This is a genomic window from Maribacter sp. (assembly GCA_020629415.1).
GTDB lineage: Bacteria > Bacteroidota > Bacteroidia > Flavobacteriales > Flavobacteriaceae > Maribacter > Maribacter huludaoensis.
This window is the reverse complement of sequence record JAHDDL010000005.1, coordinates 1-57671: the sequence shown is the minus strand read 5'-3', so window position 1 is coordinate 57671 and position 57671 is coordinate 1. Positions and strand designations below refer to the sequence as shown.

The window sequence follows — 57671 nt, the reverse complement described above, 5'->3', positions numbered from 1 at the left end:
AACGACAGCCTGTTAAGGCACACCGTATTTTTTAAATTCAAAGAAAGCACCAAAGCTGACCAAATTAAAAAAATTGAAGAAGCTTTCAGCGCTTTACCTTCAAAGATTGAACAGATCAAAGGTTATGAATGGGGATTGAACAATAGTCCGGAAGGTTTGAACAAAGGATTTACACACGCCTTTTTTCTAACTTTTAAAAGCGAAGAAGACCGGGCCATATATTTACCTCACCCAGACCACAAAGCTTTTGTAGCTTTATTGACTCCGATTTTAGAAGATGTATTTGTGGTAGATTATTGGACCAAACAATAAAGGCATTTAATTAAAAAGGCCCTTGCAGAATTTACAAGGGCTTTTTAAATAAAAATTCATTTCTTCTATACCACAGGGCTACTTTCTAATAACGCCTTATTAATTTGTTTTACCAAAGCCGGCCCTTCATATACAAAACCTGTCCATAATTGAATTAAATCTGCGCCTGCTTCTAGTTTTTCAATGGCATCTTCAGCAGAGTTAATACCCCCTACACCAATGATAGGGAATGCTTTGTTGCTTTTTTCCGCCAAAAAACGAATGACCTCTGTACTTCTATTCTTTAATGGCGCACCACTTAGACCGCCAGCCTCTTCCGTAATTAACGCATGAGACTTTAAGTTTTCCCTTGAAATGGTGGTATTGGTAGCAATAACGCCATCAATACTGGTATCGCTTACAATATCTATAATATCCATTAACTGACTATCTGTAAGATCTGGCGCAATCTTTAATAAAATTGGTTTACGAATTGTCTCTTTGCGCTTACTTAACTTGGAATTCTCTAATTGAAGTTCATTTAACAAAGCTGTCAATGGCTCTTTATCTTGTAATTCGCGCAAACCTGGCGTATTAGGAGAACTAACGTTTACCACAAAATAATCTACATGATCAAACAGTGCATCAAAACAAATCAAGTAGTCCTTTATAGCTTCATTGTTAGGTGTAACTTTATTCTTGCCAATATTACCACCTATAAGTACATTATGCTTTTTCTTTAAATTTTCCACCGCTTCAAAAACCCCATGGTTATTAAATCCCATACGGTTAATAATGGCCTTATCCTTTTTTAAACGGAACAGTCTCTTCTTTGGGTTTCCATCTTGGGGTTTAGGCGTCAATGTCCCAATTTCTACGAACCCGAACCCGAAATCTGACAGTTCATTGTACAAAACGGCATTTTTATCAAAACCTGCTGCTAAACCTACCGGATTTTTAAATTTTAGCCCAAAAAGCTCACGTTCTAAACGCTTATCCTCAACAACGAACATTGATTTAATAAGACCGGACAGTCCTATTTTTGAAAAAAACTTAATGCTTGAAAAACTAATATGATGAACTTTCTCCGGGTCTAGAAGAAATAAAAGAGGTCTAATAAAAAGCCTGTACATGTATCTATTTTATAAGCCGCAAAAATACAAACTGTAAATGAGAAAGTTAAGCAATATTTTATCTGTTTTTATTGGATATACTATCTGCATAGACTGCTGGGGTTACAATATAAGCGGACCTTAAAGCATCTTTGCATAAAGACAAGTACAATTTATATTGATTGGAATTGAACAAGGCCAACATTTTCTTATCCATGACCTTTTGAACATTGACCATACTATCCATAACAACCTTATACTTATCTGCCAGTTGACGAAGTTCGGTAACGTTACTTTGCGGATGTTTGCTCTTAACTTCCACCAAATTATCGTTCAAAGCTTCATTAAGTAGTTTAACATCTGTACTTAAAAGCTCTAACTGTTTTTTTTGCATTTCATTCAATTGAAAAATGTCAGAAATAATAGAATCACTTGTAACACCTACTCCAAGAATACAATCTGCCTGTGCATTTACATTTTTAAAAAGTAAAACAAAAGCCAACACCACTACATATCTAAATTTCATCATCACTTGAATTTATAAAAAATTACGTTTATTAAATTACAATATATAAGCTTATTTTTGATAAAACACATTTAACATGCAGCATATTATAGACCGCTTCATTAGTTACGTTACTATTGACACGCAAAGCGATTCGTCATCAGAAACTACACCAAGCACTGAAAAGCAATGGAACTTAGCCCATAAATTGGTAGATGAATTACGTGCTATAGGCATGACAGATGTTACTATAGACCACAATGCCTACATAATGGCAACTTTGCCTTCTAATGTTGATCATGAAGTACCTACAATTGGTTTTATTTCCCATTTTGATACCTCCCCAGATTTTAGTGGAACCAATGTAAAACCACAGATCATTAAAAATTATGATGGCAAAGATATTGTACTGAACAAAGAACAGGACATTGTTTTATCATCTTCCTATTTTGACGACTTACTACAATACATTGGCCAGACCATTATTACCACAGATGGCACAACCCTATTGGGCGCAGATGATAAAGCCGGCATTACGGAGATAATAACCGCAATGGAATATTTGATCGGCAATCCTAAAATAAAACATGGACCTATAAGAGTAGGCTTTACTCCTGATGAAGAGATTGGCCGTGGTGCCCATAAATTTGATGTAGAAAAATTTGGGGCTGCTTGGGCATATACTATGGACGGTAGCCAAATTGGTGAGCTAGAATATGAAAACTTCAATGCTGCGGGAGCAAAAATTACCGTTAAAGGTAAAAGTGTACACCCTGGTTATGCAAAAGGTAAAATGGTAAATGCCCTTTTAATCGCCAATAAGATTATCAGCGATTTACCAAAACATGAAGTGCCGGAAGAAACCACTGCTCGAGAAGGTTTTTTTCACGTGCATCATTTTGATGGAGAAATTGAAAATGCAACCGTAGAACTCATTATTAGAGATCACGATTTAAAACATTTCAATAAACGAAAAGAATTGGTACAAGATATTGTCAAGAAGTATAATAATGAATATGATAATTGTATCAATCTAGAATTAAATGATCAATATTTTAATATGAAAGAAAAGGTAGAACCTGTTTTTCATATTGTAGAAACCGCTAAAAAGGCTATGGAGGATATAGGAATAAAACCGATCATTAAAGCCATTAGAGGAGGAACCGATGGATCCCAACTGAGCTACATGGGCCTACCCTGCCCTAACATTTTTGCCGGCGGACATAATTTCCATGGAAAATACGAGTATGTGCCCGTTGAGAGTATGCAAAAGGCAGTAGAAGTAATTGTACGTATTTGCGAGTTGACAGCAAATCAACATTAGTATGGAAAAGCAAGAGAAAATAGAAATATTTTATAATGAGGCGCATCTGTTTAAAAATGGTGTGGCAAAATTAAGAGCCCTTGCTTTGGACCATGGCATGACGGAAACCTACAAATGGAGTTTCCCCACCTATATGACCAACGGTAAAAATGTTATTGCTATAAACAAATTCAAAAACCATTTTTGCATTTGGTTCTTTAACGGTGTATTTTTAAGTGACCCTAAAAAAGTACTTGAAAATGCACAAGAGGGTAAAACTATGGCAATGCGCCACTTAAAATATTCTTCGGAAGAAGATATAGATACGGCTCTAGTAACATCATATATAAATGAAGCCATTGAAAATCAGAAAAAGGGGCTACATGTAAAAGTAAAGAGAAAGCCAAAAACCAAAATTACCATTCCCACCCACTTATCCGTAGCGCTTGAAAACAATGAAGATATCAAAGTTGCTTTTCAAAAATTAACCTATTCCAAACAGAAAGATTACGCTGAATTTATTGCAACTGCCAAACAAGAACAAACCAAACTCTCCAGATTGGAAAAGATCATACCATTAATATTGGCAGGTAAAGGCCTGCTTGAGATGTATAGGAGATAATAGCTAATTACCATAAAAAAAGCACCAATGTTACCATTGGTGCTTTTTTTATGAATTAAGAAAAAGTTACTCAATAATCGGAGATTATACTATTCTAATGCTTAGGATACACCTTTTAACCGGTTCGTTAATAAAACCGCATGTGCTTATCCAACGTTTAGCTACTTTTTCTCCGGAGCGTTTAACTTAGCGCTCATTTCCATGGATATGGCAGATCTATCAAATTTTAATTTTCCTGCCATTGTTTCCAAAACGCAAGAGAAATCCTTATCATTCAAATCTACTACTTTTCCGTGCAGACCACTTTTGGTAATAACACGATCACCACGTTTTAATTCTGCCGAAAACTTTTTTTCCTCCTTTTGTCTTTTCATTTGAGGTCTGATCATAAAAAAATATGCGACCACAAAAATCAAAATCATCGGAAGAAACTGCCCTATATCACCCATTTTTGGTATATCTGTAATTTATAATTATTTAACAGGTCCTAATGGAGCTGCTCCTTTTGGGTTAACGAAAGCTTTGATTCTCAAAAGCTCAGAACCTTTTTCAGTGTTAGCCGTAACGGTAATAGTTTTAGTAACCTGGTTTTGGCCAGAACCGTTAAAGTTTACTTTTAACTCACCAGTTTCACCTGGTGCAATAGGATCCTTTGGAGGATTAGGAACCGTACAACCACAGCTACTTTTTGCATCGGTAATAATTAACGGAGCATTACCTGTATTGGTAAAAGTAAATACGGTCTCTTGTGGAGTACCCTGCTCAATTGTACCAAAATCATGTTCTGCTTTATCAAAAGACATAACAGGCACAGCTTTAGCGGCCTCATCTCTTACAGCAGCTTCTGCTACATTATCTGTTTTGATCTTACTTGATGCATTGTCCTTACAAGAAGTAAAAGCTACCATTGATACAAGACCAACGATTAGAACTATTTTTTTCATACTATTTAGATTTATCAATTAATTGTAAAATTATAAAATATTTTTATAATAGACCTCTTCCCATTTTGTTAAGCTTTCCTTCTGACTTGTATTCTTTAGTAAGCTTATCAAGAATACCATTTATGAAAATACTACTTTTTGGCGTAGAATATTCTTTGGCAATTTCCAAGTATTCATTAATAGTCACCCTTTCTGGTATAGAAGGGAAATGCAACAGCTCGCAAATGGCCATTTTTAATAAAATGCTATCAATACCGGCAATACGATCTTTGTCCCAATTTGGTGTCTTGCCCTCGATCTCTTTTTCTAACGCATCGTTCTTCAATAAGGTTCTGGTCAACAATTGCATAGCATATGTCATATCCTCATCATCCTTTAACAAACTAGGTAAAAAGTAAGATTCCGTATGCGTTAACTTTGCTTTCTTAAAATGTTTTAAAACAAACGTATTTACAATAGGTATATCGTCTACCCACGTTAACTTATCATCTTCAAAGTAGTCGTAGATTTTATCGTTAGGTGCAATAATGTTCTTGAACAAGGTAATCATCAAATCTTTATCTGCAGCGTAGTCACTTTCTGCAGTAGACATATATTTTTGGTAAGCTTCGCTTTCTAAGATTTCTTTGTAAATCAACTTTACATACTCTTCGTTCAAATACCAATTATCTAACTTTCTGTGGGTAAGCTCTTCTTCTAAAGTTCTGTTCTCTACAATTTGCAACAACAATCTGTTCTCAATAAACTTTTTAGAATTAGGGAACTCCGTCTTTTTGTCGGTAATATATTTATTTGCAGATAGGGAAATTTGATCTGCAGCCCTTTTATGTAATTCCACAAAAAGACTAAGCCATAACAGGTACAGCGTGTAGGTATTCTCTATGCTTACCTTTAAAAACTTCTCTTGCTTCTGTAATGAATCGTCCTTAGACTGTATAAGAGCATAAATACTCTGCATTACCTTAACCCTAATGTGCCTTCTTGTAAGCATTTAAAAGAACTTATTTAATAAATTAGTAAATAAAGGCGCAAAGGTAAGTATCTATTTAAAGGGTCACAATAGCAATCGTATTTATCTTAGCTTATTTATAACATATCGTTTTAGGTCAAAAAACTATCTTTGTCCACAGAATTTTAAACTATCAGTTTTTCTACAACTTATGAAAGAACTTAAGCATCTAAACAAATACTTTAAAAAATACTGGCTTAAGCTTTTTCTCGGCATTATTATAACTATAGCTGCAAGGTTATTTCAATTGATTATGCCGTCTTACGTTAATAACTCCATAACCGTTGTTGAGCAATATATAAACGCGGAATTAGAAAAATCTACGGCACAAGAACTATTGATGGAGTATATACTTATTATAGTAGGTGCTGCAATACTATCTGGCTTCTTTACTTTTTTAATGCGCCAACTGATCATTAATATTTCCAGGTACATAGAATACGACCTTAAAAATGAAATATTTGACCACTATCAAAAATTAAGTCTCAATTTTTATAAGAAAAATAGAACAGGAGATTTAATGAACAGAATAAGCGAAGATGTAAATGAAGTGCGCATGTATGCCGGTCCTGCCATTATGTACGGTATGCAAACATTGACTTTATTTGCCTGTTTAATACCTTTAATGTTCATAAAAGCGCCAACTTTAGCTGCTTATACCCTATTGCCTTTACCCTTTTTGTCTGTTTTAATTTATCAAATTAGTAAGGTTATACACAAAAGAAGTACCATTGTACAACAATACCTTTCTACACTTTCTACGTTTACCCAAGAGATTTTCTCTGGGGTTTCTGTAATCAAGGCATATGCATTAGAACCACAGACCAATGATGACCTGGTTAAACTTGCCAATGAAGGCAAAGTAAAAAGTGTAAGTCTGGCAAAGGTGAATGCCTGGTTTTTTCCATTAATGATACTACTAATAGGTATCAGTAATATATTGGTCATATATATAGGAGGAAAACAGTATTTGGCAGGCGAAATTGAAGTTGGCCTTATTGCAGAGTTTATATTATATGTAAACATGCTAACATGGCCCGTTGCCATAGTTGGGTGGCTTACATCTATCGTTCAAAGAGCTGCTGCCAGTCAACAACGCATCAATGAATTTTTAAGGCAAGAGTCAGAATTAAAGAACTTGCCTACTCATGAGCACAAGGTTAAGGGCAAAATTGAATTTAAAGATGTAGACTTTACATATCAAGATACTAATATTAACGCTTTAAAAAACTTATCCTTTACCATTAACGAAGGTGAGACAACTGCCATTATCGGTAAAACGGGGTCAGGTAAATCTACCATTTTAGATTTGGTGGCACGATTATACGATACCACATCTGGTGAAATATTAATTGATGACGAGCCTATTAAACACATAGACCTTACAAGTCTTAGAGAATCTATTGGAGCGGTACCACAAGATGCCTTTCTATTTTCGGACAGTATTAAGAATAATATAAAATTTGGTAAAGAAGATGCAACCGATGAAGAAATCATAGCTATTGCCAAAGATGCCGTGGTTCATGAAAATATAATGGGTTTCTCAAAAAAATATGATACGGTTTTAGGTGAAAGAGGGATAACACTAAGTGGCGGACAAAAGCAACGTGTCTCCATTGCGCGAGCATTGATCAAGAAACCCAAAATTTATTTATTTGATGATTGCCTGTCTGCAGTAGATACTGAAACGGAAGAAGAAATATTGAACAATCTTAAGAAAGCCTCTAAGAATAAAACTACATTAATTGTAAGTCACAGAGTTTCTTCTGCTAAAAACGCAGATAAAATTCTAGTTTTAGACGACGGAAAACTTATTCAGCAAGGTACACACGATGAGTTAAATACGTGTGAAGGCTACTATAAAGACCTCTACCACAAACAGCTCTCAGAGAAAGAAAGTTAGAAAATTGTTGTAGGATAGTGTTTTTTTTTTCATTTTTGATAGCAGAACGACACTAAACATTAGAAATGAGCGAAAGAGATTTATCAGATCAGGAAGAAATTCACTCCAAAGTTTTACGCGCAGGTAGAAGAACGTATTTTTTCGATGTAAGAAGTACAAAAGCTGGGGACTATTATTTAACGATTACAGAAAGTAAGAAATTTACACATGACGATGGATCCTTCCATTACAAAAAGCATAAAATCTATTTATACAAAGAAGACTTTGATGCCTTTAAAGAGAACGTTGAAGAAATGATGGACTTTATCATCAACGAAAAAGGTTCAGAAGTTATTTCTGAAAGACATCAAAAAGATTTTAAGAAAGAAGAAGTTGCTGCTGAACTTCCAGTAGAAAATACAACTACTAGTACATCTAGCTTTACAGATGTTAGTTTTGAAGATATCTAAGCGCTAAACTTTCTTTAAAAAATTAACGGTCCTTTTTAAAGGGCCGTTTTTATTTTGCGCTCAATTACCTACTAAAGCCATACTTTACCAACCCAACATTTACTAATGTCAACGCACTTATTACAATAAATGCGATGTACACAGAAAAGCTCAATGACAATATAAGTAAAAGAAAAGTCAAGTAAATAGGATAAGTGACTATCGCAAATGCAAATCTAAAAGTACCCATAAACTCATCTTCAGGAACTTTTGGTTTTAACCATGTTCTCCAAGAAAAAACAATTGGAAAATTTAACACAGCAAATAACCAATTGATGGTATTTAAATGTTGTTCACTAGATATTGAATTAGTGGATAATATTGCCTTTTCATGAGTATACGATTTAATTTTTTCATTAATTGAAGTAGGATTAAGAAAGTCTACGTTCTCTACAATCAATCGATTCAAAATCATGTCATACTGCTGCTCATTAGAGATATGAACGGTCAATTTCTTCAATCGTTCAGAAACTTTTCCCTTAATATCAAGACTTGTTTTGCTTAAGTCTTTTGAATCATAAAACCGTTTAGCTGATATTGGTGCGCCGTAATGTATTGCAACCTCATCAGGAAAATGAGCTGCATACTTGTAATTTAACCCTACCGGTATAAGTTGAACATCAAGCTCTGGGTACATCTCAAAAGTTCTTATTAAAATTCTGGTAAAACCTTTACTTAATGGACGAACCGATCGTTTAAGACTATGGTTTGCCTCTGGAAATAATAGCAAAGCATCTCCCCTACTTAGAATTTGTGCACATGAGTTAAATATAGCGTCGTTGTTGGCCAGTGTATTCCTACCATCACGCATTCTATAAATGGGCAGCATTTGAAAATAAGAAAACACTCGTTTTAAAAACTTACCTTTAAAAACATCTGAACGAGTTAGAAAGTAAGGTTTTCTATTACAATCTGTAGCTATCAACAATACATCGATCAAAGCACTTTGATGATTTGGCAGAAACATGACAGGTACGTCTTTTGGAATATTTTCAAGTCCTGTGATTTTTATCTTCCTGTGATAGCCATACAATCCGGCTTTCACCACTATCTTAACTAAAGAGTAGAAAATACCACTCATACTACGGTCTTTTTTGTAATCGTCTTTTTATTCCAAAAAGCAGCCAAAATTAAGCCTGACACAATATGCCATATACCCCAAAATACAGCAAGAAGTGCCATTCCCCCTAATCCGTCAAAAAAGGTAAAAATCAATAACAAACCTAATCCGGAATTCTGAATTCCAGTTTCAATGGTTATGGAGCGCAGACTATCTTCTGGTACATTAAACAATTTCCCAAGACTATATCCTGTAGCAAATGCTATTATGTTATGAAGTAATACAATCCAAAAAACATATAATACATAGTCCATAAAAGTGACACGGTTATTATACAATGCTATAACAACTAACGAGATGAAAAACACTAAGGAAACCACTTTTAGTTTCTTGGCAATTTTTAATGCCAATTTCGGCTTTTTATAATTTACGTACATACCTAATATTATAGGCAGACCCAATAATAAAAAGACCAGTTTGATCATCTCTAAGGGTGATATTGAAATATCTTGAATTAGACCAGCACTAGGCTCGTATAACATTGACCAAAAATGAAAATTTAAAGGAGTCATAAGCACCGCTAACATAGTAGCAATGGCGGTAAGACTTACGGACAGCGCAGTATTTGCTTTAGACAAGTAAGATATAAAGTTAGAAATATTACCACCTGGGCAAGCTGCTACCATGAACATGCCTAAGGCTAAACTTGGCAAAGGTTCTAAGAAAAGTACCAAAATAAATGTAAAAGCAGGTAGTAAAATAAACTGACTGATCAACCCCAACAATAATGCTTTGGGCTTTTGCCATACGGGCCTAAAATCCGTAACTGAAATCTCTAGAGCTACCCCAAACATGACCAAACTTAAAACAAGGTTAATAATCCAAAGTGAACCCGAATCAAAATTAATATGAATAGTATCTAAAATATTATCAGTCAAAAATTTAAGAAATTTTTAATCCGTTAGGCACTTTCATTTGTGGTTGAAGTAGTACCACTGAACTGTTTTCTACAGCTGCCAAGATAAGACATTCACTCATAAAATTGGCAATTTGTTTTTTAGGGAAATTGACGACAGCCGTTACTTGAAGTCCAATTAACTCTTCTTTTTTATACTTTTCCGTTAGTTGAGCAGATGTTTTTTTTATTCCAATTTCATCACCAAAATTAACATGCAACTTATATGACGGATTTCTAGCCTCTGGAAAATCTAGCACATCTATGATTGTACCCACTCTCATATCGATCTTACTAAAATCTTGCCAAGTAATCGTATCATTCATTAGCTCAATTTAAGCTTTTCTATCATATCTTTTGGTACATTGCCCGCATACATTCCATACGCATCTACCAATAGCCCCTTTTCACCTGTATTTGTTTCTATAACATATAAAATGGTATTATCATCTGGGTTGCTCATTCCTTCAAAACGATAAAACTTTACCACCTCTAATTCTGTTGCAATGTGTATGTTCTTTTTGCCTTTATTTTCTACACCGGCATCACACAAATTGTAATCCTCCGTGTACCCCTCTTCCTGTAACGCTTTTATTGCATGAGATAAAGAAATATATGAATTTTCCATTTTTACTATTTTTATAGGTTCATCTGTAGTATAAAGAAAAGACAGGCTTAATATATTCCTTAACTTAGTACCATAAATTATTAGTCGATATGGCAAGAACAGAAAGTAAAATGTTAGCATTGGGTACTGTTGCTCCAGAATTTAGTCTGTTGGACACTGTCAGTAAAAAAACGATGAACCTTCATTCCTTAAACGGTGACAAGGGTACAGTGATCATGTTTATCTGCAACCATTGCCCATTTGTAATTCATGTTAATCCGGAAATTACCAAGTTGGCTATGGAATATCAAAAGCAAGGAATTCACTTTATAGCCATTTCAAGTAACGATATAGAAAATTACCCTGAAGATTCTCCACAATATATGCGAATAAAGGCAAAAGCTGAAAACTACACTTTTCCATATTTATATGATGAAGACCAATCTGTTTCAAAAAAATACGATGCCGCCTGCACACCAGATTTTTATCTATTTGATGAAGATTTAAAATTAGTATATCGTGGCCAATTGGATGATTCCAGACCTGGAAATGGATTGCCATTGACAGGTAAAGATTTAAGAAATGCAATGGACAATCTTTTAAAAGGAAATCTAATTGACCCTGACCAAAAGCCTAGTATTGGCTGCAATATTAAATGGAAATCTAACAATTGACCTCATTGAAATCAACTTTTTAAAATGCAGTATAAAATTCAGTTTATACTACTGAAACCGGAACTTTACGACACCTATATTGAAATAGGCACCAAAGCTTATAATCAACATTATACACATCTTTGGCCTTATGGGGACACCAGTACCTATATAGAAAATAGTTTTACCAAAGAGGTTTTATTGCATGAAGAAAAGGACAAAAACACCTTGTTATATATCATAAAAACAGATACGAAATACATAGGTATATTAAAAATTACGTTACACAAAAAAATACAGGGCTATGACAAGACCGAAGCCCTATATCTTGACAAAATTTATATTTTAAATGAATTCTCCGGCAAAGGTATAGGAACCAAAAGCTTAGAATTTGTTGAAAAAATAGCCAGGGCAAATTCTAAAAAAGCAATATTTTTAGAAGCTATGCAGAAGGGTTCCGCACTACATTTTTACCAATCCAATTCATTTGGGATAGTAACTAGTACCCAAGTACCGTTCAGTAACGTTATTGAAAACGAAAAACCAATGTATTTATTAAAGAAAGATTTATAATTTGCCTACCAGGATTTTCGCTGGGCCAAAGTTTCAATATGTGCAAAATGATGATTGCTATGCCAAGCGTATTTGCCAATATTTTCCGCTACAGAAACATTGACATTCCCTTCCGGATGAATGTAACTTTTCTTTAAATCCTCAGGTGTTAGCCTTTTACACATATAGACCAATTTTGCATGCAAAGCCGTCAAATATGAAAGCGAAAGAGAAATCGGTGCCGTTTTAGCATCTATAAGCTCACTCCACAACTTTTCTTCATAGACCTTAATAAGAGGTCTATTTTCTGTCAATGCCCATTTAAATCTGGCATAACTATGGTGGTGACTATCCGCCATATGATGAATTACTTGCCTAACCGTCCAGCCACCCTCTCTATAAGGAGTATCCAGTTGCGTTTCAGAAAAATCATTTACCAAGATGGTCAATCTGTTAGGCAATGTTTCCAAATCTAAAATCCACTGATCAATATGCGCATTAGTTATATCCTCAGGACACTCAAAATGCCCTATTGGGTACTTTAATTTTTCTAAATCTTCCATAAACTAAAAGTAGAAAATTTTAATAGACTTTTAACCCTAAAACTTTAGGCTTCGCTAAATAATCTACTAATTTTATAGGATATAAAATAAAACACATTAAAAAATATAAATATGGCAACATTACGCTTAGGTGACAAAGCACCTAATTTTACGGCAGACAGTTCAATGGGAACTATTAACTTTTACGATTACTTAGGCGATAGTTGGGGAATTTTGTTTTCACACCCGGCAGATTTTACTCCAGTTTGTACTACAGAATTGGGTACGGCAGCTAAATTTAAAGATGAATTTGACAAGCGTAACGTAAAAATGATCGCATTAAGTGTTGATGGTGCCGCTTCTCACGCAGAATGGATCAAAGACATTAACGAAGTTCAAAACACGGTAGTAAATTTTCCTATCATTGCAGATGAGGATAAAAAAGTTTCTGACCTATATGATATGATCCACCCAAATGCAGACAATAACTTAACCGTTCGTTCTGTATTTATTATTGCACCAGATAAAACCGTAAAACTTACTTTGACCTACCCGGCATCTACAGGAAGAAACTTTTATGAGCTTTTAAGAGTAGTAGATTCCTTACAACTTACCGCAAATCATAAGGTTGCCACACCAGCAAATTGGGAGCATGGCAAGGATGTGGTGGTGAGTCCGGCAATATCTACCGAAGATGCAAAGGGCATTTTTTCAAAAGGAATTACGGAGGTAAAACCGTATTTAAGAATGACACCAGACCCTAGTGCATAACAATAAAAACAAGTTCATTCTCAATACTTTAGAAGATATTTGTTAACCATAAGATAACGTACAAGATTTTAAGTTTTTAAACAAAAAAAAACTATCTTCGCTCTTTAATTAATATTTAATTTTTCTATTATGAGTAAAGGAACAGTAAAATTCTTCAATGATTCTAAAGGTTACGGATTTATCACTGAAGATGGTTCAAACGAAGATCATTTTGTACACATTTCTGGCTTAATCGATGAAGTTCGTGAAGGTGATGTTGTAGAATTTGAACTACAACAAGGTAAAAAAGGATTAAACGCCGTTAATGTGAAAGTAATTGACTAGGTAAAGATTTAACTTTTTTATAGTTAAAAACCCGAACCATTGGTTCGGGTTTTTTTTGCCCATTTTATAAAAAAAATGTTGAACCTAAACGCAACCTTTTATATAAATACATATCTATTGATTAAACAAGAACGGTTCCCCGACCTAATACTATGTATTTATGACCACATTTTTGACCGTATTTTTAATTTTGATGGCAGTGAACGTAATTTTGCTTTTAGGAAGCTTCGTTACCCGAAAAAAATAAGCATCGAAAAAAACACCTATATCAGAAGAGATATAGGTGCTCTATTTTATATAAAGAAATTAGGTACTAACCTACTTTCATTAACTCTACATCAAAAATTAGTGTGGCATTTGGCGGTATTACCCCACCAGCACCAGCTGATCCGTAAGCCAAATCTGAAGGGATTACAAAACGTGCCTTATCACCTACTTGTAAGAGAGCAATACCTTCATCCCAACCTGGTATTACTTGACCTATGCCCAATTGAAAATCTATAGGAGAATTACGTTTGTAAGATGAATCAAAAACCTGTCCGTTCAAAAGAGACCCTTCATAATGTACAGAAACTTTTTCACCTTTAACAGCTTTGGCGCCATCACCTTTCTGAATCATTTTATAACGAAGACCAGATGGTGTAGAATCAAAACCGGCAGCTACTTTATCAAGTTCAGCTTCCTGCTTTGCTTTTTCTGCCGCCAACCTTGCCTCACCAGAAGCGTTGAAATCTTCAAAAGCTTTTAATGCATTCCACTGCTGTGCAGCATCACCGACCCTAACTATTTCTAATGAATCTATTACATCATCTTGTGCGATGGCATCAACTACTTCTTGGCCAGCTTCAACATGACCAAAAACGGTATGTTTGTTATCTAACCAAGGTGTAGGTACATGAGTTATAAAAAATTGACTACCGTTGGTACCGGGACCAGAATTTGCCATTGAAAGTACACCAGGTGCATCATGTTTTAATTCTGGGTGAAATTCATCATCAAATTTATAACCGGCGTCACCAGTTCCTCTACCTTGAGGACAACCACCTTGAATCATAAAATCTGGAATAACCCTATGAAATTTTAGACCATTGTAATAAGGTTCTCCTTTACCCTTGGCACTATTTTCCTTATCGCCCTCAGCAAGAGCTACAAAGTTACCTACCGTACCTGGCGTTTTATCGTGAGTTAATTTTACTAGTATTTCGCCTTTACTTGTATTGAACTTGGCGTAAATTCCGTCTTCCATTTTTATTTTTTTAGTATCCGGCAAAGGTAAATAAATTTAACCATTTGTACATTTCATCATCTTAAAAGCCCAATTAGAAAACTTGACCACTATCGTAATTATAAAAGATATTAAAATCCGTATTTATCTACCAAGTATATTAAACTGGCCATAGAAGCGGCACCTAACTGAAGCTCTCTTTTGTTAACATGTTCAAACGTATCGTTCTCTGCATGATGATGATCAAAATAACGTTGAGAATCTGGTCTTAAACCTGCCAAAACCAACCCATCTTTTTTCAACGGACCAATATCGGCTCCACTGAACCCTTTTTCAAAATAATGCACTAAATATGGTTTAAACAGACTTTTCCAGGTCAATACCTTTTCAAAATCTTCATCAGAACTTTCAAATGAAAACCCACGAGGAGAAAAGCCGCCAGAATCACTTTCTAAAGCAAAAATGTGCTTTTCATTTTTGGTGCTTGCTATTTCAGCATATTTTTTACCGCCTCTTAAACCATTTTCCTCATTCATAAAAAGGACCACCCTAACCGTACGATTTGGCTTGTAACCGGTTTTCTTAAAAAGATTTAAAACCTCCATACTTTGAACACAACCTGCGCCGTCATCGTGGGAACCATCGCCTAGATCCCAAGAATCTAAATGGCCGCCAACAACGATAATTTCTTCCGGATGTGTTGCTCCCGTAATTTCACCGATAACATTATATGATTCCACATCATTGAATTGCTTACAATTCTGTTTAAAATAAAAATTGATCGCAGGATTTAATTTTAACGAAGTACTCAATAATTCTGCGGCATTGGTACTGATTGCCGCCGCAGGAATTCTTTCTGATAATGGTTGCTCCCCATAATTCATTGACCCGGTATGTGGATAATCGTCCAAACGAAGATTCATGGATCGCACAATAACACCAACCGCCCCATATGCTGAAGCCTCCAATGCGCCTGCATAACGTTGGTCTACACAATTAGAATAAGCCGTAAAGGTGCTAATTTGTGTAGCATCCATCGGTTTATTATAGAAAACTATTTTACCCTGGATCTTATCTTTCCCAATATCCGCCAGCTGCTCAATACCTTGCACCTCAATTATATTTGCCTTTACACCATTAGACGGAGTTGCTACAGAACCACCTATAGCACATATAGGCACATTAGTAGTAGTTCCGGGCGAAGTCTCAAAATAGGCAAACTCTGGCGTACCCCTTACCCATTTAGGTACCATAACCGGTTGAAGCCAAACATTGTCCAGGCCCAAAGAATCTAATTGCGCCTTTGTATAGTCTACAGCTTGTTGAGCCTGTATAGATCCAGAAAGTCGCCCTCCTATTTGATTAGATAGATAATTTAACCAATTGTAACCGTCCCCTTCTGTAAGAGCGGTATTATAAAGCTTCTTTATTTGATCTTGATCCGTATTCTGCGAAAGCCCCACATATGTGAAAGCGATAACAAAAAATAAAACAAGCTTACTTTTCACTTTGTAATTGTTCTTCATAGCTGTCTAAATTAGCCATTATTTTTTCGCTCAACATAGGCTCCTTAATATCTTTGTATTTTTTTAACGATTCCAGTAGAATGGATGCCACTATAATGCGCGTTGCTTTTTTGTTATCCGCAGGTATCGCAAACCATGGTGCATGATCATGCGTAGTTCTAGATATTGCTTCTTCATAACAATCTTGATATTTGTCCCATAACTTACGTTCTTTTAAATCTCCTGGTGAAAATTTCCAATGTTTTTCTTTAATAGCTAGTCGTCTTAATAACCTTTGCCTTTGTTCCTCTTTAGACAAGTTTAAAAAGAACTTAAAGATTAAAGTACCGTTCTCGGCAAGGTGCTTTTCAAAATCATTGATCTGTTCAAATCTTTTGTCCCAAAATTTTTGATCAATATCATCAACTGTATGTATACCCGGTATATGTTCATTTAGAATATACTCTGGGTGTACTCTTGTCACCAAAACATTTTCATAATGCGTTCTATTGAAAACCCCAAATTTTCCTTTGGCGGGCAGCACTAAATAGTGTCGCCACAAGTAATTATGACTAAGCTCTAATTCTGTAGGAACTTTAAAACTATGCACCTCAACACCGCTAACATTGAAATCTTTAAATACCTCACGTATTAAACTATCTTTGCCTGCAGTATCCATTCCTTGTAAGCAGACCAAAATGCTATATTTTCCGTGGGCGTAAATAGTGTCTTGAAATTCACCTAGGTCCCTTCTAATTTTCGATAACTCTTTTTTGAGCTCTTTCTCAGATTTACCAAAATCTTCAAAAGTCTCATAATCAGCTATTTTAAAATTTTTATTGGTTCTATAATTGTCTATTTTTATTTTATCCACACTGAAATATAAAATTTAATATTAATGTTTACTAATTGGGGTGTAAAATATAAGTAATACATTTCTCACAAATTCCTTTTATCGTGATTGATGTGTATTGTATCGAAAATAATATTATCGACAAGGTAAAGCATCTAAATTTACCCGTGTAAGGTCCCAAATCTTACACCTAAATAACCTACTTATGAAGAAAAATTTCTTTTTTTTCTGTGCCATCGCACTACTGTCCCTATCCTCTTTCGGTAAAAATGTTGAGTGTGAATATGCCAATTCTAATATGGGTTATGCCAAGTCTCAGATAGATGCCGCATTACTTACCCAAGATATAAACCAAGCACGTTTTTACGCCTACAGAGCATTAGGAGCCCTAGAAAAGTCTAAGAACCAATTAAATATTTGTGGTTGTAAATTGGCAAAGGAAAGTATGTTAGAAAATATGGAAGTATTGTCACTTGCCACTAAATCTACAACTTTGGAAGGTACTTTAAGCTATTTGAACAAATCTATAGAATTAACCAACAACACCATATTGGTATTAGAGTCTCACGAAACTCATGAAAGTGCATACGATAACGAATCACTCTCTATTAATACGAATGCTTCTGCCAATAATTCTTCATCAAAAAAAATAACAAAGAAAAAAGACCTATTTAAAACTATAGACACTTCCTTGGAAAAGTATCGTATTTCATTGAACAAGGTTGTTGAAAGTGTTAATTGTAAGGACGCAACAGCTTTTGCTACCCGAATTTTTGATGAATGCGAAGCGCAATTATTAAAACCCAATATCTCTGAAGGTAGTAAATACTATAACCTACGTACCAAAGAGATTACCCAAGAAGCATTAAATAAAATTGGCAATTGCAACAACAAAAAGTAATTACAACACTTATTTACTGGCAAACAATTTTACATCATCTTCTGAAACTTCTTGACCTCCAAGAATAATAAGTCTTTCAACAACATTTCTTAGTTCACGAATATTCCCCGTCCAATCATATGCCTTTAACAGCTTAATGGCTTTATCTGAAAACGTTTTACCGGCCATACCTTGTTCCGCTGCAATCTTTTTAGAAAAATGTTCTATTAACAAAGGTATATCATCTCTTCTATCGTTCAAGCTAGGAACTTGAATAAGTATAACCGCAAGTCTGTGGTATAAATCTTCCCTAAAGTTACCTTTTTCAATTTCCTTCTTTAAATCTTTATTGGTAGCGGCAAGCACACGAACGTCAACTTTTATATCCTTATCCGTACCTACACGCGATATTTTGCTTTCTTGTAGCGCTCTTAATACTTTTGCCTGTGCAGAAAGGCTCATATCACCTATTTCATCTAGGAATATGGTACCTTTATTGGCAGCCTCAAACTTTCCTGCCCTATCTTTGACAGCAGATGTAAAAGCACCTTTTACATGACCGAACAGTTCACTTTCAATTAATTCTGACGGTATTGCGGCACAGTTGACCTCTATAAAAGCACCGGAACTTCTTGCACTTTTTTCATGCAACCAATGTGCAACTAATTCTTTACCCGTACCGTTAGAACCGGTTATTAAAACACGGGCATCAGTAGGCGCAACCTTTTCGATCATTTCCTTGATCGTACCAATTTCGCTACTCTCACCGATCATCTCGTAATTCTTACTAACTTTTTTCTTTAAGTTTTTATTCTCTACTACCAGAACCTTTCTATCTAAAGCATTTCTTACCGTAGTAAGCAACCTATTTAAATCTGGCGGTTTGGAAATATAATCAAATGCCCCTAAGCGCATAGTATTTACCGCAGTATCTAAATCTCCGTGTCCGGAAATCATGATAAACGGAATTTCCGGTTTAATTTTTCTAGCAGCCTCAAGAACCTCTACCCCATCCATTTTTGGCATTTTTATATCACATAATACCAAGTCATAATCATTGTTCTTTATAATTTCAATCCCTTTCAATCCATCTTCTGCTTCATCTACGGAGTAGGTATCATTTTCTTCGGATAGAATTTTTACCAATACCCTTCTAATTGCCGCCTCATCTTCTATTACTAATATCTTTGACATAACTGCTTTTTAAATTCCTATTCTTATTCCTGTTCTAAAATATAGACCAGATGCATCGTTCAACGTAAATATATCATCTCTTTGTGCATTACGTAACGCACTATTTTGATAAATGGAACGACCACCTATTAAATAAACGGACATATCCTTAGTTATTTTATACTGATAACCTAAAGTCAATAATAATGCCGTAGAAGAAACATCGGTAGATAAATTATTACCTGGTAATAAAATATCGTTCTGAATATTGACATAATACCCATCCAAGAAAATTTCCGTTTGAAAGAAATGACCCTTTTTGGTAAAATATTTCATACCTGATTTTGGTGCGCCCAAGGTATATGCCCAGTTGGGATGAAATCTTTTCTCATAATATACAAAAGGCAAAGGAACATCTATGGGCGATGTACCATTATATGAAATACCCAAAACCAATATAAAAGGCTTATCTACATCTTTGACATTCTTATAGGCACCCAAGGTATAGTTCATATTAAAATCGTCATTCTCCAATTCTCGTACAAAGTTGGTAGACCATCTAGGGGTAACGACACCTATTAGCCTCCAATTTTCCGTCAATTTGTACATATATGCCAAATTCACATCCAACACATGAAACTTGCTCAAATCACCTGAATTAGGGAAAAGATCATCAGGAACTTCAAAATTATATCGATTGTACTCTGCACCAAGAACCAGAAAATCTTTTTTATCACGAACTGCAACGGGAACATTTAATACCAGTTTAATACGTGATGTTTCAACATCTCCACTATTTTCTGGCATTAACATATATTCCAGTCTAAATACATCCGGTGTTTGCCCTGTAGTTTTGGACAAAGTGAAGAAAATAAAGCATAAAAACAGAACAAGTAACCTATGCTTTTTCATCACCCTCTACATTTGAGACGTTGTTTTTTTGAATTGCACCCTGTTGAAACAAATGTACATCTCTTTGAGGGAAAGGGATAGAAATTTTATGCTTTCTAAATTCAGCATCTATTCTATATCTTATAGCACTTTTAACACGAGGATCGGTAAAACTATCTGTAATGTAAAAATTGACGGCAAAAATGAGTGCCGAATCACCAAAGTCTTCAAAAATCACAAAAGGTTTAGGGCTCTTTAAAATAGTTCGTTGTAATTTTACCACATCTAAAAGAATGTTCGTTACCAATTCAACATCACTACCATATGCAACGCCCACACGCACCAATTCCCTAGTAGTCTTATGGTTTTGGGTATAGTTGTAAACTATATCACTAATAAACTTATGATTTGGTATTATAATTACCTTATCATCTCTTGTAATGGCTCTTGTGGTACGTAATTTAATTTCAAACACCTTACCTACCTTATTATCTATTTCAATAATATCACCAACTCTTAAAGATTTATCCACTATAATGAATATACCCCCAATGATATCTTGGAAAATTTCTTGTAAGGCCAAACCAAGCCCTACAAAAAGGGCTGCGGATGCCGTTATTAAAATTGTAATATCAATACCGGCGGCACTCATGGTAAAGAGAATGACTACAACATAAACCAGATACTTTATAAATTTGAAAATGCTGATAAACTTAAGTTTATCATCGACCTCCATTTTTCTAGTAAAGAATCTACGGATAGCCTGTAAAACAGTACTGGTAAGTAAAAATGCCACTGTTAATAACAATAGCAATCCTATGGTTATGTTAATAGATTTGTCACCTTCCCCAAAATGATAACCTAGGTCTAAAAACTTTTTTATAGTACCCCAAATATCATCTTCAATTATCTCTTTTATCGTTTCTGTGCCTTCTTGAATCATGACGAATATTTAAGCCACTTATACAGTTCTTTATAACTTGGTTTTTTACCGTACATTAAAATGCCTACTCTATAAATTTTTGCGGCTACCCATACTATACCAATAAAAGTACCTATTAATATTAGAATTGACGCAATCAATTGCCAAACCGGCACACCACCTTCACCTATGCCCCAAGGTAAACGCATTAACATAACTATAGGAGACGTCAACGGAAAAAGTGAGAACCCAACAGCTATTGGTCCGTTAGGGTTACTAAATACTGAAAAGAACCCAACATAGATAGCCAACATCAAAGGTAATATTACAGGAAATATAAACTGTTGGGTATCTGTCTCATTATCAACTGCCGCACCAATAGCCGCGTAAATAGAACTATAAATTAAATACCCTAACATGAAATACACAATAAAAAAGAAAAGCATTGCAAAAATGGGCAACTCAAAAATTTCTTGGGTATATAATTGAATGTTTTGGGTAAGCGCATCTACATCTACATTCGTAGTATTGCCCATACCCGGCGCCATGCCACTACCCTTAGTAAGACTTGCCGGGTCTATATCAAAAATAGCCAGACCTATAAATAACAAAATTGCTCCAGAGATAATCCAAATTCCAAATTGCGTAATACCCGCCAATGAAGTACCTATAATCTTGCCCATCATCAAATGAAAAGGTTTTACGGATGAGATAATGACTTCAATAATTCGGCTTGTCTTCTCTTCTATGACGCTGCGCATTACAAAACCGCCATATATAATGATGAACATCATTATCAGATAACCGAATGCGCCCCCAATAATAGCCTTAATTTCGTTAATCCCTTTAACGTTCTGGAGGCCATCGAAAGTTTCAATATTAATAGTATAATCGCGGTCCATTTCCGCATACTCCTTAGGCGATACCCCAAGTTCACGTAACCGCTCTTGACGCAGTCTACCGGTGATTGATTTTTCCAACTTATTTAGGACCGTGGCACTTGGCGCATCTTTACTATAAAAAAAGGCACGTTGGGCAACTTGTTCAAGGTTAGGTTCGTCTGGCAAGTATATAAGACCATAAAAGCCCAACCCCATAGTAGAGTCCTTTGCCTGTGCCAGCGTTATATCTTGAAAATTAATATACGAGGTTGCTTCTGTGGTTACAAACTCATTTGCAAAATAGCCACTTTCGTTCAAAACCCCTATTACCTTCTTTTCATTATCGTTTAATTGGGTCAAATAAGCAATCAACAATACCATACCCACCATTAAAATAGGACTCAAAAAAGTCATAACCACAAAAGACTTGTTTCTTACCTTGGCTATGTATTCTCTTTTAATTATTAACGGTAACTTATTCATTATCGATATTTTTATTTTGGATGGTTCTAATAAATATATCGTTGGCAGACGGTATAGTTTCAACGAAGCCATTTACGTTTGCCCTAGAACCCAAAAAGGATAAAATTTCACCAGATTCATTAGAAGGCAGTTGTACACTAAGGTTTAGCTGATTTTCAATACTATCGTAATCTTGTGAAATAATATGAAATTTATCTCCCATTTCATGTATTAGCCCTTGTTGATTATCGGTTTCTAAACCAATTTCAAAAATATTATTCTTGTAGGCTCTCTTAATATCCGATAATTTGCCGTCCAATATCTTCTCAGATTTATGAATCAATGCAATATATTCGCACAATTCTTCAACAGACTCCATTCTATGTGTAGAAAAAATAATAGAAGTTCCATTTTCCTTTAAACTTAAAATCTGCTCCTTTATGATATTGGCATTTATTGGATCAAAACCACTAAACGGTTCATCAAAAATAAGCAACTTAGGCTCGTGAAGTACAGTGACCACAAATTGTATTTTTTGTGCCATGCCCTTAGAAAGCTCTTGTATTTTCTTGTTCCACCAATCACCGATCTCCAATCTTTCGAACCAATATTTCAATCTCTTTCTTGCCTCTGCCTTGGACAGGCCTTTTAACTGTGCAAGATAAAGAGCTTGCTCACCTACCTTCATGCTTTTGTACAGACCACGTTCTTCTGGCAAGTAACCTATCTGCGCTATATGCTCTGATTTAAGCAGCTCACCGTCAAAATAGACAGCTCCCTGATCGGGAAAAGTAATTTGATTTATGATACGTATCAATGTGGTTTTACCTGCCCCGTTAGGACCTAGCAATCCATAAATACTATTCTTAGGTATTTCAAGGGAAACGTTCTTCAACGCTGTATGGCTTCCAAACTGTTTGGTGACATCACTAGCTACCAAAATGTGACTCATGTACTCAATTTCTACAAAGATATTGAAATGTTTCGACTAGCTACACTCTTTATGATTCCTTTATAGAACAGGACTTTAAAAGCGCTATTCCATCAATCAAAAAAGTTATAAAAAGCAAAACCCACCCTTGACAAATCAAGGATGGGAAAAAAATTGCTATGAAAAAGAAAATTAATATTGGTTGCCCAATATTATCTCAAATATACGTTTTTTATTTAAAAACTAATCAATTAGAATTTAAGAGAACATATCTTTTACTTTCTCAAAAAATGACTTGTCCGATTTCTCCGGTCTTGGCTCAAAGTTATCATTGCCCTGCATTTTCTCAAAGAACTCCCGTTGTTCTTTATTCAACTCCTTAGGCGTCCAAACATTTACATGCACCAATATATCACCGGCACCGTAACCATTTAAACTGGTAATACCTTTACCTCTAAGCCTTAATATTTTACCGGACTGTATACCAGCTTCTAACTTAATACGAACTTTACCACCAACGGCGTCTATTTCTTTAGAAGTACCCAAAACAGCATCAGAAATACTGATATAAAGGTCATAGTGAAGGTTATCTCCCTCTCTTTTTAAAGTACTATGCTCTTGTGCCTCTATGGCTACCAGCAAATCTCCCGGTACTCCGTTTCCTGGAGCATCGTTACCTTTGTTCGGTACTTTTAACTGCATACCTTCCTCTACACCGGCAGGTATATTAATAGAAACGGTCTCTTCTGCAATTTTAAGACCTTGCGCATCAGCATCGTTAGGCTTACGGTCCAAAATCTGGCCACTACCACCGCAAGTACTACATACCGCAGCAGTTTGCATTCTACCAAGTATGGTATTCTGAACTTTTGTTACCTGACCTCTACCATTACAAGTAGAACATGTTTTGTAGGTTACACCTTCTGCCTGAACTTTTCTTTTAACCTTAACCTTTTTCTCAACGCCATTGGCAATTTCTTCCAAGGTCAAAGAAACCCTAATACGAAGATTGCTTCCCTTAACCCTACGCTGGCCACCGCCACCGCCAAAACCACCAAAGCCGCCGCCGCCAAAGCCGCCGCCGAAAATATCACCGAACTGACTGAAGATATCATCCATATTCATACCGCCGCCAAAACCGCCGCCACCGCCACCTTCAAAGGCAGAATGACCAAACTGATCATAACGAGCTTTCTTATCTGGATCGCTTAAGATTTCATAAGCTTCAGCAGATTTTTTAAATTTCTCTTCGGCAGAACTATCTCCTGGATTTTTATCCGGGTGATATTGCAAAGCTTTTTTACGGTATGCTTTCTTTATTTCTGCAGCAGTTGCATTCTTACTGATGCCCAATACTTCATAATAATCTTCCTTCATTCCAATCTTTTAATTTCCTACTACTACTTTTGGATGCCTGATAATACGGTCTCCCAACTTAAATCCTTTTTCGATGACATCGATAATTTTACCTTTCATCTTTTTATCAGGAGCCGGTATTTGAGTTATTGCTTCATGTATTTCAGCATCGAATACATCACCGGCATTTGCCTCTACCAATTCCAGACCTTTGCTTTTAAGGGTCTCCCTAAGCTTTACATTAATTAGCTCTACTCCCTTAAATACTTCTGTATCCTCTGACTTTGCCAGTTCTTTCATTGCCCTATCAAAATCATCCAATACAGGCAATAAAGAAACTATTACCTCTTGTCCTGCAGTCTTGAACAATTCCATACGTTCTTTAGAAGTACGTCTTTTATAATTCTCAAATTCTGCAAACAATCTTAAAAACTTATCTTTTTCTTTTGCTAACTCTTCACTAAGTGTCTCTTCTACTGACTTTTCTTCTTCCCCCTCTTCATTCTCTAGCTTTTGTTCTTGCTCTTCGCCTTCCAATAGCGCATCATCCAAGAATTCATCATCCAAAGTGTTTTCTTTATCACTCATAACTTATCGTAATTTAAATCGCTGGTTAAAAGCAGGCAAAAGTACTGCCAATTCTTTAAAAATGTCAAAATGTCACAAAAGTTTAAAAAAAATCCGCCAAATAGCGGATTAATCATATCTCATATTTTGACCGGTTCTTACGAAACAAACTGTTTTGTCACCTTATTATTAGTATCTACACAGTCAGAATCCGTATCATAAATAGCGCTAAGGGCTTGACAAATATTGGCATATTGAAATACAAAACCTTCTTCTTCTATTTTCTTACTGCTGACACGCTGACTGGCAAATAATATATATGCCATTTTACCAAGTACCGTATACATTACAAATTTTGGAACATTGGGCAGAAATAATGGCCGATCCAAAACTTTGGCTATTTCTTTAATCAATTTTACATTGGTAACCGGGTTAGGCGCAACACCATTAAATATACCTTTTAACCTGTATTTAGTTATATGAAGAAAAATGGCTGCCAAATCAGCAACATGAATCCAAGATTGCCACTGCTCTCCGGAACCAAAAGCGGCACCTACATAATAGTTAACGGGTTTTGCCATTTCTGGCAACGCACCCCCGTTTTTTGACATAACCAGACCAATGCGGACTTTTGCGACAGACAGACCCAACGCCTTAAATTCATTGATTTTCTTTTCCCATATTTTAACTACTTCCCCTAAAAAGCTATCATCTACCTTCTCTTCATTTTCTGTATAATAATTACTAAAAGAATCTGGATAGATACCTATTGCCGAAGCGGAAACCAAAGAAGTAACGGAATGATTTTCTTTTTCAAGTAAGGCTTTCTTCAATAAATCCAAAGAATTGACCCTACTATCAACAATTTCTTTTTTATAACTGCTTGTCCATCTCTTAGAAATACTGGAGCCAGCTAAATTTATAATTACAGAGACACCATCTAAACATTTAGCATCTATCTCTCCTTTGCTTGGATCCCAAAAAAAGCCCTGGTAATTACCTTTTGAAACAATTTTATTTTTACGGGTTGTAAGGTAGTTTACCGTATAACCTATATCATGGCATTGAGATACCAACTCGCTACCTACTAAACCTGTTGCACCTGTTATCAATACTTTCATGGACTAAAGGTATACTTTTTGATACTTCTGCATATACTATTTAATTCCGATTTAACATAGTTGCCAAAGCTATTGACCTACAACCTGTTAAAGTTTCACTAAAACAAAAAAAGACTATTGTTTTTTGGCGCGCAACATTTCTCTTTTGCCCGGCGGGCCAGGTAATCTTTCCACAAGAAAGCCAACCTCTAGCATAGCACGCCTAACACTACCTTTAGCGGCATAAGTAACCAAAACACCTCCTCTTTTCATAGCATTGAACATAATTTGAAAAATTTTGACGGTCCATAATTCCGGCTGAACACGTGCACCGAAGGCATCAAAATAAATTAGATCAAACCTGTCAGTTTCATCAATATCCTTAAAAAACTTTTGCTGCTTTGTAAGGTGAAAATTTGAAGTGATTTCTATTTCTTTACCCCATGCCGAAGCGTGCATTAGATCAAAATCATCTTTTCTTGAAAGGGACTCTAATTCCTCTAGATAATTTAATTGTTCAAGCTCTTCTGGAGAAACAGGATATGCCTCTACACCAGTGTATTTAATTTGAAGGTTTCGCTTTTCATATTCAATTAATGTAATGAAAGCATTTAAACCAGTACCAAAACCTATTTCTAGAATATTCAACTCTTGATCATTGAATAAATCCAAGCCAGATTTAATAAAGACGTGGTAAGCTTCTTGAATAGCGCCGTGTTTGGAATGGTATTGCTCTTGCCAATCCATGATTTGAATGGTCTTGGAACCATCGCCCGTGGTAATAATTTCTCTTTTCAATTAATTGGAACTATTACTCCACTTGCCTCAAAACTATAAGTTCTTTTAGGAGCTGTTATTTTTGCTATTTCTTCTGCTGTTTTACCACCGTCCTTGGCGTAATGTTGTTGATCACCAACACTCATTTCCTCAACAAATGCCATTCCGTTCAAAACGACTTCTTTTTCAAGAATATCGGCAGGCATAAAGAAACCGTAATCCTTAAAACGAACCATTGCCTGTTCACCTTCAGGCAACTCAACGATCATCCAACACCCCTTTACCTTACAAACTTCTTTAACCTTGGTCTTAAATTGAAGTTTTAAAGAATCTGACACCGGTAGAGATGCAAATTGTGACATTACTTCACTTTTATCACTTAAAGAAGTGATTTTAAACTTTTCTCCATAAAACTCAGTTGCATCCAATTCAGCTTCTTGTTGGGCGAGGCACGTAAAAAACCCAAATAAAAAAGCAAGTAATATGTTAAATCCTTTCATAAATCCTAAAAATGTTGATATACCTGCAAAACTCATCAATTTAAAACTAAAAAAGAAGTGCTAGTATGGATATTTGTTTAATTTTAATCAACTAAAGTTACATATTTTATGAGTATTGCAACGAAAGATATTATAGTAGAGAAGGTAAAAAAGTCAAAAATTGACCAAGTAGATTTTGATAATCTTGCCTTTGGTTCTGTATTTACGGACCATATGTTGGTATGCAAGTATAAGAACGGTGCATGGGAAACCCCTAAAATAACACCATACCAACCAATTACATTAGACCCTTCATCAAAGATTTTTCATTACGGACAGTCTATTTTTGAAGGTATGAAAGCTTATAAGGATAAAAATGACGATGTCTATTTATTTAGGCCGTTAGAAAATCATAAGCGTTTTAATATTTCTGCCAAAAGAATGTGTATTCCAGAAATTCCTGAAGATTACTTTATGGAAGGTTTGATCACACTTTTAAATTTGGACAAAGATTTTATACCTACCAAAGATGGTAGTTCTCTATATATTAGACCATTTATGTTCGCCTCTGGCAATGGATTTCATGCATCGCCAGCAAATGAGTACACATTTATAATAGCTTGTGCACCTTCCGGCTCCTATTTTTCTGGCAAAGTAAAAGTACTTATAGAAGAGAAATATTCTAGATCTGCCAATGGCGGTGTTGGTTATGCTAAAGCCGGTGGAAATTATGCCGGTCAGTTCTACCCCACACAACTAGCCGTTGAAAAAGGATATAATCAAGTAATATGGACAGATGACACCAACCACGAGTTTATTGAAGAGGCCGGTGCCATGAACATATTCATAAGAATTAACGACACCCTATTAACAGGACCTACCAGTGACCGTATCCTAGATGGTATTACCAGAAAAAGTATTTTAGATATCGCCAAAGACCAAGGTATTAAAACGGAGGTTAGAAAAATTACGGTAAAAGAAGTTGTTGAAGCCGCAAAAGACGGTTCATTAAAAGAAATGTTCGGTGCCGGTACCGCAGCCGTAATTTCTCCTATAGCCGGTTTTGGCTATAGAGACACAGATTATGACCTACCAGAATTAGAAAATAGTTTTGGACAACAATTAAAGAAAATCATTACCGATATTCAGTACAACAAATCTGAAGATAAGTTTGGATGGAGATATAAGATAAAAGCATAAAAAAAGGGGGCATATAGCCCCCTTTTTTTTTATTGGCACCGCCAAAAGGTACAATTCCCGCGAGGCTTGCCTATAATTTAAAAACTTGTTTCCTTTGAATTCCTTATTGGCTTGTTACAAGGTGTTTTATTTATCTAAAATAGCCGCAATATTTGGCTTGGAGTAATTGGGTCCTTTAAGCACCTTTCCATCTTCTCTATAAATTGGTTTACCGTCACCACCAAGTTTGCTCATATTACTTCTTTGAATTTCATTGAACACCTCTTCAATTTTATGTTGCATACCGTGTTCTAATATAGTTCCACATAATATGTATAACATATCACCCAAAGCATCTGCCACTTCCACCATATCATTATTCATGGCAGCCTCCAAATACTCTTTGTTTTCTTCATCCATCAAATTAAAACGTAAAGTATTCTTTGCCTCTCCTAAATCTGCGATCATTTGCTCTGAAACGCCAAGACCAAAAGAATTATGAAACTCTTCTACCGCTTTGATTTTATTTTTCATCCGTATTATATTGTTTTCGGTTAGCTTTGCGTAAAAATATAAAATATGTTCAGCACCGGACAAATCATTTTTGCAATAGCATTTGCTGTAGTTTTTGCCATAATAATTGTTATTTCTTATAAAAAGGACCTGAAATTACATCAAAAGAATTTTAAAGGTGTAAAATGGATAGGTGTTTTCTTTACACTATTCTTAATTCTACTATTATTTATCAAGTTTTTCCTAAAAGAATAGTTAAAATTTTTCCTACACCACAAAAATTATCGTTTTCACAACAAAACGGTAATAAACGCCGTTATATATACCAAATACCGTAATTTTGCGTTATTCATCTATAAGATGTAATAAATTATGATGACATTTCTTACAATTTTTTCAGTATTAGTAGGCATTAACATCGCCTTGGTGGTAGTAAGTTTGATCACTGTTTCTCAAAAGGCCAAAACACCTTCCCAGAAATCAGCCAAACAACCAACATCTGTAATCTACCCGTTAGATTTACTTACCACAAGTTACAAGAAAGCAGTTTAGTTTATACCTTTATAAGGTATGAAACAATTAATACTCGTTTTTTTAGGCGGCGGTTTTGGTAGTATTTTAAGATACTATATATCCAAGAACCTAAACGCCTACTATTCAAATTTCTACTTAGGTACATTTTTGGTCAATATAATTGGCTGCTTACTAATAGGTATACTAATAGGACTCTCCCTCAAGAACAATTACATTTCAGAAAATCAAACTTTATTATTAGCCACCGGTTTCTGCGGAGGCTTTACCACTTTCTCTACATTCGCACTAGAAAGTAATATACTACTTAAAGAATCTTCTTTGCTACAAACATCATTTTACATGGGATCAAGTGTCGCCGTAGGTATATTGGCCATATCATTTGGGTTGTGGATCTGTAAAATGTTATAGAACTAACATTCATTAGGTACTATTTTATTTTTATGCATTTTTTTAGGTATTTGCCGTTTTATTAAACAATCGTTAGATAATCGCTCTTTTTTCTAACGATTATTCTATGATTTAGGAAAATCAACCTATCCCACTTCTTCATATCATCAATAATTTTATCTATAAATAACAATACCCTAAAATTTTAGGGGTATATATTATCATACTCATAAAAATATACACAGATACCCTCATATTTTTAGGGTGCCAATGTTTTTAACATATATTTGGCAATATCAAAAACTTATTCAAATGAAAAAAATCGAGGCAATTATTAGAAAATCAAAGTTTGACGATGTCAAAGAAGCGTTGCACAGTATTGAAGTAAATTTCTTCAGTTACTGGGATGTAACAGGTGTAGGTAATGAAAAAGAAGGTCACGTGTACCGTGGTATCTCTTACAGTACTACAGATATACAACGTAGGTACCTAACCATTGTAGTATCAGATGACTTTCTTGAAAAAACAGTTAATAAAATACTAGAGGCAGCTTACTCTGGCAATGTAGGTGACGGTAAAATATTTGTATCCGAAGTTCTTCAAGCATATAGAATAAGAACTAAAGAAGACGGTTTGGCCGGTATTAACTAAATAAAATAACTAACTAAAAAACTAAACGAAATGGACGCAGGATTATTTACAGCAAATAACGTATGGATGATGGTGGCTACCGCATTGGTATTCTTCATGCATACTGGTTTTGCCTTTTTAGAAATTGGCTTAACAAGACAAAAGAACACGATCAACATATTGTTCAAGAATATCTTCATTATTACAGGTGGATTACTTCTTTACTATGCATGGGGATTCAATTTAATGTACCCAGGTTTTGAAGAAGGAGATATGGGTCTTTTAAAATTTGCAGGTTTTGGTATAGGTGCCCCTGAAGGTGGTATGACACCAGACTATGCAGATGGTGGCTACACATGGTGGACAGATTTTCTTTTTCAAGGAATGTTCGCGGCAACAGCGGCTACTATTGTATCTGGTGCAGTAGCAGAACGTATGAAAATTGGAGCTTTCATGATATTTACCGTAATCTATGTTGGTTTGGTATACCCTATAGTAGGTGCTTGGAAATGGGGAGGCGGATTCTTGGATTCATGGGGATTCTATGATTTTGCAGGTTCTACATTAGTACACTCAGTTGGTGGGTGGGCAGCTTTAGTTGCAATTTATCTTTTAGGTTCTAGAATTGGAAAATTCGGTAAAGATGGTAAACCCAAAGCTATACCGGGCCATAGTATACCAATGGCTACCGCTGGTGTATTGATATTATGGTTAGGATGGTTCGGGTTTAACGGTGGATCAGTATTATCCGCAGATCCAGAATTGACATCTTTAGTATTGGTGACTACAAGTTTGGCTGCAGCCGCTGGTGGATTTGGAGCAATGATTACCTCTACTATTCTTTATAAGAACCTAGATTTAACTATGTTCTTGAACGGTATTCTTGGTGGATTGGTAGGTATTACCGCAGGAGCGGATTTAATGTCACCAAACGAAGCTGTAATCATTGGATTCATTGCCGGTATTATCATTGTAGGTGGTGTTGCTTTGGTTGACAAATTAAAATTAGATGACCCTGTAGGTGCCGTAGCGGTTCACTTGATCTGTGGAATTTGGGGAACATTGGTTGTAGGTATCTTTGGTAGCATGGCCAGTGGAGCTCAGTTCATGACACAATTATACGGTGTATTGATCGTAGGCGGGTTCTGTATAGTTACCTCTGGTATTATCTTAGGAGTACTTAAAGCTACTATTGGACTTAGAGTTTCTAAAGAAGAAGAAGTTGAAGGTCTAGATATTCATGAGCACGGTATGGATGCTTACGCTGATTTTAGAATGAACCAACACTAAAAAAATACGGAGCGTTTTGCAGAACGCTCCGTTACACAACCTTTTCAATAAATAAATTTCTCAAAATTAATTCATCCCATTAGGGATTAAATCAAAACTTATGAAAACGATTATAAATACAAAGTACGTAAAAAATATTTTCGCAACAGGGCTTATGCTTTTTGCAGCGGCTGGTGTTGTAGCTCAAGAAGAGGAAGAAGAGAAAAAATTCACTTTAAGCGGATCTATAGATGCTTATTGGAGAACAGCTTTTAAAGATGGTGGAAATGCAACAACGGCTACAGAAACTTCTTTTGCCAACCAAACAGGTTTTGCTTTAGGGATGGCTAATATTGTAGGTAGCTATGATATGGAAAATACCGGTGTGGTAGTAGATTTAGTTTTTGGACCTAGAGGAACAGAAGCTACTTTTGAGAACGACGTTTTAAACGGCGTTATTAACCAAGCATATGCTTACTGGAACGTTTCTGACAAAGTAACACTTACCGCTGGTCGTTGGAATACATTTTTAGGTTACGAAGTAATAGCACCTGCTGCCAACTTTAACTATAGTGTTTCTTACTTATTTTCAAACGGACCATTTTCTCACCTAGGTGTAAAAGCTGATATTGCCTTATCTGATGATGTTAGCTTAATGTTATCCGTATCTAATCCATGGGATGTTAACGATACAAGTAGCACAGGAGAGTATGCTTATGGAGCTCAATTAGGAGTTTCTGGACAGTATCTTAATTTATATTATGACAATGGCACTAGAGGTGGGCTAGGATTTGAAATAGATTACACTGGTGGATTTGATCTTTCAGAAGATTTCTTCTTTGGAATAAATGCGGCTTACAATGATAATTCAGAGGCAGGAACTGGTTTTTACGGAGCAGCTATTTACCCACAATTAACCACTTCAGATAGCTTTGCTATAGGTCTAAGAGGTGAATATATTGCATTTACTGATGACTTACTAGATGATGATGTTCCCGTACTTGGTTTAACCCTTACAGGAAGCTACACAAAAGATAATTTGATTATTAAGCCAGAAATTAGATTGGATAGTTTTGGTAACGACTTTGAGCCATTTATAGAGAGTGACGGTATTGGAACAACTAATAGCCTATCTACTTTTGCAGTAGCAGCTATCTACTCTTTCTAAGTTGTTAATATAATTAATGGTTGATTTTATAGTTTAAGTTTTAAAACCTCGGCAATACCTGCCGAGGTTTTTTATTTTCCCCATTAATGCTCAAAGGCTTTCACCCCTACTTTAATTTCTGTATCCAAATTATTGACCTTAGGAACAATTGGACAACTAAATTTTTTATTGTAAGCGCAATAAGGATTATAAGCTTTATTGAAATTCAAAATTATCTTATCGCCCTTGGGTATTGTTAAATCTAAATACCTACCTCCACCATAGGTCTCTTCTCCGTTAGTATTATCAGTAAAAGGCAAAAAAAGATAATCCTCATATTCTGCTTGCTTAATTAGTTCTGGAGATTGATAAATTTCCAATTCATGATCCTTTCCATTCAATGTAAATTTAGCAATACCAAAAACCACCTCCGTTGATTCTCTATTTGTTGTAGTAGGCATTGCAAAAGGTAAAGCTTCAGGCGTTCTTATAAATTCTGCCTGAACAACGTAGCTGGTATCCGGCTCAAAGAAATCTAACGACTCAAAATTAATACGAAAGCGATCTGCCAATGGAGAAGTTTCCGGATCTTTAAACTCAGCGTTCAATTCTTCCTGAAATTTTAGAATATCTGCTATCTTATCTGATGTTACCGCTAACTTGACCTGATCTTTTACATCGTGATATTTCTTTTCTTGTCCGCATGAAACGAACATACCCAAAACCAAAACGGCAATACATAATCTCATAGTTCATTCTTTATATTTCAAAAATACAATTTTATTCATCTTAAGTTATTTTAACTTATAATCGTACATTAGAACCCTATACATTTTTGATTATGAAGTTTATATATATTTTACCCATTTTACTGATCACCTTATGCTGTTGTCAAGAAAACAATACAGCTGTAAAAAAAGAGGTCATAACAGAAAAAGCTAGAGTACTACCAGAACTAAATCCTAAAAACTATAATGTTGCCTTTCTAATTATGCAAGGTACTTTCAACACAGAGTTTACGGCACCGTTTGATATTTTTCAGCATACAAAATATAGAGAGAATATTAAGGCAATGAACACTTTTACAGTTGCCAACACGCTAGAACCTATCACTACTTTTGAAGGCGTTCGTATACTGCCGGACTATGATTATACCAAAGATGATTTACCCAAAATAGATATTTTGGTAGTACCTAGCGCGGAGCATTCAATGGGCTCTGATTTGAAAGACACATTAATGCTGGATTTTATTAAAAAAATTGACAAAACCGCACTGTACATGACCAGTCATTGCGACGGAGCCTTCCTCTTGGCAAAAGCTGGTATTCTAGATTCAGTTGCTTCAACCACTTTTCCAAGTGATGTTGAAAATTACAGAAACATGTTCCCCAATTTAAACATAAAGGACAATGTACTTTTTGTTCACGATGGAAAATACATTACTTCGGCAGGTGGTGCAAAAAGTTTTGAAGCAGCATTATATCTTTGCGAAGTGCTATATGGAAAGGAAATTACCAAATCTTTGGCAAAAGGTCTCGTCATAGATTGGGATTTGGCCAAGGTGCCACACCTTACCGCTCAATAACATCATATCTTGCGCCTTTTAAGTACTTTTCGATCAGCTCATTAAACTCTGGCATAATTCTTAATAACGAAGTATGTTCTATTGAATAAAGCTTTTGTTTATCTGAATACCCCATCTTTAATAGCTCTTCCAAATAAAATAAAGCCGTACCATAATCCTCCATTTTTGAACTGGCAGACATTACATTTAAATACCCCTCGCTTTCAGTTGGAGCGGTAATGGTCTTTATCATATATAGTAAATTCAAGGCTTCCCAATCTATTATTTCATCGGCAGCTATAAAATCTATATTATCGGAGACCAAAGCATTGATGTAACCTCTTAACCTAGAGGACATTTGACGCTCAAACAGATTACTACTTTTATCCAACTTATTCAGTTCTTCCATTTGATATTTCCACCAACCTAAATTGGCATAGTTATAAGAAATGATATCCTCTTCTAAATAGTAGCTATAATCCTCCTTGGTAAACGACTCCTTTAAAAAATAACTGTTCTGGCTTCTATTGGCCTGCTTATACGAAGTACTTCTTCTTAATATTTTTTGTGAAGCCTTTAATGAATCCAATTCCATTAACGGATAGAATATTTTCTCCATATCCAACATTTGATAGGTAGCCAATAGTGGTTTTTGGTTTGACACATTTGCATTTACATCTACCAAAAATTCATTGTAAGAACTATTGATCAAACTATCGTTTCGTTGTAAATGACCTTTGGCCATACTGCTCAATGTCAACATTCTAAATGCTTTTGCAATAATATTTTTTTCCGGTAAATTTCGCTCACCATCAAATACCAACAATTCATTAGGAAATTTCAATTTATTAAGTTCCGATCTGGACTGGTACATAGATGCAAAATTAAAATCCGCCCTGTTGACCACGCCAATAAATTGATAAGGTTTTTTGGGATTTAGAACTTCAAAACTACCAATAGCAGCACCTATAGAAATAACTCCTTTCAGTTCACTTATAAAAGCAGGTAAAAGGGAAGCGAACATAGCCCCATTTTCAAAACCTGCGGTATACACTCTATATTTTGCAGTAGGTATAGACTTAAATACAGAATTTAACATCCTATTTGCAATAAGAACATTTTGAGAGATTGGAAGAGAATCACTCAAGTTATTAGAGCTGGCCAATACATAGCCTTCTTGTTCTGCAGCACTGCTCAACACAGAAAGAGCTGCTCTGCCCTTTCCTTCCAAGTCCATAACAAAAGTAACCGGCCATGGCCTATTAACATCAAAATTAGTAGGTAAATAAAGAGAAAAGGTTTCATTGACAGAATCGTTTACTATTAAATTTTCTGTAATAGCACCTTTAAGAAGTCTAAGCTCTTGAGAATAAACTATAGAAGAAACTAAAACGAACGTAAGAAGTAGTATTTTTTTCATCATTTATTTCACATCAAAAATCTAGCCAAAATAATTTTCAACAATAGTTATTAATTGTCCTTTATCTACAAGATTTAAAACTAAGTAAAACAATTATATAAATTTCTATTTAATCTTATGCATAGGCGCATTTGAAATTACTTGAGATAACACAATATGTGTTCTTGTCTCACCATATTGAATAAGTTGATCAATAAACTTTTCTAAATGAAATTGATCCTTTAGTACTACCTCCATTACAATATTTTCGTTTCCGGTAATTCTATAGCAATTTATGACTTCTTGTAATGAAGGCACCACTGCTAAAAAAGGCTTTAATTTTCCCATAAAGGCCCTTAATGTTATTATTGCCTTTAATTGGTGTCCGGTTAATGCATGAGACACGGTAGCCTTGTAACCTTGTATAATACCAAGGTCTTCCATTTTCTTAACACGTTCAGCAACCGCAGGTGCCGTCAACCCCACAACACGTCCAATATTTGCAAATGATTCTCTCGCATTATCCTGCAATTGTTTCAGTATTTTCCAATTAAGCTCATCAATCTTTGGATTCAAAAGTATTTCTATTTAAATATTTATTATCAAAGGTAAAAATACAAATTACGTTTCTATTCAATAGAAAATTTACAAATAACTAATGTAATTTTATAATACGCTAATTACATCCCACATAATGGCATACCGAAGTTTAAAACATTTACCTATTTACAGAAAAGCATTGGAACTCTGCACAATGAGCAGAGAGATCGCTTCGTATGTATCATTTAATAAAGATTTGATGCGCCTTTGCGAATCTACCAGTCTTAGGGATATAATGGCCAATTCTATTTTAACGGATTCTATCTTGATACCTCAGAAAATTGCACAGGTAGAATATTCCAACTGTAGCAATGAGCGGCTAGAGACTATTTCTTATATTAATATTATTATAAGAAACATTAATTCTTATTGCATGGGTCTTGAGAAGCATGGTGTAAAAGAAACCGAGTACATTAATCTTCTTAGAAAAGAGATAAAGAGTTTTAGAAAATCTTACAAAGCTTGGAAATCAGAACACTCTTAATCTTTTTCAAATCTTCTCAAATTAAAAGATATAGCGGGCACTTAAAGAATTATGAGCTATTTTTGAAGCCATAATTATTTACCATTGAAAACAACAATTCTAGTCCATTGTCCGGATCAAGCAGGTATCATATGCACCATAACCGGATTTATCAGTAAAAACAAAGGCAATATCGTTTATCTAGATCAGCATGTAGATAAACCTGCCAATGTATTTTTTATGCGAACCGTGGTTGAATTTGAAGATGACTTCAAAGATCTAGACCATTTTAAATCTCTTTTTGAAAAAGAACTGGTTGCCACATACAATATGCAATGGAGCATACACACTGATGATAAATTGCCTAAAATGGCCATTTTTGTTTCTAAGTACAAACATTGTCTATATGACTTGTTAAGTAGATACCGTTCTGGAGAATTGGCTGTTGAGATACCTTTTATCTTAAGCAACCACAATGATCTTAAAGACATAGCCGATCAATTTAATATTCCATTCTACCATGTTCCGTTCAATAAGGAGAATAGAATTGAAGCAGAAAAAGAACAATTGACATTGCTAGAAAAATACAATGTTGATTTCATTGTATTGGCCAGATACATGCAAATAGTTAGCGGTACACTTATCAATAAATTTCCCAATAAGATTATTAACATACATCATTCCTTTCTTCCTGCATTTGCCGGGGCAAAACCCTATCATGCAGCTTTTAAAAGAGGAGTGAAAATTATAGGGGCAACAAGTCATTATGTAACGGAAGAATTGGATGCCGGCCCTATTATTGAGCAAGACGTAACCACCGTTACCCACTCCCATTCCATTAAAGATTTTATTGGAAAAGGAAGGGATTTGGAAAAAATAGTGCTCGCCAGGGGGGTAAAACTCCATATTGCACGGAAAACAATGGTATACAACAATAAAACTGTAATATTCTCGTAAGTACAGTAGACCCTAAATAAATATTATACAAATGATTAAAAAAGTAAGCTTAGCCATATGCATGTTACTAGCGGTTTCATGTGCAGAATTACAACAAGTTGTAAATCAACTACCCACTTCAACAGAAGGCGCTTTAAGTAACGAAACCATTGCGAACGGTTTAAAAGAGGCCCTAGACCTTGGTATTGAAAAACAGGTTAGCAAGTTAACGGCTACCGACGGTTTTTATAAAAATGATTTGGTAAAAATTCTTTTGCCAGAAGATTTACAAAAAGTAGATAAAACTTTACGTGATATAGGTCTGGGCAATTTGGCGGACGAAGGCCTAAAAGTTTTAAATCGTGCAGCGGAGGATGCCGTGTCCGAGGCAACACCAATTTTTGTGAATGCAGTTAAACAAATGTCATTTGCAGATGCAAAAAATATATTATTAGGAAGCAATAATGCAGCTACTACATATTTAGAAACTAAAACAAATTCTGAATTGTACGCAAAATTCAATCCGGTTATTAATGAGTCGTTCAAAAAAGTAGGCGCCGATAAAATCTGGAGCTCTATCATAACAAAGTATAATTCTATACCACTTACTAGTAATGTTAATCCAGATTTAACAGACTATGTTACGGAAGAAGCATTATCCGGGGTTTATAAAATGATAGCCATAGAGGAAGAAGAAATTAGAACAAAATATTCCTCAAGAACTACAGATGTCCTAAAAAAAGTATTTGCTCTTCAAGATAAAAAGTAGAATTTTAAAATGTTCTTACAATAACTTAAAAAGTTATACGTTAAAAACTAGAGAACAGTATTAAAGTATTCATTTTCAATTTTTTGAGTTAGTTATTTTTTGAGTTAGTTAGTTAGTTAAAACCGGTGGGAGCACCGGTTTTTTTTTTGTAATATTCTCACAAAAAATCAATAATTTTACATTTAATATAACTTTTTAGAGGTAACGGTTAAACCTTTTAAATTTGAGATTGTCTTAATTATTAAGAGTTATTTATATCCTTAAAATACTTTTGTGCTTTCAAACTACTTTTCCTTAACACTTGTATTATTATTATCGTTTTTTAACTATCTAATTTCACAACCGATTGCAGGAAATTTGATAGATTGTGAACGTGCATCTGTTACTATTTCTACCAAACAGATCGATGAATATAGCGCCGAAGATTTTTACATTTTAGGGGTATGTGAATACGAAAACAACAACTTTAACAAAGCGTACAATTATTTTATTTCAGCAAAATCTCTAGGTTTTGCAGATGAGCAAACCCTACAAAACTATCTAAACGATTCTAGAAACGAGTTGACTAAATTAGAAGTGAAAGATGAATTAAATTTAGAGAAAGGAGATGAAGTTGCCATCAATAACTACAAACATAAAGTACAAGTTTATCTACTAAATATAATATTCGTTCTAATAGCGTTCATAGGACTCATTACAGCTTTTACCTTAATCTATAAATACAGAAATGTAGTCAACAATATATATTTAGGCATTTTTCTTTTTGCCATATCCTTGGTATTAATAGAGCTAGTACTATAATGGCAAGATTTTTTCTCTTACTCCCCTACTGTTTCAATTTACAGGATCTTATTTTTCTTATGGGCCCCTTCTTTGTATTTATATGTAAAAACCAAATATTCAGATACACATATTAGCAGAAAAGAAATTGCGCTACACTACCTACCATTTTTTCTTGTTTTGGTTTCTTTACTGATTTTTGGAAATTTTTATGACACCGTAAATGCTGAAAATAATATTTTTTTGAACGCGTTAGATTTTGTCATGAACGATAATTGGATCAAAACCATTCACTTATCCGCCTATTTAATGTTGATTATTTTAGATTTTGAACTAAAAAGAAAAGAGTTAGACCAAGGGTTTAAAAAATGGATGCTAACACTAATTGGTTTCATAATCATATTGATATTATTTATTATTGCAAGAGCCGCTTTTGAACACATTTACGTGTTTGACTATATTTCAAAGTATTTTATAGCAGTATATCTTATACTGTTCATCTCTGTGCTGGAAGTTTTATTGATTATTCAACCAAATATTATTTTAGGTACTATAAACCTTGAAGAGAAGAACAAATTAAACAATAAGTACAAGAACTCAAGTTTGACAGAAAATATGAGTTTGCGTGTTAAAGACCAGTTATTAGATTCACTGAATATTGACAAAGTATATCTGGATAACACTTTAACACTGTCCAAACTTGCCAAAAAAATCAATGTAGACCGTTACAGCTTATCACAGGTAATAAATCAAGAATTAAATAAAAATTTCTACGAATTAATTAATGATTTTAGAATAGCGGAAGCCGTTAAAATAATTGAAACAGATAACAACAAACAGGTTATAGATTTAATTTACGAATGTGGTTTCAATAATAAAGTTTCATTCTACAAGGCATTTAAACAAAGAATGCATATGACCCCAAAAGACTTTATAGAAAATAGGAAGAAATAATAAGTAATCGTAATATTTACTTAATTCTACTAAAATTTTCACAATTACACCTCACATATTACAACACCTTAATTAACAATTAATTACCGTTTTAGTAAAGGTAAATTTAAGTCAGATCTGCATTAACTTAGGTCGGAATCTACCTATTGATCAGCCAACTCCTTCTATTTTCGCTACCGGTATAAGGAGTCGGTTCGCATCAAAAAAATTATTGTTTTTTGGTCTCATTTTTAAGAATTAGCTATCTAAAAAATCGACCGACTCTTCTACACCATATTTACTAACCTTTTTCTAACTAACACTCAAATTAAATTTATGAGAACAAACGCGAGAAATTTTCTTACTCTGTTACTTTCTTTTGTGGCGTACGTCAGTTTCGCCCAAGACAAAAGTATAACGGGTACAGTAACAGATCAAACTGGTTTACCCCTTCCGGGTGTAAATATTCTTATCAAAGGAACTACAAATGGAACACAAACTGATTTTGACGGAAATTATTCGATAAAAACAAGTACAGGTGACGTTTTGGTTTTTACCTATATAGGTTTAAAAGAGGCCTCTAAAACAGTAGGTAGCACCAATACGATCAACGTACAAATGCAAGAAGATGCTCAGGCTTTAGACGAAGTAGTTGTTACCGCACTTGGTATTTCAAGAGAAAAGAAATCACTTGGGTATGCTACACAAGAAGTGCAGGGAGACCAAGTAAATACAGCAAAAGATCAAAACTTTGTAAACTCCTTATCTGGTAAAGTTGCCGGTCTTGACATTAAAAAGAGTTCAACATTAGGGGGGTCCGCCAACGTAGTAATTAGAGGATATTCTTCAATTACAGGAAACAACCAAGCCCTTTTTGTTGTAGATGGTGTACCACTTAACAATGACACCAATAACTCTACCTCACAGACAGAAGGTGGTGATGGGTATGATTACGGTAACGCCGCAAGTGATATCAACCCAGATGATATTGAAAGCATCAACGTTTTAAAAGGATCGGCAGCAACGGCATTATATGGATCACGTGCTGCGAACGGTGTAATCATTATCAACACAAAAAAAGGTAAGAAAGGAGAAGGCTTAGGTGTATCTATCACTAGTTCCGTAAATATTGGTAAATATGATAAAGACACCTTCCCAATCTTTCAACAGGAATACGGTCAAGGTTACGGTCCATTTTATGGAGCAGGTTACTTAGATTCAATAGATGTTGATGGTGACGGTATTGCAGATCTTACACCGGCAACAGGTGAAGATGGATCTTTTGGTCAACGATACGACCCAAATTTATTGCTTTACCAATGGGATTCTTACTTTCCACAACTTGACACATACTTACAGCAAAGTCCGTGGGTAGCACCGGAAAACGGCCCTGAATACATCTTCCAAAATAGTGTAACCAGCTCACAGAACATTGCCATTAGCCAAGGTTTTGAAACAGGTAGCTTAAGAATGAGCTATACCAGATTAGATCAAACAGGTATATTACCAAATAGCGAAATAGGAAGACATAATGTTGACTTAGTAGGTGTTATGGACCTAAACGATAAAATAACGGTAACAGGTAAAGCCACGTATACCAAAAGTTCTGGATTAGGTAGATATGGTACAGGGTATGATGCCGAAAACATTATGACCAATTTTAGACAATGGTGGGCAACCAGTACCGATCTTAAAGATCAGCGTGATGCTTACTTTGCTACCGGACAAAATATCTCCTGGAACCCATCAGGACCATCTAGTTTAGGTCCAAAATACTGGGACAACCCATATTTTACCAGATATGAAAACTTCAATACCGACGAAAGAAACAGACTATTTGGGTACGGTAGTATTTCATATGATGTTCTACCATGGTTAGAAATTTTTGGTAGAGCAACGGTTGATACCTATGCAGAACTAAGAGAAGAAAGAAATAACATTGGCAGTATCGATACTCCTGAGTACTCTAGAAAAAACATTAATTTTTCTGAATACAACTATGATTTCTTTTTAAATTTTAATGGAGATATCTCTGATAAATTCGGTATTTCAGGTGTATTAGGTACCACTTACAGGCAAACAAAAAACAATTACGTTACCGCAACTACAGATGGCGGGTTAAAACTTGAAGGTATCTATGCTCTTTCAAACTCGGTTAACCCGATCGTTTTTGATGCAAATTCTGAATATGATGCAGACGTACGTGTATTCGGTGCATTTGCCAATGCAAGTATAGATTATGACAACATGCTATTTTTAGAAGGCTCTATTAGAAACGATACTTTCTCAACGTTACCTGATGGTCAGAATTCCTTCTACTACCCTGCAATATCCGCCAGTTTTGTATTTTCTAATTTATTTGAAAGTAACATTGTTTCTTTTGGTAAGTTCAGAGCAGGTTATGCAGAAGTTGGTAACGGTGCCACATCTTATCAGTTATTGAACACTTTTAACCCAATTGCAGGTTTTGGCGGGGCTACCTTATATTCTAACCCAGGAACTTCTAACAACCCAAATCTAAAGGAAGAAAGAACTGAAAGTAAAGAATTGGGTCTAGAAATGAATTTCTGGAACAGAAGAATAGGTTTTGATGTTTCTCTTTACGAACAAATTACCAGTGATGCAATTATTCCTGTAGAGATAACACCTTCAACAGGTTTTACCAATACAGTTGTAAATTCTGCGGAAGTATCGAATAAAGGTGTGGAAGCACAGTTATATTTTACTACTATAAAAACTCCAGATTTTTCATGGAGAACAGATGTAAACTTTTCAGCTTACAAAAGTGAGGTATTAGATCTTTTTCAAGATTCACAGAACATTCTTGTAAATAGCTTTTTTGGCGTTAGTTTAAATGCCGCCAAAGGTGAAGCTTATGGTACTTTAAAAGGTACGGATTACGTTTACATAGATGGCGAGAGAGTAGTTGGTGCCGACGGACTTTATCTTAAAACTGAGTCTTCACAAGAAGTGCTTGGAGACATTAATCCTGATTGGAAAATGGGTCTTTCAAATACATTCAAATACAAAGACATCAGCCTAAGCTTTTTAATAGATATACAAGAAGGTGGTAGCGTATTCAGTGGAGATACATACTTTGGTATGGCTACAGGTATTTATGACGTTACGGCAGGTGTAAACGACTTAGGCAATCCTTTAAGGGATCCCGTTACCAATGACAACACATCTGGTGGTGTAATTTTGCCAGGTGTACAAGAAGATGGCTCTGCAAATACGGTAAGAGCAGACTTTACAACGTATGAAAACCCTTATGGCCGTTATGGTAACGCGCCAGATGCACAGTTCGTTTATGATGCATCTTACGTAAAATTAAGAGAGGTAACATTAGGTTACTCTTTACCTAAAAAATTCATAGATAAATTACCGTTCAATGCCGTTTCATTTACAGCAGTAGGTAGAAATTTATGGATAATAAGTAAAGATTTGCCATACGCTGATCCAGAACAGAGTTTTGGAGCTGGTAATTTACAAGGTTTCCAGATTGGTGCATATCCATCTGTTAAGGAATATGGCTTTAACATTAAACTACAATTCTAAAAATACAACAATGAGGAAAATATATATAATATTAGCTTCGGCAGGTATGCTACTGTCTAGCTGCACGGAAGATATAACGGATTATAATAATGATCCAAAATTACCAACTGCAGTTCCGCCAGAGACACTTGTTGCCAATGCCGAAAAGAACTTAGCGGATAGAATAACGACTATTAGCGGTACTAACGTATTTCGTCTTTGGTCACAACACTGGTCACAGGCAACTTACGTAGATGAATCTAACTATCTAATTATAGGTAGAGATCCGTCACAAGCCTACTGGACCACATATTACAACAATGTAATCAACGACCTAAATTCTGCCGTTGCATTGATAGAGGCAGATGAAATTTTAGACGCCACAACAAGAGGTAATCAATTGGCCATTATAGAGACCATTAAAGTATATACCTATCAACATTTAGTAGATTTGAACGGTAATATACCTTATAGCGAATCTGCCGACATCAATAACCTTTTTCCAGTTTACGATGATGCAGAAACTATATATGAAGATTTAATTGACCGAATTTCTTCAGCACAAGCTGCATTGGCCGGTGGCGGGGAATCATTTGGCTCAAATGATATTTTTTATGGCGGCGATGTTGTTAAATGGAGAAAACTAGCCAACTCTATAAAATTAAGATTAGGTATGCGTTTGGCAGACTTCAATTCGGCATTAGCTAGCACAACTGTTTCAGAAGCGGTAAATGCCGGTGTCTTTACATCTAATGATGATAATACCATCATTTACTATGAATCTTCACCAACTACGAACATTAACCCTATTTACAATTTATTCGAAGTTGAAAATAGAAGTGAGGATTATATTGCGGGTGAAACTTCATTGAACAAGTTGGTAGAATTGAACGATCCCCGTCTAGATGATTATTTTGCGGATAATAAAGACCCTTATATTGGTGGCCCGATCGGTGGCAACAACTCCTATGCAAATTTCACGCATCTTAATTTAGACATTGTTGGTGATCCCACTTATCCTGGATCGATTATGGATTATGTTGAAGTGGCTTTCTTTCTGGCAGAAGCTGTAGAAAGAGGTTTTATAGCCGGTGATGCAGAAGAGTTTTACAACGCTGGAATTACCGCTTCAATTCTTTATTACGGTGGTGCACAAGATGAAGTAGATGCATATTTAGCACAACCATCTGTTGCATATTCTACCGCTACGGGAGATTACAAGCAAAAAATAGGTACTCAAAAATGGATTTCTTTATTCAATAGAGGTTTTGAAGCATGGACCGAGTACAGAAGATTAGACTGGCCGCAATTGGCACTTTCTACTCAAACACAACAAGAAGTTCCTTTGAGAATGATATATCCTGTAAAAGAATCTGCAGTAAATGGTGCCAACTATGATGCAGCTTCTAGTGCTATAGGAGGAGACAATTTAACTACGCCTTTATTTTGGGACGTAAATTAAATGTTGAGTTATAGTTTAGTTTGATGGTTAAGGACCGATGTTAAAACATCGGTCTTTTTCTTTTTTATCGGTATATCATAAAAACCGTGATTTAGTTTTTAAATAGGGAAGTCTGTAAATTACTTCTGACCTACTAGGTAATCTACCACCTTTTCATTAAAAAAATTGGGTTGTTCTACATTTACCACATGTCCACAATTTTCAATCACTATCAATCTAGAATTTTGATGTGATTTTGCTATTTTACGAATACTTGGTAAAAACAAATAATCTTCTTCGCCCATTACATATAAAGTTGGTATGTTAATGTCGGCAGATCTAAAAAAACGTAATAACGGATTAATCTCTGAAGTAAGCTTAAACCAACGAATAAATTCCTTCTGATATAATTTCTTTGCCTCACGAACAAAAAGCGACCTGGACTCTCTATGGTTCTTATTCGGCATAATTATAAAAGCAAAAAACTTATAAAGCCATAAATAAGGTATAACCGTTTTAAAAACAACACCAAGCTTTATAAGAATTTGTGAGCGTAAGTTCAGTTTCATTATTGCACCGCCCATAACCATACTTTCTACTCTTTCCGGATGGTTTTCAGCTAAATTTCTAATTAGTATGGTACCAAGGGAAATACCCACAAAATGTGATTTCTTAATTTTTTCATGATCAATGACCTCAACTATATCATTGGTAATCACGTCAAAAGTATATTTCTCATCAAAAACATTCTTAAGGCCAGGCTTTGAGTTACCATGGCCTCTTAAGTCTAACAATAAGACATTAAAATGCTTCTTAAACTCACGTATTTGTTTATACCAAATAGAAGAACTGCCCCCTGCCCCATGTACAAATGTAACCCACGTAGTAGATGTTTTATGTTGATACGTTATATAATGGAGCAAATTGATTTTCTTTTAGAACGCGGTTAACCCACAATGTATCAATTCTTTTTGATATAACATTTAGGATAATCAAATTTCACACAAAATGAACATGTTTTTAAGCTTTCATCTGCACAAATGTTAAAAAAAAGACATATTACCTATTAATTAGATGTACAGCTACCTATACCCACGTCTAAAACTTTGATCTGAACGTATATTTGTAAGAACAAAAACATAGTATAATGAGCAAGCAGTATTGTAAGGTAGGATCGGTAACGCCAATGGAGGCGAATAATGATATCATCAGTCTATTAGAGTATCAATATCAGACATTTATGGAAAAAGCTTCAAACATTCAGTCAAACACTCAATTAGGAGAATTTTTCGAATTAAAAGCTCAAAGAATTAAAAAAACTTTAGAGGATTTAGTCTAATTTTTCCAACTCAATTTTCATAGACTGCTGTAACTCTTTTGCCTTAGATCTGGCGGCATCTGCAAAATTTTCATTATCGGACGCATAAATTATTCCACGCGAAGAGTTTATTAGCAAACCGACGTTTTTGGACATTCCATATTTACAAACTTCTTCTAGACTTCCGCCCTGTGCCCCAACTCCAGGGACTAACAAGAAGCTGTTTGGTACAATCTCACGAATTTCATTAAGGTATTCAGCTTTGGTAGCACCTACCACATACATTAAGTTCTCTGCACCTTTGTACGTCGTAGAAACAGACAATACTTCTTTATAGAGCTCTTTACCTTCTATTTTTTTTGTCTGCAGATCAAAAGCACCCTGATTAGAGGTTAAGGCAAGTAAAATTGTATGCTTGTCCTTAAACGCTAAAAAAGGCTCTACAGAATCCCTACCCATATACGGAGCTATGGTGATGGAATCAAAATTTAAATCTTCAAAAAATGCCTTTGCATACCTTGTAGAAGTGTTGCCTATATCTCCCCTCTTTGCATCTGCAATAGTAAAAATATCAGGATAGTTCTTATTCAGGTACTTAATGGTCTTACGCAATGCAGACCAGCCCTGAACACCGTATGCTTCATAAAAAGCAATATTTGGCTTGTATGCCACGCACAAATCATGCGTAGCATCTATAATGGCTTTGTTGAATGCAAAAATAGGGTCTTCGTCTTCCAGTAAAAATGAAGGAATCTTTTCTAGGTCCGTATCTAAACCAATACATAAAAACGATTGTTTTTTATGTATTTGGGCAACTAGCTCTTGAGTGGTCATAAATTAAAATATCTCAGAGGCTTCCCTCAATTTCTCTGTATTTTCAACAAAACTTAATTCGTCTATTATTCTCTGAATATCACCGTCGATAATATTGGACAAATCATATAAGGTTAGACCTATGCGGTGATCGGTTACCCTACCTTGTGGGTAATTGTATGTTCTAATCTTTGCAGAACGGTCACCGCTACTTACTTGAGAATTTCTTTTTGCAGCGTCTTCTTCCTGTTTCTTTGCCAATTCTAAATCATACAATCTAGAACGAAGTACCCTAAACGCCTTGTCCTTATTTTTATGTTGCGATTTTTGATCTTGACATTGGGCAATTAATCCCGTAGGAATGTGGGTTAAACGAACCGCGGAATATGTTGTGTTTACAGACTGACCACCAGGACCGGAAGAACAGAAAAAATCTATTCTAACATCTTTTAGATCTATCTGGACATCAAAATCTTCAGCTTCAGGCAGAACCATAACGGTAGCTGCACTGGTATGCACCCTTCCTTGAGTTTCCGTTTGGGGTACACGTTGTACCCGGTGCACACCTGCCTCGAACTTTAATGTACCATAAACGTTTGCACCAGTAACCTCAAACTGTATTTCTTTGTAACCGCCACTAGTACCTTCACTAAGGTCAATTACATTAGTTTTCCAGCCTTTGCCTTCACAATATTTGGTATACATTCTAAAAAGATCACCTGCAAAAATACTTGCTTCGTCACCACCCGTTCCGGCCCTAATTTCAACAACTACATCCTTGGCATCTTCAGGATCTTTAGGTATTAACATCAATTTAATATCCTCTTCTAGCTTCGGCAATCCTGCCTTGGCCTCTTCCATTTGCATTTTTGCCATTTCTAGCATCTCGGCATCACTACCATCGGCAATAATCTCTTCTGCCTCGGCAATATTATTGGTAAGCTCAAGATATTCATCTCGCTTATCCATCAAATCCTTAAGATCCTTATATTCTTTTGTGAGTTTTACATATTTCTCTTGATCGGATATAATATCCGGTTGAATTATAAGGTCTGAAACCTCATCAAAACGTTGTTTTACGATGTTTAACTTGTCTATCATATGCTTACTTCACTTGTACGGCAAATTTACAATAAAATTAGAGACACCCTAGTGGGATTATTACGGTAAGGATTAAAAAATGGAAATCTAATCAAGTAAGACCCCATTGCTCTTGTACATTTTATTTGCACTATCAACAATGATAACCTCTGTATCTCCTAATTGATTAATTAAGGCGAGTCCCGCATCAAGTCCCATTACAAATACTGAAGTAGCCAAAGCATCTGAGGTTTCCGCACTTTTAGCAAAGACGGATACACTGTTTATACCCGTAGATGGATATCCAGACCTAGGATCTATGATGTGGGTATACTTTTTGTTTCCAGACATTATAAAATTGCCATCGCCACCAGTGGTTGCCACAGACGACTCCAAAATAGGTATCCAAGATGCTATGCCGCCTTTTTGATCAGGGTTCACCACACCTATCAACCATTTTTCTCCCGTAGCTTTTGTACCCCAAGTGGTAATATCACCATCTATATTGATAATACCTGCCTTTACATCATTAGAGACCAATAATGCCTTTGCCTTGTCCGCGGCAAAACCTTTACCGATACCACCAAATGAAATCCGCATACCTTTCTTATTCAAAAATACAGACTGATCCTTACTATTTAGTATTATATTTTTGTAACCGACCTTGCTTTTTGTCTCTTTTACAGCTGCTGAAGACGGCATAGTTTGCAAAGTACCATCAAGCTTCCAGATATGATTTAAAGGAGTAAAAGTAATATCAAAAGCACCATTGGTTATTTCTGACAGCAATATAGAACGCTCTATTAATTTATAAAGCTCCCAACTAACCGTTACGGGTTTTATACCGGCGTTTTTATTGATCAGACTGGTTTCAGAATCAGCATCCCAAGAAGATATAAGTTTTTCTATTCTTAGTACTTCTGCCAAGGCCTCTTGAATATAAATGTATCCTAACTCTTCATCTTCGGAGATTACGGTAATATCAAATTCACCGCCCATTACATCGTAAGACTTTTTAACCGTTACGTACCTCTGCTCTTGACCATACATATAGCAGGTCATAAAACATAATAATAAGGCAAAAATCTTTTTCACTTACTTCTCTAATTGGGGGTAAATATGGTCATAAAGAATAATAAGTTAGGTTGGTGTAGTTTATGCTTGAATAGTTTTATTTTACTTATTCATAAACACGTAATATGGAACCCTCTAAAGATGTGTTATAAATTTTTAATGCTTTAGAAGTGCTATTGGGAATCTCATTTAACGGTGCTCCGGTCTGCGAAAATTTAGACCCATGAACATCACAATAAAATATACCGCCATCTTGATCTACAAAACGTACTTGATCATATTGCTCATGACTACAAATTTGTGTAGCCGCAACAAATTCTCCTTCTAAATTTCTAACTACTACAACTAGGTTCTTTAGTATGAAGCCGCCATTATTAGCAAGTTTTGCAGCTTCTGAAGATTCTAGGTCAATTGTAAAATCTACATCAGTTGGTGCAGTTACAATATCCCCTTCTACATCACTGTCTTTTGAACAACTTCCAAGACAGGGAAAAGTTATGGCAAAGGCAGCACCGGCACCTAATGTTCGTAAAAATTCTTTTCTTTCCATAGCAAGATAGGTTTATACAAAAAGAACGATTTATTTACGTTAATCGTATGTACTAATACACAAAGGTGCCGTACTTGCTTGAAATTGTAAGTTTTTTTGAATCAGAAGCTTCTACCCTTCCAATTATTTGGGCATTTACCCCAAAACTTTTAGAAATTTCAATAATATCATCAGCTACGTTTTCCGGAAGATAAAACTCTAGTCTGTGCCCACAGTTGAACACCTTATACATCTCTTTCCAATCTGTACCAGATTGTTCTTGAATTAATTGAAATAATGGCGGCACATCAAATAAATTATCCTTAACTACATGCAGCTCATCTATAAAATGAAGAATTTTGGTCTGCGCCCCACCACTACAATGAATCATTCCGTGAATTTCATTTGAGCTATATTTAGAAAGAATTTTTTTGACGATCGGTGCATAAGTTCTTGTTGGGGACAACACCAATTTACCTGCATCTAAAGGTGAGTTCTTGACAGCATCTGTAAGCTTTATATTACCGGAGTAAACAAGATCCTCAGGTACTTCGGCATCAAAACTTTCTGGAAATTTTTCGGCTAAATAGTTAGAGAAGACATCATGACGGGCAGAGGTTAAACCGTTACTTCCCATTCCCCCATTATATTCCTTTTCATAATTGGCCTGACCAAATGATTCTAGACCAACGATAACATCACCGGCCTTAATATTGGCATTATCGATAACATCACTCCTTTTCAATCTTGCGGTAACCGTAGAATCTACTATTATAGTTCTGACCAAATCTCCAACATCTGCGGTCTCACCACCAGTAGAATGAATAGTAATGCCGAATTCACCTAAGTCATTGATCAATTCTTCCGTACCGTTGATAATGGCAGAAAGCACTTCGCCAGGTATTTTATTTTTATTTCTTCCAATGGTAGAAGAAAGCATAATATTATCCGTAGCACCAACACAGATAAGATCGTCTATATTCATGATCAAAGCATCTTGTGCAATACCTTTCCAAACAGAAATATCTCCTGTTTCTTTCCAGTACATATATGCCAAGGAAGATTTTGTGCCGGCGCCATCAGCATGCATTACCAAGCAATAATCTTTATCTCCGGTTAAATAATCAGGAACTATTTTACAAAATGCCTTTGGAAAAAGACCTTTGTCAATATTTTTAATTGCATTGTGTACATCCTCTTTAGAGGCTGAAACGCCGCGTTGCTGATACCTTTCACTGCTTGATGTGGACATAATTTAAATTTGTCGCAAAAATAAGGGAATCATTAAAACTGCAATCGTTGAACAGCTTAATATTCCCTTATTTTTAAAATTAATTAAAAGATTATTCTATAAATAACAATTCTCTATACTTTGTCAACGGCCACAATTTGTTGTCCATTAATTTTTCTAGCTTATCGCTATGTGTTCTAATTTCCAGAAAATATGGCTTTACATTTTGGCAATATGCAATGGCCTTCTTTTTGGTATCCTTTAAGGCATTTGCTTTTTTACGCGCATCGGCCATGGCATCTACCATTTTTTTGATACCTACAACATGCTCGGCTATATCTTCTATCATTGTCAATTGCCCTTCAGAGAATTTTTTATGTGCAGCACCGTATATTTCCTTTAAACCGGCTACATTTTTAATCAAATTATTTTGATACTCCAAAGCCGCCGGCACAATGTAACCGTATACCAGTTCATTGTACACCCTACCCTCTATCTGTAAATGCATGATATAATTTTCCAAATCGACTTCATGGCGGGCATTTACCTCAACAGCACTCATTACGCCCATAGATTCGAACAATGCTATACTATCTTTTGATGTCAAGACCTCAAGAGCATCAGGTGTATTTTTATTATTACTTAGTTTTCTTCTTTTAGCTTCATTTTCCCAATCAGTACTGTAACCATCACCATCAAACCTAATACGTTTTGATGTTTTTATATATTCACGAAGTACATTAAAAACGGCCTCATCTTTTTTCAGATTTTTTTTATCGATCAAAACATCCACTTCTTTTTTAAAATCCCTTAACTGCTTTGCTACTATGGTATTTAAAACAGTCATTGGTTTGGCACAGTTCATTTTTGCACCAACACCGCGCATTTCAAATTTATTTCCTGTAAAGGCAAAAGGCGATGTTCTGTTACGATCGGTATTATCCATTAAAATCTCTGGAATTTTACCTACCACGTTCAGTTTTAGTTCCGTTTTTTCTTCGGGAGATAATTTGCCTTTAGAAACCCCTTCTAATTCATCTAGAACATTACTTAATTGCGAACCGACAAAAATTGAAAAAATAGCAGGTGGAGCCTCATTTGCACCCAAGCGATGATCATTACCGGCAGATGCTATTGAAGATCGCAATAATTCCTCATAAGTATCTACGGCTTTGATCGTATTAATAAAAAAGGTTAAAAACTGAAGGTTTTTCATTGGCGTAGAACCCGGACTCAACAAGTTTACACCCGTATCTGTGGCCAAAGACCAATTGTTATGTTTACCGGAACCATTAATACCTGCAAATGGTTTTTCATGAAAAAGCACTTTAAAATGATGCTTATCAGCAATCTTATCCATAACATCCATCAACAACAAGTTATGGTCAATAGCAAGATTGGCCTCCTCAAAAACAGGAGCCAGCTCAAACTGATTGGGAGCTACCTCATTATGCCTGGTCTTGACAGGAATTCCCAATCTGGTACATTCCTGCTCCAAATCGCTCATAAAACTTAAAACACGACTTGGTATTACACCAAAATAATGATCATCAAGTTGCTGGCCTTTTGCAGGAGTCTCACCCACCAGGGTACGGCCTGTCATCATAATATCCGGTCTAGAATGGGCAAGAGCTTTGTCTATCAAAAAATATTCTTGCTCCCAACCTAAAGTTGCATTGACCTTACTTACCGTTTTATCAAAATACTTGGCAACGGCGGTAGCCGCCTCATCAACAGCCCCCAAAGCTCTTAACAATGGAGCTTTATTATCCAAGGCTTCACCTGTATAGGATACAAAAATGGTAGGTATACATAAAGTAGTGCCATAAATAAAAGCAGGTGAAGAAGGATCCCATGCAGTATATCCCCTAGCTTCAAACGTATTTCTAATTCCACCGCTCGGAAAACTAGAAGCATCCGGTTCTTGCTGCACTAATTGTCCGCCACCAAATTTTTCCAATGCAGTACCATCTGGTAAAAGGTCAAAAAATGCATCGTGTTTCTCCGCAGTAGACCCTGTTAATGGCTGAAACCAATGTGTATAGTGTGTAGCGCCCATTGTAATGGCCCAGCCTTTAATGGCCTCTGCTACCTGATCTGCAATTTTACGATCGATCTTAGATCCCGACACCATAGCACCCTTTAAACTTTCAAGAGCGTCCTTCGTTAAGTATTGCAACATTTTTTTTTCATTGAACACATTGATACCGAACAAATCGGAACGTCTTCCCTTCTCTTCAACAGCAATACTATTTCTTTTCTGACTTGCATTAATAGCAGCAAAACGTGATGACTTCATATATAAATACATTGTTAATTTGACAAAATTACGATCAATAAATATAAATATGACAAAATACCCGATAAAAAATAGGGGTAGATAACAAAAAATTTAATTTTTACACATTAACACCCTCAAAAATTCATACAGATTGATAAAAAACATATTTTTGTTTGTCTTTTATTAAAAAATAACGAACATATTATGGCCAAAATTAAATTAGAATACATCTGGTTAGATGGATACTTTCCAACTCAAAACATGCGAAGCAAAACCAAGGTTGAAGAGCATGAAGATTTTAAAGGAACTCTTGAAGAATTAGGCAACTGGTCTTTTGACGGATCTTCTACAAGACAAGCCGAAGGTGGGTCTTCAGATTGTTTGTTAGTACCTGTAGCAATTTACCCAGACCCTGCTAGAATTAATGGTTATTTAGTAATGACCGAAGTAATGAATGCCGATGGAACACCTCATGTTTCTAACGGTAGATCTACTATTGATGACGAAGATGAAGATTTCTGGTTCGGTTTTGAGCAAGAATATTTCATTATGGACACCAAAACACAATTACCATTAGGTTTCCCTATTGGTGGTTACCCTGCTCCACAAGGTATGTATTACTGCTCTGTTGGTGGTAAAAATACACACGGTAGAGGTTTAGTTGAAGAGCACGCCGATCTATGTATAGATGCAGGTCTAAACTTTGAAGGTATTAACCAAGAAGTTGCTTCTGGACAATGGGAGTTTCAATTGTTTGCAAAAGGGGCTAAGAAAGCAGGTGATGAAATCTGGATCGCTAGATATTTACTTGACAGATTAACTGAAAAATATGGTTACTATATAGATTACCACCCAAAGCCATTAGGAAAAGATATGGATTGGAATGGATCAGGTATGCACGCCAACTTCTCTAACACTGCATTAAGAACCAGTGGTAGTAAAGAAGTTTATGCTGCAATCTGTGAGTCTTTTAGACCATACGTAAAAGAACATATTGCTGTTTACGGTGAATTTAACGACCAACGTTTAACAGGCTTACATGAAACAGCTTCAATTAATGATTTCTCATGGGGTATCTCAGATAGAGGTGCATCTATCCGTATTCCATTGATTGCTGTTGAAAAAGGATATAAAGGATGGCTAGAAGATAGAAGACCAGCTTCTAACGGTGATCCATACAAAATTGCAGCTAGAATTATCAAGACAGTTAAGTCTGCAAAAATCTAAGTACCAAATTAATTGTTGATTATACTAAAACGCCTTGAATATATTCAAGGCGTTTTTTATTTATAAATTTTAAATTACCATGCCTATCCAATAGTTACATATATAAAGGCTAAATAAACACTTACCAAGATTAGCCCATCTCTCCAACCCAATCGCAATCCCTTTGGAATAAAGACCAACGGAAGAATAAGGAAAGATATGCCTAACATCCAAAAAATATCATTTGTTAAAAGACCTTCGTCCATTACGGATATTGGGGTAATAATAGAGGTTATACCTAATACCGCAAGAATATTGAAAATATTAGAACCTATAAGGTTTCCCAATGAAATAGCTTTTTCCTTTTTTATTACCGCAATTATAGATGCCGCCAGTTCAGGAATACTGGTACCTACGGAAACTATCGTAATTGCTATTACACGCTCACTAACACCAAATAAGGTAGCCAAACCAACAGCCCCATTAATTAACAACTCAGAACCACCCCATAGCGCTCCGCCCCCCAATCCTAAAAACAATGCGGTCTTATAGGTTGGCAACATAACATCTGGCTCATCCTCTTCATCTATTACAGCTGGCTTTTGAAAACGCAATAGATATACTAAGAACAAAAACAGAAACACCACCATAACAATACCTTCATACTGCTGAATTTCTCCATCAAAATAAATAAAGAAGAAGAACAGTAAAGAAGCTATCATCATTACAGGCCAATCTGTAGTATAAAAACTCTTACTTACATCTATAGGACTTAGCAAAATAGTAATAGCCAACACAAGACCTAGATTGGCGATATTTGAGCCAACAACATTACCAAGAGCTAAATCAGGAAATCCATCTAAAGCGGCATTGATACTTACAATTAACTCCGGGGCAGATGTAGCAAAGGACACCACCGTCATTCCTATAACTATTTTGGGAATTTTAAGTTTTAGTGATAAATCGACCGCAGCTTTTAACAGCCAGTTACCACCTGCTATGAGCAATACTAACCCTCCAACAATAAATAAGAAATCTTGCATGAAATGAATTTTGGCAAATATATACAGAACATATGTGACAACATATGACAATTGATATCATCTGCAATCATAAATTATCACTAACCATACATTGATTCTAGATTCCTTAAAAAAGTGAATATTTTTTTTAAAGTAGAACGGAATGCTAATTTTCCTTCTATTTCTTTATTTTTTTAGTCTACAGTTTTCAGATTATGTTTAAAAACAGCCTTCATTAATTACATACCACTATCTAAAAAACCATACACACTTACATAATCAAACAAATTTATAGACAAAGGATTATAAATTATAACACATACCATTGATACACTTACACATTAGCAGTCAAATGCATTATTTTAACAGATTTCATTTGTCAGAACACGACTACAATGATATCTTTCAAAAACAATCAAATAAAAGTATAAACCACTAAAACTGTAACACATGATATCTATTATAAAACTGCTTGTTGTCTTAATATTAAGTATAATCGTAACCTTAATCTATCATTAAACTTTTTTGTCCAAATACATATGCGAACTTAACGACTTGATCACGCGTTAAGTTATTTGTGTATTTTTATAAAAAAGTAAAATTGAAAAAGAAGTTCTACAAATTAATAGCGAAGCTGAACAAAGCTATCTTACCTTCTTTCAGTAAACAGCAGTTAGATTTATCTAAAGCTAGCAAACTACAATTAGCTCTTATAGGCTGGCGCTATTTTATCACCAAAAAAGCATTAGATTAATATTTGACCAAAGATTTTATTGCGTACTCATTTATTTTAGAGCTGCCTTTTAAAAAGGTAAGTTCTATTAAAAAATTACATTGTACAATTTCCCCGCCTAGCCTTTCTATTAAATTACAAGTAGCTTTAGCGGTACCACCGGTTGCCAGCACATCATCATGCACCAATACCTTGTCACCTTTTTGTATACTGTCCGTATGAATTTCTAAAGTATCTGTACCATATTCTAAATTATACGTCTCACTTAAAGTAGCAGATGGCAACTTACCTGGTTTGCGCACAGGTACAAAACCTGCACCAAGCTTTTGAGCCAACAAAGGACCAAAAACAAACCCTCTGCTTTCCATTGCAACGACTTTGTTAATATTTTGACCATCAAGCAAATCATACAACGCATTTGCAGTTTCATTAAGTGCCTTAGGGTTTTGAAGTAATAAAGTGATGTCCTTAAAAATGATTCCTTCTTTAGGAAAATCTGGCACATTTCTAATAAAGCTTTTAAAATCCATTTAATATTATGTTCTTTATTTTGTGGTAAATGTAAAAAGAAATATATTTGCACCCCGTTAAGGGAAAAATTAAAAAGGCCTCGTGGCGCAACTGAATAGCGCACTTGATTACGGCTCAAGAGGTTACAGG

General features: G+C 35.3%; 63 protein-coding genes (1 of these 63 running past the window's edge). 27 read left to right on the top strand and 36 right to left on the bottom strand.

Annotated features, from left to right (window positions below; genetic code table 11):
• Nucleotides 1-312, top strand: the 3' portion of a protein-coding gene (locus QZ657_RS03650) for a Dabb family protein (RefSeq protein WP_412759672.1). It extends 9 nt beyond the left edge of the window; only the last 312 of its 321 coding nucleotides appear in the window; the start codon falls outside the window, past its left edge; the stop codon is at nt 310-312.
• 65 nt (nt 313-377) lie between these two features.
• On the opposite strand, the gene QZ657_RS03645 is transcribed toward QZ657_RS03650, so the two are convergent.
• Both QZ657_RS03645 and QZ657_RS03640 read right to left on the bottom strand, forming a co-directional pair.
• Nucleotides 378-1424, bottom strand: a complete 1047-nt coding sequence (locus QZ657_RS03645) for a quinone-dependent dihydroorotate dehydrogenase (RefSeq protein WP_291961471.1) — start codon at nt 1422-1424, stop codon at nt 378-380.
• 58 nt (nt 1425-1482) lie between these two features.
• Nucleotides 1483-1932: a hypothetical protein gene (locus tag QZ657_RS03640; RefSeq protein WP_291965032.1), complete on the bottom strand. Its 450-nt coding sequence runs from the start codon at nt 1930-1932 to the stop codon at nt 1483-1485.
• A 73-nt stretch (nt 1933-2005) separates the two neighbouring features.
• Between QZ657_RS03640 and pepT the strand changes: the two genes are divergently transcribed.
• Nucleotides 2006-3232 carry a peptidase T gene (gene pepT, locus QZ657_RS03635; protein WP_291965031.1) on the top strand — a complete coding sequence of 409 codons (1227 nt, stop codon included), beginning with the start codon at nt 2006-2008 and terminating at the stop codon, nt 3230-3232.
• A 1-nt stretch (nt 3233) separates the two neighbouring features.
• Nucleotides 3234-3833 (top strand): YdeI/OmpD-associated family protein, encoded by a 600-nt coding sequence (locus QZ657_RS03630; protein WP_291965030.1) that lies wholly within the window; start codon nt 3234-3236, stop codon nt 3831-3833.
• Between the two features lie 161 nt (nt 3834-3994).
• On the opposite strand, the gene yajC is transcribed toward QZ657_RS03630, so the two are convergent.
• Genes yajC through nusB form a run of 3 tightly spaced genes read right to left on the bottom strand, consistent with a single transcriptional unit; the run spans nt 3995 to nt 5768 of the window.
• Nucleotides 3995-4282, bottom strand: coding sequence for a preprotein translocase subunit YajC (gene yajC, locus QZ657_RS03625; RefSeq protein WP_276471925.1), 288 nt, complete (start codon nt 4280-4282; stop codon nt 3995-3997).
• A 24-nt stretch (nt 4283-4306) separates the two neighbouring features.
• A complete protein-coding gene (locus QZ657_RS03620; protein WP_276471924.1) occupies nt 4307-4777 on the bottom strand; it encodes a DUF1573 domain-containing protein in 471 nt (156 codons plus the stop codon).
• A 43-nt stretch (nt 4778-4820) separates the two neighbouring features.
• The gene (gene nusB, locus QZ657_RS03615) at nt 4821-5768 is read right to left on the bottom strand and encodes a transcription antitermination factor NusB (protein ID WP_291965028.1); all 948 of its coding nucleotides are present in this window, start codon (nt 5766-5768) and stop codon (nt 4821-4823) included.
• Between the two features lie 169 nt (nt 5769-5937).
• Here nusB and QZ657_RS03610 point away from each other — a divergent pair, with 169 nt between their 5' ends.
• Nucleotides 5938-7689: an ABC transporter ATP-binding protein gene (locus tag QZ657_RS03610; RefSeq protein ID WP_291965027.1), complete on the top strand. Its 1752-nt coding sequence runs from the start codon at nt 5938-5940 to the stop codon at nt 7687-7689.
• Between the two features lie 65 nt (nt 7690-7754).
• On the top strand, nt 7755-8138 hold the full coding sequence (locus QZ657_RS03605; protein WP_276471921.1) for a PUR family DNA/RNA-binding protein: 384 nt from the start codon (nt 7755-7757) through the stop codon (nt 8136-8138).
• 64 nt (nt 8139-8202) lie between these two features.
• Here QZ657_RS03605 and QZ657_RS03600 read toward each other — a convergent pair whose 3' ends face one another.
• Genes QZ657_RS03600 through QZ657_RS03585 form a run of 4 tightly spaced genes read right to left on the bottom strand, consistent with a single transcriptional unit; the run spans nt 8203 to nt 10820 of the window.
• Entirely contained in the window at nt 8203-9258 is a 1056-nt protein-coding gene (locus QZ657_RS03600) for a lysophospholipid acyltransferase family protein (protein ID WP_291965025.1), read from the bottom strand.
• Nucleotides 9255-10175, bottom strand: coding sequence for a bile acid:sodium symporter family protein (locus QZ657_RS03595; protein ID WP_291965023.1), 921 nt, complete (start codon nt 10173-10175; stop codon nt 9255-9257). The genes QZ657_RS03600 and QZ657_RS03595 overlap by 4 nt, the downstream gene beginning before the upstream one ends.
• Before the next feature lie 4 nt (nt 10176-10179).
• Nucleotides 10180-10518, bottom strand: coding sequence for a tRNA-binding protein (locus QZ657_RS03590; RefSeq protein WP_291965021.1), 339 nt, complete (start codon nt 10516-10518; stop codon nt 10180-10182).
• Nucleotides 10518-10820 (bottom strand): phosphoribosylpyrophosphate synthetase, encoded by a 303-nt coding sequence (locus QZ657_RS03585; RefSeq protein WP_276471917.1) that lies wholly within the window; start codon nt 10818-10820, stop codon nt 10518-10520. Before QZ657_RS03585 ends, QZ657_RS03590 begins: the two co-directional genes overlap by 1 nt.
• Before the next feature lie 89 nt (nt 10821-10909).
• Between QZ657_RS03585 and QZ657_RS03580 the strand changes: the two genes are divergently transcribed.
• Both QZ657_RS03580 and QZ657_RS03575 read left to right on the top strand, forming a co-directional pair.
• Entirely contained in the window at nt 10910-11473 is a 564-nt protein-coding gene (locus QZ657_RS03580) for a thioredoxin family protein (protein ID WP_291965019.1), read from the top strand.
• A 24-nt stretch (nt 11474-11497) separates the two neighbouring features.
• Nucleotides 11498-12025: a GNAT family N-acetyltransferase gene (locus tag QZ657_RS03575; RefSeq protein WP_291961488.1), complete on the top strand. Its 528-nt coding sequence runs from the start codon at nt 11498-11500 to the stop codon at nt 12023-12025.
• A 5-nt stretch (nt 12026-12030) separates the two neighbouring features.
• On the opposite strand, the gene QZ657_RS03570 is transcribed toward QZ657_RS03575, so the two are convergent.
• Nucleotides 12031-12567: a YfiT family bacillithiol transferase gene (locus QZ657_RS03570; RefSeq protein WP_291965018.1), complete on the bottom strand. Its 537-nt coding sequence runs from the start codon at nt 12565-12567 to the stop codon at nt 12031-12033.
• A 111-nt stretch (nt 12568-12678) separates the two neighbouring features.
• Here QZ657_RS03570 and QZ657_RS03565 point away from each other — a divergent pair, with 111 nt between their 5' ends.
• Together QZ657_RS03565 and QZ657_RS03560 are read left to right on the top strand one after the other, a co-directional pair.
• Entirely contained in the window at nt 12679-13317 is a 639-nt protein-coding gene (locus QZ657_RS03565) for a peroxiredoxin (protein ID WP_276471913.1), read from the top strand.
• 129 nt (nt 13318-13446) lie between these two features.
• The gene (locus tag QZ657_RS03560) at nt 13447-13641 is read left to right on the top strand and encodes a cold-shock protein (RefSeq protein WP_027064347.1); all 195 of its coding nucleotides are present in this window, start codon (nt 13447-13449) and stop codon (nt 13639-13641) included.
• Between the two features lie 313 nt (nt 13642-13954).
• Here the strand turns inward: QZ657_RS03560 and QZ657_RS03555 are convergent, their stop codons facing one another.
• The 3 genes from QZ657_RS03555 to QZ657_RS03545 all read right to left on the bottom strand — a co-directional run bounded on the left by QZ657_RS03555 (nt 13955) and on the right by QZ657_RS03545 (nt 17236).
• Nucleotides 13955-14887: a peptidylprolyl isomerase gene (locus QZ657_RS03555; protein WP_291961493.1), complete on the bottom strand. Its 933-nt coding sequence runs from the start codon at nt 14885-14887 to the stop codon at nt 13955-13957.
• Nucleotides 14888-14997: 110 nt separating this feature from the next.
• Complete coding sequence (locus QZ657_RS03550) at nt 14998-16392, bottom strand: M20/M25/M40 family metallo-hydrolase (RefSeq protein ID WP_291965016.1); 1395 nt, start codon at nt 16390-16392, stop codon at nt 14998-15000.
• Complete coding sequence (locus QZ657_RS03545) at nt 16364-17236, bottom strand: PPK2 family polyphosphate kinase (protein ID WP_412759671.1); 873 nt, start codon at nt 17234-17236, stop codon at nt 16364-16366. Before QZ657_RS03545 ends, QZ657_RS03550 begins: the two co-directional genes overlap by 29 nt.
• 193 nt (nt 17237-17429) lie before the next feature.
• Between QZ657_RS03545 and QZ657_RS03540 the strand changes: the two genes are divergently transcribed.
• Nucleotides 17430-18125 carry a hypothetical protein gene (locus QZ657_RS03540; RefSeq protein WP_291961497.1) on the top strand — a complete coding sequence of 232 codons (696 nt, stop codon included), beginning with the start codon at nt 17430-17432 and terminating at the stop codon, nt 18123-18125.
• Between the two features lie 9 nt (nt 18126-18134).
• Here QZ657_RS03540 and QZ657_RS03535 read toward each other — a convergent pair whose 3' ends face one another.
• The 10 genes from QZ657_RS03535 to QZ657_RS03490 all read right to left on the bottom strand — a co-directional run bounded on the left by QZ657_RS03535 (nt 18135) and on the right by QZ657_RS03490 (nt 27664).
• Nucleotides 18135-19298 (bottom strand): sigma-54-dependent transcriptional regulator, encoded by a 1164-nt coding sequence (locus QZ657_RS03535; protein ID WP_276471908.1) that lies wholly within the window; start codon nt 19296-19298, stop codon nt 18135-18137.
• A gap of 9 nt (nt 19299-19307) precedes the next feature.
• Nucleotides 19308-20189 carry a DUF6268 family outer membrane beta-barrel protein gene (locus QZ657_RS03530; RefSeq protein ID WP_291965014.1) on the bottom strand — a complete coding sequence of 294 codons (882 nt, stop codon included), beginning with the start codon at nt 20187-20189 and terminating at the stop codon, nt 19308-19310.
• Nucleotides 20176-21111 carry a mechanosensitive ion channel family protein gene (locus QZ657_RS03525; protein WP_291965012.1) on the bottom strand — a complete coding sequence of 312 codons (936 nt, stop codon included), beginning with the start codon at nt 21109-21111 and terminating at the stop codon, nt 20176-20178. Before QZ657_RS03525 ends, QZ657_RS03530 begins: the two co-directional genes overlap by 14 nt.
• Complete coding sequence (locus tag QZ657_RS03520; RefSeq protein ID WP_291965010.1) at nt 21108-22454, bottom strand: ABC transporter permease; 1347 nt, start codon at nt 22452-22454, stop codon at nt 21108-21110. The genes QZ657_RS03525 and QZ657_RS03520 overlap by 4 nt, the downstream gene beginning before the upstream one ends.
• Nucleotides 22447-23385: an ABC transporter ATP-binding protein gene (locus tag QZ657_RS03515; protein ID WP_291965008.1), complete on the bottom strand. Its 939-nt coding sequence runs from the start codon at nt 23383-23385 to the stop codon at nt 22447-22449. The genes QZ657_RS03520 and QZ657_RS03515 overlap by 8 nt, the downstream gene beginning before the upstream one ends.
• Nucleotides 23386-23622: 237 nt before the next feature.
• The gene (dnaJ, locus tag QZ657_RS03510; protein ID WP_291963729.1) at nt 23623-24741 is read right to left on the bottom strand and encodes a molecular chaperone DnaJ; all 1119 of its coding nucleotides are present in this window, start codon (nt 24739-24741) and stop codon (nt 23623-23625) included.
• Between the two features lie 9 nt (nt 24742-24750).
• On the bottom strand, nt 24751-25308 hold the full coding sequence (locus tag QZ657_RS03505) for a nucleotide exchange factor GrpE (protein ID WP_291965006.1): 558 nt from the start codon (nt 25306-25308) through the stop codon (nt 24751-24753).
• A gap of 137 nt (nt 25309-25445) precedes the next feature.
• Nucleotides 25446-26408: a TIGR01777 family oxidoreductase gene (locus QZ657_RS03500; protein WP_291965005.1), complete on the bottom strand. Its 963-nt coding sequence runs from the start codon at nt 26406-26408 to the stop codon at nt 25446-25448.
• A gap of 114 nt (nt 26409-26522) precedes the next feature.
• A complete protein-coding gene (gene mnmD / locus QZ657_RS03495) occupies nt 26523-27185 on the bottom strand; it encodes a tRNA (5-methylaminomethyl-2-thiouridine)(34)-methyltransferase MnmD (RefSeq protein WP_291963731.1) in 663 nt (220 codons plus the stop codon).
• Nucleotides 27182-27664: a DUF4920 domain-containing protein gene (locus QZ657_RS03490; RefSeq protein WP_291965004.1), complete on the bottom strand. Its 483-nt coding sequence runs from the start codon at nt 27662-27664 to the stop codon at nt 27182-27184. The genes mnmD and QZ657_RS03490 overlap by 4 nt, the downstream gene beginning before the upstream one ends.
• 108 nt (nt 27665-27772) lie before the next feature.
• On the opposite strand from QZ657_RS03490, the gene QZ657_RS03485 reads away from it, so the two are divergent.
• Nucleotides 27773-28843: a branched-chain amino acid aminotransferase gene (locus QZ657_RS03485; protein ID WP_291965003.1), complete on the top strand. Its 1071-nt coding sequence runs from the start codon at nt 27773-27775 to the stop codon at nt 28841-28843.
• Between the two features lie 126 nt (nt 28844-28969).
• Here QZ657_RS03485 and QZ657_RS03480 read toward each other — a convergent pair whose 3' ends face one another.
• Nucleotides 28970-29356 (bottom strand): nucleoside triphosphate pyrophosphohydrolase family protein, encoded by a 387-nt coding sequence (locus QZ657_RS03480; protein ID WP_291965001.1) that lies wholly within the window; start codon nt 29354-29356, stop codon nt 28970-28972.
• 351 nt (nt 29357-29707) lie between these two features.
• Here QZ657_RS03480 and QZ657_RS03470 point away from each other — a divergent pair, with 351 nt between their 5' ends.
• The 5 genes from QZ657_RS03470 (at nt 29708) to QZ657_RS03450 (ending at nt 33323) form a co-directional block, all read left to right on the top strand.
• Nucleotides 29708-29887 carry a hypothetical protein gene (locus QZ657_RS03470; RefSeq protein WP_291963700.1) on the top strand — a complete coding sequence of 60 codons (180 nt, stop codon included), beginning with the start codon at nt 29708-29710 and terminating at the stop codon, nt 29885-29887.
• Between the two features lie 18 nt (nt 29888-29905).
• Complete coding sequence (crcB, locus tag QZ657_RS03465) at nt 29906-30277, top strand: fluoride efflux transporter CrcB (RefSeq protein ID WP_291963701.1); 372 nt, start codon at nt 29906-29908, stop codon at nt 30275-30277.
• A gap of 291 nt (nt 30278-30568) precedes the next feature.
• Nucleotides 30569-30907: a P-II family nitrogen regulator gene (locus tag QZ657_RS03460; RefSeq protein WP_058104293.1), complete on the top strand. Its 339-nt coding sequence runs from the start codon at nt 30569-30571 to the stop codon at nt 30905-30907.
• A 30-nt stretch (nt 30908-30937) separates the two neighbouring features.
• Complete coding sequence (locus QZ657_RS03455) at nt 30938-32176, top strand: ammonium transporter (protein WP_276471893.1); 1239 nt, start codon at nt 30938-30940, stop codon at nt 32174-32176.
• Nucleotides 32177-32276: 100 nt separating this feature from the next.
• On the top strand, nt 32277-33323 hold the full coding sequence (locus QZ657_RS03450) for an outer membrane beta-barrel protein (RefSeq protein WP_291964999.1): 1047 nt from the start codon (nt 32277-32279) through the stop codon (nt 33321-33323).
• A gap of 83 nt (nt 33324-33406) precedes the next feature.
• Here QZ657_RS03450 and QZ657_RS03445 read toward each other — a convergent pair whose 3' ends face one another.
• Nucleotides 33407-34051: a DUF1684 domain-containing protein gene (locus QZ657_RS03445; protein WP_291964997.1), complete on the bottom strand. Its 645-nt coding sequence runs from the start codon at nt 34049-34051 to the stop codon at nt 33407-33409.
• Nucleotides 34052-34143: 92 nt separating this feature from the next.
• Here QZ657_RS03445 and QZ657_RS03440 point away from each other — a divergent pair, with 92 nt between their 5' ends.
• On the top strand, nt 34144-34887 hold the full coding sequence (locus tag QZ657_RS03440) for a DJ-1/PfpI family protein (protein WP_291964995.1): 744 nt from the start codon (nt 34144-34146) through the stop codon (nt 34885-34887).
• Here QZ657_RS03440 and QZ657_RS03435 read toward each other — a convergent pair.
• Nucleotides 34874-36286, bottom strand: a complete 1413-nt coding sequence (locus tag QZ657_RS03435; RefSeq protein WP_291964993.1) for an alpha/beta hydrolase — start codon at nt 36284-36286, stop codon at nt 34874-34876. The genes QZ657_RS03440 and QZ657_RS03435 overlap by 14 nt on opposite strands.
• A gap of 105 nt (nt 36287-36391) precedes the next feature.
• Nucleotides 36392-36841, bottom strand: coding sequence for an Lrp/AsnC family transcriptional regulator (locus tag QZ657_RS03430; protein WP_276471888.1), 450 nt, complete (start codon nt 36839-36841; stop codon nt 36392-36394).
• A 118-nt stretch (nt 36842-36959) separates the two neighbouring features.
• Between QZ657_RS03430 and QZ657_RS03425 the strand changes: the two genes are divergently transcribed.
• The 7 genes from QZ657_RS03425 to QZ657_RS03395 all read left to right on the top strand — a co-directional run bounded on the left by QZ657_RS03425 (nt 36960) and on the right by QZ657_RS03395 (nt 45745).
• Nucleotides 36960-37349, top strand: a complete 390-nt coding sequence (locus tag QZ657_RS03425) for a hypothetical protein (RefSeq protein ID WP_036152762.1) — start codon at nt 36960-36962, stop codon at nt 37347-37349.
• 84 nt (nt 37350-37433) lie between these two features.
• Entirely contained in the window at nt 37434-38285 is an 852-nt protein-coding gene (gene purU / locus QZ657_RS03420) for a formyltetrahydrofolate deformylase (protein WP_291964990.1), read from the top strand.
• Nucleotides 38286-38316: 31 nt separating this feature from the next.
• Nucleotides 38317-39033: a DUF4197 domain-containing protein gene (locus tag QZ657_RS03415; RefSeq protein ID WP_276471886.1), complete on the top strand. Its 717-nt coding sequence runs from the start codon at nt 38317-38319 to the stop codon at nt 39031-39033.
• A gap of 273 nt (nt 39034-39306) precedes the next feature.
• Nucleotides 39307-39834, top strand: a complete 528-nt coding sequence (locus QZ657_RS03410) for a hypothetical protein (protein WP_291964988.1) — start codon at nt 39307-39309, stop codon at nt 39832-39834.
• A 72-nt stretch (nt 39835-39906) separates the two neighbouring features.
• Nucleotides 39907-40767 (top strand): helix-turn-helix domain-containing protein, encoded by an 861-nt coding sequence (locus tag QZ657_RS03405; RefSeq protein WP_291964987.1) that lies wholly within the window; start codon nt 39907-39909, stop codon nt 40765-40767.
• A 315-nt stretch (nt 40768-41082) separates the two neighbouring features.
• Nucleotides 41083-44304, top strand: coding sequence for a SusC/RagA family TonB-linked outer membrane protein (locus QZ657_RS03400; protein WP_291964986.1), 3222 nt, complete (start codon nt 41083-41085; stop codon nt 44302-44304).
• A 10-nt stretch (nt 44305-44314) separates the two neighbouring features.
• Nucleotides 44315-45745 (top strand): SusD/RagB family nutrient-binding outer membrane lipoprotein, encoded by a 1431-nt coding sequence (locus tag QZ657_RS03395; RefSeq protein ID WP_291964985.1) that lies wholly within the window; start codon nt 44315-44317, stop codon nt 45743-45745.
• 119 nt (nt 45746-45864) lie between these two features.
• Here QZ657_RS03395 and QZ657_RS03390 read toward each other — a convergent pair whose 3' ends face one another.
• Nucleotides 45865-46647 (bottom strand): alpha/beta fold hydrolase, encoded by a 783-nt coding sequence (locus tag QZ657_RS03390; protein WP_276471882.1) that lies wholly within the window; start codon nt 46645-46647, stop codon nt 45865-45867.
• Between the two features lie 224 nt (nt 46648-46871).
• Here QZ657_RS03390 and QZ657_RS03385 point away from each other — a divergent pair, with 224 nt between their 5' ends.
• Entirely contained in the window at nt 46872-47063 is a 192-nt protein-coding gene (locus QZ657_RS03385) for a hypothetical protein (protein ID WP_276471881.1), read from the top strand.
• Here QZ657_RS03385 and pyrF read toward each other — a convergent pair.
• From pyrF to QZ657_RS03355, 6 genes are all read right to left on the bottom strand, one after another.
• On the bottom strand, nt 47055-47876 hold the full coding sequence (gene pyrF, locus QZ657_RS03380; protein WP_276471880.1) for an orotidine-5'-phosphate decarboxylase: 822 nt from the start codon (nt 47874-47876) through the stop codon (nt 47055-47057). The genes QZ657_RS03385 and pyrF overlap by 9 nt on opposite strands.
• Nucleotides 47877-47879: 3 nt before the next feature.
• Nucleotides 47880-48956, bottom strand: coding sequence for a peptide chain release factor 1 (prfA, locus tag QZ657_RS03375; protein ID WP_291964984.1), 1077 nt, complete (start codon nt 48954-48956; stop codon nt 47880-47882).
• Between the two features lie 87 nt (nt 48957-49043).
• Entirely contained in the window at nt 49044-49997 is a 954-nt protein-coding gene (locus QZ657_RS03370; protein ID WP_291962535.1) for an FAD:protein FMN transferase, read from the bottom strand.
• Nucleotides 49998-50115: 118 nt separating this feature from the next.
• The gene (locus tag QZ657_RS03365) at nt 50116-50559 is read right to left on the bottom strand and encodes a ubiquinol-cytochrome c reductase iron-sulfur subunit (RefSeq protein ID WP_291962537.1); all 444 of its coding nucleotides are present in this window, start codon (nt 50557-50559) and stop codon (nt 50116-50118) included.
• Between the two features lie 52 nt (nt 50560-50611).
• Nucleotides 50612-51790: an AIR synthase related protein gene (locus QZ657_RS03360; protein WP_291964982.1), complete on the bottom strand. Its 1179-nt coding sequence runs from the start codon at nt 51788-51790 to the stop codon at nt 50612-50614.
• Nucleotides 51791-51881: 91 nt separating this feature from the next.
• Nucleotides 51882-54068, bottom strand: a complete 2187-nt coding sequence (locus QZ657_RS03355) for a glutamine synthetase III (protein ID WP_276471875.1) — start codon at nt 54066-54068, stop codon at nt 51882-51884.
• 186 nt (nt 54069-54254) lie between these two features.
• On the opposite strand from QZ657_RS03355, the gene QZ657_RS03350 reads away from it, so the two are divergent.
• Nucleotides 54255-55277 carry a glutamine synthetase beta-grasp domain-containing protein gene (locus QZ657_RS03350; protein ID WP_276471874.1) on the top strand — a complete coding sequence of 341 codons (1023 nt, stop codon included), beginning with the start codon at nt 54255-54257 and terminating at the stop codon, nt 55275-55277.
• 83 nt (nt 55278-55360) lie between these two features.
• On the opposite strand, the gene QZ657_RS03345 is transcribed toward QZ657_RS03350, so the two are convergent.
• Nucleotides 55361-56299: a calcium/sodium antiporter gene (locus QZ657_RS03345; RefSeq protein ID WP_291962544.1), complete on the bottom strand. Its 939-nt coding sequence runs from the start codon at nt 56297-56299 to the stop codon at nt 55361-55363.
• A gap of 580 nt (nt 56300-56879) precedes the next feature.
• Between QZ657_RS03345 and QZ657_RS03340 the strand changes: the two genes are divergently transcribed.
• The gene (locus tag QZ657_RS03340) at nt 56880-57032 is read left to right on the top strand and encodes an SsrA-binding protein (protein ID WP_276471872.1); all 153 of its coding nucleotides are present in this window, start codon (nt 56880-56882) and stop codon (nt 57030-57032) included.
• Here QZ657_RS03340 and QZ657_RS03335 read toward each other — a convergent pair.
• Nucleotides 57029-57541, bottom strand: a complete 513-nt coding sequence (locus QZ657_RS03335) for an adenine phosphoribosyltransferase (protein ID WP_291964980.1) — start codon at nt 57539-57541, stop codon at nt 57029-57031. The genes QZ657_RS03340 and QZ657_RS03335 overlap by 4 nt on opposite strands.
• Nucleotides 57542-57671 lie beyond the last annotated feature (130 nt).

Coding starts and splice junctions, on each gene's coding strand:
- pepT (WP_291965031.1), top strand. CDS start 2,006: ATGCAGCATATTATAGACCGCTTCATTAGTTACGTTACTATTGACACG.
- QZ657_RS03415 (WP_276471886.1), top strand. CDS start 38,317: ATGATTAAAAAAGTAAGCTTAGCCATATGCATGTTACTAGCGGTTTCA.
- QZ657_RS03575 (WP_291961488.1), top strand. CDS start 11,498: ATGCAGTATAAAATTCAGTTTATACTACTGAAACCGGAACTTTACGAC.
- QZ657_RS03530 (WP_291965014.1), bottom strand. CDS start 20,189: ATGAAAAAGCATAGGTTACTTGTTCTGTTTTTATGCTTTATTTTCTTC.
- yajC (WP_276471925.1), bottom strand. CDS start 4,282: ATGGGTGATATAGGGCAGTTTCTTCCGATGATTTTGATTTTTGTGGTC.
- QZ657_RS03360 (WP_291964982.1), bottom strand. CDS start 51,790: ATGTCCACATCAAGCAGTGAAAGGTATCAGCAACGCGGCGTTTCAGCC.
- QZ657_RS03460 (WP_058104293.1), top strand. CDS start 30,569: ATGAAAAAAATCGAGGCAATTATTAGAAAATCAAAGTTTGACGATGTC.
- QZ657_RS03370 (WP_291962535.1), bottom strand. CDS start 49,997: ATGACCTGCTATATGTATGGTCAAGAGCAGAGGTACGTAACGGTTAAA.
- QZ657_RS03640 (WP_291965032.1), bottom strand. CDS start 1,932: ATGATGAAATTTAGATATGTAGTGGTGTTGGCTTTTGTTTTACTTTTT.
- QZ657_RS03555 (WP_291961493.1), bottom strand. CDS start 14,887: ATGGAAGACGGAATTTACGCCAAGTTCAATACAAGTAAAGGCGAAATA.
- QZ657_RS03515 (WP_291965008.1), bottom strand. CDS start 23,385: ATGAGTCACATTTTGGTAGCTAGTGATGTCACCAAACAGTTTGGAAGC.
- dnaJ (WP_291963729.1), bottom strand. CDS start 24,741: ATGAAGGAAGATTATTATGAAGTATTGGGCATCAGTAAGAATGCAACT.
- QZ657_RS03505 (WP_291965006.1), bottom strand. CDS start 25,308: ATGAGTGATAAAGAAAACACTTTGGATGATGAATTCTTGGATGATGCG.
- QZ657_RS03565 (WP_276471913.1), top strand. CDS start 12,679: ATGGCAACATTACGCTTAGGTGACAAAGCACCTAATTTTACGGCAGAC.
- QZ657_RS03630 (WP_291965030.1), top strand. CDS start 3,234: ATGGAAAAGCAAGAGAAAATAGAAATATTTTATAATGAGGCGCATCTG.
- QZ657_RS03470 (WP_291963700.1), top strand. CDS start 29,708: ATGATGACATTTCTTACAATTTTTTCAGTATTAGTAGGCATTAACATC.
- QZ657_RS03335 (WP_291964980.1), bottom strand. CDS start 57,541: ATGGATTTTAAAAGCTTTATTAGAAATGTGCCAGATTTTCCTAAAGAA.
- QZ657_RS03600 (WP_291965025.1), bottom strand. CDS start 9,258: ATGAGTGGTATTTTCTACTCTTTAGTTAAGATAGTGGTGAAAGCCGGA.
- QZ657_RS03580 (WP_291965019.1), top strand. CDS start 10,910: ATGGCAAGAACAGAAAGTAAAATGTTAGCATTGGGTACTGTTGCTCCA.
- QZ657_RS03490 (WP_291965004.1), bottom strand. CDS start 27,664: ATGAAAGGATTTAACATATTACTTGCTTTTTTATTTGGGTTTTTTACG.
- QZ657_RS03585 (WP_276471917.1), bottom strand. CDS start 10,820: ATGGAAAATTCATATATTTCTTTATCTCATGCAATAAAAGCGTTACAG.
- QZ657_RS03425 (WP_036152762.1), top strand. CDS start 36,960: ATGGCATACCGAAGTTTAAAACATTTACCTATTTACAGAAAAGCATTG.
- QZ657_RS03450 (WP_291964999.1), top strand. CDS start 32,277: ATGAAAACGATTATAAATACAAAGTACGTAAAAAATATTTTCGCAACA.
- QZ657_RS03535 (WP_276471908.1), bottom strand. CDS start 19,298: ATGTCAAAGATATTAGTAATAGAAGATGAGGCGGCAATTAGAAGGGTA.
- prfA (WP_291964984.1), bottom strand. CDS start 48,956: ATGATAGACAAGTTAAACATCGTAAAACAACGTTTTGATGAGGTTTCA.
- QZ657_RS03500 (WP_291965005.1), bottom strand. CDS start 26,408: ATGAAAGTATTGATAACAGGTGCAACAGGTTTAGTAGGTAGCGAGTTG.
- QZ657_RS03560 (WP_027064347.1), top strand. CDS start 13,447: ATGAGTAAAGGAACAGTAAAATTCTTCAATGATTCTAAAGGTTACGGA.
- QZ657_RS03445 (WP_291964997.1), bottom strand. CDS start 34,051: ATGAGATTATGTATTGCCGTTTTGGTTTTGGGTATGTTCGTTTCATGC.
- crcB (WP_291963701.1), top strand. CDS start 29,906: ATGAAACAATTAATACTCGTTTTTTTAGGCGGCGGTTTTGGTAGTATT.
- QZ657_RS03550 (WP_291965016.1), bottom strand. CDS start 16,392: ATGAAGAACAATTACAAAGTGAAAAGTAAGCTTGTTTTATTTTTTGTT.
- QZ657_RS03440 (WP_291964995.1), top strand. CDS start 34,144: ATGAAGTTTATATATATTTTACCCATTTTACTGATCACCTTATGCTGT.
- QZ657_RS03455 (WP_276471893.1), top strand. CDS start 30,938: ATGGACGCAGGATTATTTACAGCAAATAACGTATGGATGATGGTGGCT.
- QZ657_RS03645 (WP_291961471.1), bottom strand. CDS start 1,424: ATGTACAGGCTTTTTATTAGACCTCTTTTATTTCTTCTAGACCCGGAG.
- QZ657_RS03365 (WP_291962537.1), bottom strand. CDS start 50,559: ATGGAAAGAAAAGAATTTTTACGAACATTAGGTGCCGGTGCTGCCTTT.
- QZ657_RS03525 (WP_291965012.1), bottom strand. CDS start 21,111: ATGATTCAAGAAGGCACAGAAACGATAAAAGAGATAATTGAAGATGAT.
- QZ657_RS03395 (WP_291964985.1), top strand. CDS start 44,315: ATGAGGAAAATATATATAATATTAGCTTCGGCAGGTATGCTACTGTCT.
- QZ657_RS03540 (WP_291961497.1), top strand. CDS start 17,430: ATGAAGAAAAATTTCTTTTTTTTCTGTGCCATCGCACTACTGTCCCTA.
- QZ657_RS03480 (WP_291965001.1), bottom strand. CDS start 29,356: ATGAAAAATAAAATCAAAGCGGTAGAAGAGTTTCATAATTCTTTTGGT.
- QZ657_RS03590 (WP_291965021.1), bottom strand. CDS start 10,518: ATGAATGATACGATTACTTGGCAAGATTTTAGTAAGATCGATATGAGA.
- QZ657_RS03605 (WP_276471921.1), top strand. CDS start 7,755: ATGAGCGAAAGAGATTTATCAGATCAGGAAGAAATTCACTCCAAAGTT.
- QZ657_RS03570 (WP_291965018.1), bottom strand. CDS start 12,567: ATGGAAGATTTAGAAAAATTAAAGTACCCAATAGGGCATTTTGAGTGT.
- QZ657_RS03620 (WP_276471924.1), bottom strand. CDS start 4,777: ATGAAAAAAATAGTTCTAATCGTTGGTCTTGTATCAATGGTAGCTTTT.
- QZ657_RS03520 (WP_291965010.1), bottom strand. CDS start 22,454: ATGAATAAGTTACCGTTAATAATTAAAAGAGAATACATAGCCAAGGTA.
- nusB (WP_291965028.1), bottom strand. CDS start 5,768: ATGCTTACAAGAAGGCACATTAGGGTTAAGGTAATGCAGAGTATTTAT.
- QZ657_RS03385 (WP_276471881.1), top strand. CDS start 46,872: ATGAGCAAGCAGTATTGTAAGGTAGGATCGGTAACGCCAATGGAGGCG.
- QZ657_RS03435 (WP_291964993.1), bottom strand. CDS start 36,286: ATGAAAAAAATACTACTTCTTACGTTCGTTTTAGTTTCTTCTATAGTT.
- QZ657_RS03610 (WP_291965027.1), top strand. CDS start 5,938: ATGAAAGAACTTAAGCATCTAAACAAATACTTTAAAAAATACTGGCTT.
- QZ657_RS03400 (WP_291964986.1), top strand. CDS start 41,083: ATGAGAACAAACGCGAGAAATTTTCTTACTCTGTTACTTTCTTTTGTG.
- QZ657_RS03345 (WP_291962544.1), bottom strand. CDS start 56,299: ATGCAAGATTTCTTATTTATTGTTGGAGGGTTAGTATTGCTCATAGCA.
- pyrF (WP_276471880.1), bottom strand. CDS start 47,876: ATGACCACTCAAGAGCTAGTTGCCCAAATACATAAAAAACAATCGTTT.
- QZ657_RS03350 (WP_276471874.1), top strand. CDS start 54,255: ATGGCCAAAATTAAATTAGAATACATCTGGTTAGATGGATACTTTCCA.
- QZ657_RS03485 (WP_291965003.1), top strand. CDS start 27,773: ATGAGTATTGCAACGAAAGATATTATAGTAGAGAAGGTAAAAAAGTCA.
- QZ657_RS03355 (WP_276471875.1), bottom strand. CDS start 54,068: ATGAAGTCATCACGTTTTGCTGCTATTAATGCAAGTCAGAAAAGAAAT.